Annotated in this window: 76 protein-coding genes and 1 pseudogene (2 of these 77 running past the window's edge); 66 read left to right on the forward strand and 11 right to left on the reverse strand. The window is 36.8% G+C overall.

Annotation, left to right across the window (positions count from 1 at the left end; genetic code table 11):
- From ACUXEY_RS16080 to ACUXEY_RS16090, 3 genes are all read left to right on the forward strand, one after another.
- Positions 1–431 carry the 3' portion of a serine/threonine protein kinase gene (locus tag ACUXEY_RS16080; protein WP_461301088.1) on the forward strand. 391 nt of this gene lie to the left of the window's left edge, so 431 of the gene's 822 nt are visible here — the last part of the coding sequence; its start codon lies beyond the left edge, outside the window; the stop codon is at positions 429–431.
- A complete protein-coding gene (locus ACUXEY_RS16085; protein ID WP_461301089.1) occupies positions 413–1,168 on the forward strand; it encodes a sporulation protein in 756 nt (251 codons plus the stop codon). The genes ACUXEY_RS16080 and ACUXEY_RS16085 overlap by 19 nt, the downstream gene beginning before the upstream one ends.
- 77 nt (positions 1,169–1,245) lie before the next feature.
- A complete protein-coding gene (locus tag ACUXEY_RS16090) occupies positions 1,246–1,881 on the forward strand; it encodes a phosphatase PAP2 family protein (protein WP_000833365.1) in 636 nt (211 codons plus the stop codon).
- On the opposite strand, the gene ACUXEY_RS16095 is transcribed toward ACUXEY_RS16090, so the two are convergent.
- The 3 genes from ACUXEY_RS16095 to ACUXEY_RS16105 form a co-directional block, all read right to left on the reverse strand.
- A complete protein-coding gene (locus ACUXEY_RS16095) occupies positions 1,871–2,752 on the reverse strand; it encodes a cation diffusion facilitator family transporter (protein WP_144611268.1) in 882 nt (293 codons plus the stop codon). The genes ACUXEY_RS16090 and ACUXEY_RS16095 overlap by 11 nt on opposite strands.
- A gap of 294 nt (positions 2,753–3,046) precedes the next feature.
- Positions 3,047–3,361: a thioredoxin family protein gene (locus ACUXEY_RS16100; RefSeq protein WP_001206934.1), complete on the reverse strand. Its 315-nt coding sequence runs from the start codon at positions 3,359–3,361 to the stop codon at positions 3,047–3,049.
- Positions 3,362–3,440: 79 nt separating this feature from the next.
- Positions 3,441–4,559 carry a site-specific integrase gene (locus ACUXEY_RS16105; protein ID WP_461301090.1) on the reverse strand — a complete coding sequence of 373 codons (1,119 nt, stop codon included), beginning with the start codon at positions 4,557–4,559 and terminating at the stop codon, positions 3,441–3,443.
- Positions 4,560–4,761: 202 nt separating this feature from the next.
- Here ACUXEY_RS16105 and ACUXEY_RS16110 point away from each other — a divergent pair, with 202 nt between their 5' ends.
- The gene (locus ACUXEY_RS16110) at positions 4,762–4,887 is read left to right on the forward strand and encodes a hypothetical protein (protein ID WP_461301091.1); all 126 of its coding nucleotides are present in this window, start codon (positions 4,762–4,764) and stop codon (positions 4,885–4,887) included.
- Positions 4,888–4,904: 17 nt separating this feature from the next.
- A complete protein-coding gene (locus tag ACUXEY_RS16115; RefSeq protein ID WP_461301092.1) occupies positions 4,905–5,096 on the forward strand; it encodes a hypothetical protein in 192 nt (63 codons plus the stop codon).
- 87 nt (positions 5,097–5,183) lie between these two features.
- On the opposite strand, the gene ACUXEY_RS16120 is transcribed toward ACUXEY_RS16115, so the two are convergent.
- Both ACUXEY_RS16120 and ACUXEY_RS16125 read right to left on the reverse strand, forming a co-directional pair.
- Positions 5,184–6,008, reverse strand: a complete 825-nt coding sequence (locus ACUXEY_RS16120) for a DUF5677 domain-containing protein (RefSeq protein WP_461301093.1) — start codon at positions 6,006–6,008, stop codon at positions 5,184–5,186.
- 162 nt (positions 6,009–6,170) lie between these two features.
- Positions 6,171–6,515 carry a helix-turn-helix domain-containing protein gene (locus ACUXEY_RS16125; RefSeq protein WP_098151060.1) on the reverse strand — a complete coding sequence of 115 codons (345 nt, stop codon included), beginning with the start codon at positions 6,513–6,515 and terminating at the stop codon, positions 6,171–6,173.
- Between the two features lie 454 nt (positions 6,516–6,969).
- On the opposite strand from ACUXEY_RS16125, the gene ACUXEY_RS16130 reads away from it, so the two are divergent.
- From ACUXEY_RS16130 to ACUXEY_RS16140, 3 genes are all read left to right on the forward strand, one after another.
- Positions 6,970–8,106: an AimR family lysis-lysogeny pheromone receptor gene (locus tag ACUXEY_RS16130; protein WP_461301094.1), complete on the forward strand. Its 1,137-nt coding sequence runs from the start codon at positions 6,970–6,972 to the stop codon at positions 8,104–8,106.
- Positions 8,107–8,292, forward strand: coding sequence for a hypothetical protein (locus ACUXEY_RS16135; RefSeq protein ID WP_098903832.1), 186 nt, complete (start codon positions 8,107–8,109; stop codon positions 8,290–8,292).
- A 131-nt stretch (positions 8,293–8,423) separates the two neighbouring features.
- Complete coding sequence (locus ACUXEY_RS16140) at positions 8,424–8,552, forward strand: hypothetical protein (RefSeq protein ID WP_257127602.1); 129 nt, start codon at positions 8,424–8,426, stop codon at positions 8,550–8,552.
- Positions 8,553–8,567: 15 nt separating this feature from the next.
- On the opposite strand, the gene ACUXEY_RS16145 is transcribed toward ACUXEY_RS16140, so the two are convergent.
- Entirely contained in the window at positions 8,568–8,936 is a 369-nt protein-coding gene (locus ACUXEY_RS16145) for a helix-turn-helix domain-containing protein (protein ID WP_098903831.1), read from the reverse strand.
- Between the two features lie 243 nt (positions 8,937–9,179).
- On the opposite strand from ACUXEY_RS16145, the gene ACUXEY_RS16150 reads away from it, so the two are divergent.
- The 54 genes and pseudogenes from ACUXEY_RS16150 to ACUXEY_RS16415 all read left to right on the forward strand — a co-directional run bounded on the left by ACUXEY_RS16150 (position 9,180) and on the right by ACUXEY_RS16415 (position 48,837).
- Positions 9,180–9,380, forward strand: coding sequence for a helix-turn-helix transcriptional regulator (locus tag ACUXEY_RS16150; protein ID WP_098903830.1), 201 nt, complete (start codon positions 9,180–9,182; stop codon positions 9,378–9,380).
- A 76-nt stretch (positions 9,381–9,456) separates the two neighbouring features.
- Positions 9,457–9,726 carry a helix-turn-helix domain-containing protein gene (locus tag ACUXEY_RS16155; protein ID WP_098903829.1) on the forward strand — a complete coding sequence of 90 codons (270 nt, stop codon included), beginning with the start codon at positions 9,457–9,459 and terminating at the stop codon, positions 9,724–9,726.
- Between the two features lie 10 nt (positions 9,727–9,736).
- Positions 9,737–9,904 (forward strand): hypothetical protein, encoded by a 168-nt coding sequence (locus ACUXEY_RS16160; protein WP_461301177.1) that lies wholly within the window; start codon positions 9,737–9,739, stop codon positions 9,902–9,904.
- The gene (locus ACUXEY_RS16165) at positions 9,901–10,221 is read left to right on the forward strand and encodes a hypothetical protein (RefSeq protein WP_461301095.1); all 321 of its coding nucleotides are present in this window, start codon (positions 9,901–9,903) and stop codon (positions 10,219–10,221) included. Before ACUXEY_RS16160 ends, ACUXEY_RS16165 begins: the two co-directional genes overlap by 4 nt.
- On the forward strand, positions 10,222–10,440 hold the full coding sequence (locus ACUXEY_RS16170; RefSeq protein WP_098151053.1) for a YqaI family protein: 219 nt from the start codon (positions 10,222–10,224) through the stop codon (positions 10,438–10,440).
- A complete protein-coding gene (locus ACUXEY_RS16175) occupies positions 10,440–10,757 on the forward strand; it encodes a hypothetical protein (RefSeq protein ID WP_098151052.1) in 318 nt (105 codons plus the stop codon). The genes ACUXEY_RS16170 and ACUXEY_RS16175 overlap by 1 nt, the downstream gene beginning before the upstream one ends.
- Before the next feature lie 73 nt (positions 10,758–10,830).
- The gene (locus tag ACUXEY_RS16180; protein WP_461301096.1) at positions 10,831–11,766 is read left to right on the forward strand and encodes a YqaJ viral recombinase family nuclease; all 936 of its coding nucleotides are present in this window, start codon (positions 10,831–10,833) and stop codon (positions 11,764–11,766) included.
- Between the two features lie 15 nt (positions 11,767–11,781).
- Positions 11,782–12,588 carry a recombination protein RecT gene (gene recT, locus ACUXEY_RS16185; protein WP_098151050.1) on the forward strand — a complete coding sequence of 269 codons (807 nt, stop codon included), beginning with the start codon at positions 11,782–11,784 and terminating at the stop codon, positions 12,586–12,588.
- A 171-nt stretch (positions 12,589–12,759) separates the two neighbouring features.
- Positions 12,760–13,725 carry a DnaD domain-containing protein gene (locus ACUXEY_RS16190; protein WP_461301097.1) on the forward strand — a complete coding sequence of 322 codons (966 nt, stop codon included), beginning with the start codon at positions 12,760–12,762 and terminating at the stop codon, positions 13,723–13,725.
- On the forward strand, positions 13,679–14,488 hold the full coding sequence (locus ACUXEY_RS16195; RefSeq protein ID WP_461301098.1) for an ATP-binding protein: 810 nt from the start codon (positions 13,679–13,681) through the stop codon (positions 14,486–14,488). The genes ACUXEY_RS16190 and ACUXEY_RS16195 overlap by 47 nt, the downstream gene beginning before the upstream one ends.
- Positions 14,489–14,493: 5 nt before the next feature.
- Positions 14,494–14,682 carry a hypothetical protein gene (locus ACUXEY_RS16200; protein WP_461301099.1) on the forward strand — a complete coding sequence of 63 codons (189 nt, stop codon included), beginning with the start codon at positions 14,494–14,496 and terminating at the stop codon, positions 14,680–14,682.
- Complete coding sequence (locus tag ACUXEY_RS16205) at positions 14,663–15,145, forward strand: YpiB family protein (protein ID WP_461301100.1); 483 nt, start codon at positions 14,663–14,665, stop codon at positions 15,143–15,145. Before ACUXEY_RS16200 ends, ACUXEY_RS16205 begins: the two co-directional genes overlap by 20 nt.
- 15 nt (positions 15,146–15,160) lie before the next feature.
- A complete protein-coding gene (locus ACUXEY_RS16210; protein ID WP_461301101.1) occupies positions 15,161–15,607 on the forward strand; it encodes an MFS transporter in 447 nt (148 codons plus the stop codon).
- A 561-nt stretch (positions 15,608–16,168) separates the two neighbouring features.
- Entirely contained in the window at positions 16,169–16,684 is a 516-nt protein-coding gene (locus ACUXEY_RS16215; protein WP_461301102.1) for a dUTP diphosphatase, read from the forward strand.
- A complete protein-coding gene (locus ACUXEY_RS16220; RefSeq protein ID WP_461301103.1) occupies positions 16,681–17,121 on the forward strand; it encodes a DUF1064 domain-containing protein in 441 nt (146 codons plus the stop codon). The genes ACUXEY_RS16215 and ACUXEY_RS16220 overlap by 4 nt, the downstream gene beginning before the upstream one ends.
- Positions 17,122–17,139: 18 nt before the next feature.
- Positions 17,140–17,871 carry a 2-methylcitrate dehydratase gene (locus ACUXEY_RS16225; protein ID WP_461301104.1) on the forward strand — a complete coding sequence of 244 codons (732 nt, stop codon included), beginning with the start codon at positions 17,140–17,142 and terminating at the stop codon, positions 17,869–17,871.
- Positions 17,872–17,889: 18 nt separating this feature from the next.
- A pseudogene (locus ACUXEY_RS16230) lies at positions 17,890–18,105 on the forward strand (hypothetical protein); the annotation flags it as partial.
- Positions 18,106–18,138: 33 nt separating this feature from the next.
- Positions 18,139–18,837: a hypothetical protein gene (locus ACUXEY_RS16235; RefSeq protein WP_461301171.1), complete on the forward strand. Its 699-nt coding sequence runs from the start codon at positions 18,139–18,141 to the stop codon at positions 18,835–18,837.
- Between the two features lie 9 nt (positions 18,838–18,846).
- Complete coding sequence (locus tag ACUXEY_RS16240) at positions 18,847–19,248, forward strand: hypothetical protein (protein ID WP_461301105.1); 402 nt, start codon at positions 18,847–18,849, stop codon at positions 19,246–19,248.
- Entirely contained in the window at positions 19,241–19,969 is a 729-nt protein-coding gene (locus ACUXEY_RS16245; protein ID WP_461301106.1) for a sigma-70 family RNA polymerase sigma factor, read from the forward strand. Before ACUXEY_RS16240 ends, ACUXEY_RS16245 begins: the two co-directional genes overlap by 8 nt.
- 40 nt (positions 19,970–20,009) lie before the next feature.
- Positions 20,010–20,198 carry a hypothetical protein gene (locus tag ACUXEY_RS16250; RefSeq protein WP_461301178.1) on the forward strand — a complete coding sequence of 63 codons (189 nt, stop codon included), beginning with the start codon at positions 20,010–20,012 and terminating at the stop codon, positions 20,196–20,198.
- 316 nt (positions 20,199–20,514) lie between these two features.
- Positions 20,515–22,020 (forward strand): DNA (cytosine-5-)-methyltransferase, encoded by a 1,506-nt coding sequence (gene dcm, locus ACUXEY_RS16255; RefSeq protein ID WP_461301107.1) that lies wholly within the window; start codon positions 20,515–20,517, stop codon positions 22,018–22,020.
- 106 nt (positions 22,021–22,126) lie between these two features.
- Positions 22,127–22,360: a hypothetical protein gene (locus ACUXEY_RS16260; RefSeq protein ID WP_461301108.1), complete on the forward strand. Its 234-nt coding sequence runs from the start codon at positions 22,127–22,129 to the stop codon at positions 22,358–22,360.
- Between the two features lie 44 nt (positions 22,361–22,404).
- Positions 22,405–22,773, forward strand: a complete 369-nt coding sequence (locus ACUXEY_RS16265) for an ArpU family phage packaging/lysis transcriptional regulator (protein ID WP_461301109.1) — start codon at positions 22,405–22,407, stop codon at positions 22,771–22,773.
- A gap of 404 nt (positions 22,774–23,177) precedes the next feature.
- Positions 23,178–23,945 (forward strand): hypothetical protein, encoded by a 768-nt coding sequence (locus ACUXEY_RS16270; protein ID WP_461301110.1) that lies wholly within the window; start codon positions 23,178–23,180, stop codon positions 23,943–23,945.
- 163 nt (positions 23,946–24,108) lie between these two features.
- On the forward strand, positions 24,109–24,765 hold the full coding sequence (locus tag ACUXEY_RS16275) for a hypothetical protein (protein WP_461301111.1): 657 nt from the start codon (positions 24,109–24,111) through the stop codon (positions 24,763–24,765).
- A gap of 78 nt (positions 24,766–24,843) precedes the next feature.
- A complete protein-coding gene (locus tag ACUXEY_RS16280; protein ID WP_461301112.1) occupies positions 24,844–25,731 on the forward strand; it encodes a terminase small subunit in 888 nt (295 codons plus the stop codon).
- Positions 25,731–27,020, forward strand: coding sequence for a PBSX family phage terminase large subunit (locus ACUXEY_RS16285; protein ID WP_461301172.1), 1,290 nt, complete (start codon positions 25,731–25,733; stop codon positions 27,018–27,020). The genes ACUXEY_RS16280 and ACUXEY_RS16285 overlap by 1 nt, the downstream gene beginning before the upstream one ends.
- A gap of 10 nt (positions 27,021–27,030) precedes the next feature.
- Positions 27,031–28,608 carry a phage portal protein gene (locus tag ACUXEY_RS16290; RefSeq protein WP_461301113.1) on the forward strand — a complete coding sequence of 526 codons (1,578 nt, stop codon included), beginning with the start codon at positions 27,031–27,033 and terminating at the stop codon, positions 28,606–28,608.
- Entirely contained in the window at positions 28,605–29,600 is a 996-nt protein-coding gene (locus ACUXEY_RS16295; protein ID WP_461301114.1) for a phage minor head protein, read from the forward strand. Before ACUXEY_RS16290 ends, ACUXEY_RS16295 begins: the two co-directional genes overlap by 4 nt.
- Positions 29,600–30,238 (forward strand): phage scaffolding protein, encoded by a 639-nt coding sequence (locus tag ACUXEY_RS16300; RefSeq protein WP_461301173.1) that lies wholly within the window; start codon positions 29,600–29,602, stop codon positions 30,236–30,238. The genes ACUXEY_RS16295 and ACUXEY_RS16300 overlap by 1 nt, the downstream gene beginning before the upstream one ends.
- 13 nt (positions 30,239–30,251) lie before the next feature.
- Positions 30,252–30,602, forward strand: a complete 351-nt coding sequence (locus ACUXEY_RS16305) for a hypothetical protein (protein WP_461301115.1) — start codon at positions 30,252–30,254, stop codon at positions 30,600–30,602.
- Positions 30,603–30,617: 15 nt separating this feature from the next.
- Positions 30,618–31,610, forward strand: a complete 993-nt coding sequence (locus ACUXEY_RS16310) for a major capsid protein (RefSeq protein WP_461301116.1) — start codon at positions 30,618–30,620, stop codon at positions 31,608–31,610.
- Positions 31,610–31,936, forward strand: a complete 327-nt coding sequence (locus ACUXEY_RS16315) for a hypothetical protein (protein WP_461301117.1) — start codon at positions 31,610–31,612, stop codon at positions 31,934–31,936. Before ACUXEY_RS16310 ends, ACUXEY_RS16315 begins: the two co-directional genes overlap by 1 nt.
- Positions 31,933–32,289, forward strand: a complete 357-nt coding sequence (locus tag ACUXEY_RS16320; protein ID WP_098115272.1) for a hypothetical protein — start codon at positions 31,933–31,935, stop codon at positions 32,287–32,289. Before ACUXEY_RS16315 ends, ACUXEY_RS16320 begins: the two co-directional genes overlap by 4 nt.
- On the forward strand, positions 32,286–32,762 hold the full coding sequence (locus ACUXEY_RS16325) for an HK97 gp10 family phage protein (RefSeq protein WP_461301118.1): 477 nt from the start codon (positions 32,286–32,288) through the stop codon (positions 32,760–32,762). The genes ACUXEY_RS16320 and ACUXEY_RS16325 overlap by 4 nt, the downstream gene beginning before the upstream one ends.
- Positions 32,743–33,204, forward strand: a complete 462-nt coding sequence (locus tag ACUXEY_RS16330; RefSeq protein ID WP_461301119.1) for a hypothetical protein — start codon at positions 32,743–32,745, stop codon at positions 33,202–33,204. The genes ACUXEY_RS16325 and ACUXEY_RS16330 overlap by 20 nt, the downstream gene beginning before the upstream one ends.
- Before the next feature lie 10 nt (positions 33,205–33,214).
- A complete protein-coding gene (locus tag ACUXEY_RS16335) occupies positions 33,215–33,406 on the forward strand; it encodes a hypothetical protein (RefSeq protein ID WP_461301120.1) in 192 nt (63 codons plus the stop codon).
- A 1-nt stretch (position 33,407) separates the two neighbouring features.
- Positions 33,408–34,799, forward strand: a complete 1,392-nt coding sequence (locus ACUXEY_RS16340; RefSeq protein WP_461301121.1) for a phage tail sheath N-terminal beta-sandwich domain-containing protein — start codon at positions 33,408–33,410, stop codon at positions 34,797–34,799.
- A 13-nt stretch (positions 34,800–34,812) separates the two neighbouring features.
- Positions 34,813–35,262, forward strand: a complete 450-nt coding sequence (locus ACUXEY_RS16345) for a phage tail tube protein (protein WP_098155882.1) — start codon at positions 34,813–34,815, stop codon at positions 35,260–35,262.
- A gap of 72 nt (positions 35,263–35,334) precedes the next feature.
- Entirely contained in the window at positions 35,335–35,805 is a 471-nt protein-coding gene (locus ACUXEY_RS16350; protein WP_044792330.1) for a phage tail assembly chaperone, read from the forward strand.
- A gap of 177 nt (positions 35,806–35,982) precedes the next feature.
- Positions 35,983–39,405, forward strand: a complete 3,423-nt coding sequence (locus ACUXEY_RS16355) for a phage tail tape measure protein (protein ID WP_461301122.1) — start codon at positions 35,983–35,985, stop codon at positions 39,403–39,405.
- A complete protein-coding gene (locus ACUXEY_RS16360; protein ID WP_044792326.1) occupies positions 39,402–40,046 on the forward strand; it encodes an SH3 domain-containing protein in 645 nt (214 codons plus the stop codon). The genes ACUXEY_RS16355 and ACUXEY_RS16360 overlap by 4 nt, the downstream gene beginning before the upstream one ends.
- A 20-nt stretch (positions 40,047–40,066) precedes the next feature.
- Positions 40,067–41,053, forward strand: coding sequence for an XkdQ/YqbQ family protein (locus ACUXEY_RS16365; RefSeq protein ID WP_461301174.1), 987 nt, complete (start codon positions 40,067–40,069; stop codon positions 41,051–41,053).
- Positions 41,054–41,061: 8 nt separating this feature from the next.
- Entirely contained in the window at positions 41,062–41,505 is a 444-nt protein-coding gene (locus tag ACUXEY_RS16370; RefSeq protein ID WP_461301123.1) for a hypothetical protein, read from the forward strand.
- Positions 41,498–41,956: a DUF2634 domain-containing protein gene (locus ACUXEY_RS16375; RefSeq protein ID WP_461301124.1), complete on the forward strand. Its 459-nt coding sequence runs from the start codon at positions 41,498–41,500 to the stop codon at positions 41,954–41,956. The genes ACUXEY_RS16370 and ACUXEY_RS16375 overlap by 8 nt, the downstream gene beginning before the upstream one ends.
- Positions 41,953–43,098, forward strand: a complete 1,146-nt coding sequence (locus ACUXEY_RS16380) for a baseplate J/gp47 family protein (protein ID WP_461301125.1) — start codon at positions 41,953–41,955, stop codon at positions 43,096–43,098. Before ACUXEY_RS16375 ends, ACUXEY_RS16380 begins: the two co-directional genes overlap by 4 nt.
- Positions 43,085–43,666 (forward strand): putative phage tail protein, encoded by a 582-nt coding sequence (locus ACUXEY_RS16385; RefSeq protein WP_461301126.1) that lies wholly within the window; start codon positions 43,085–43,087, stop codon positions 43,664–43,666. Before ACUXEY_RS16380 ends, ACUXEY_RS16385 begins: the two co-directional genes overlap by 14 nt.
- Positions 43,667–43,670: 4 nt before the next feature.
- Entirely contained in the window at positions 43,671–44,285 is a 615-nt protein-coding gene (locus ACUXEY_RS16390; protein ID WP_461301127.1) for a hypothetical protein, read from the forward strand.
- A complete protein-coding gene (locus ACUXEY_RS16395) occupies positions 44,285–45,358 on the forward strand; it encodes a hypothetical protein (RefSeq protein WP_461301128.1) in 1,074 nt (357 codons plus the stop codon). The genes ACUXEY_RS16390 and ACUXEY_RS16395 overlap by 1 nt, the downstream gene beginning before the upstream one ends.
- Before the next feature lie 59 nt (positions 45,359–45,417).
- A complete protein-coding gene (locus ACUXEY_RS16400; protein WP_461301129.1) occupies positions 45,418–47,502 on the forward strand; it encodes a hypothetical protein in 2,085 nt (694 codons plus the stop codon).
- 33 nt (positions 47,503–47,535) lie between these two features.
- Positions 47,536–47,817, forward strand: coding sequence for a hypothetical protein (locus tag ACUXEY_RS16405; RefSeq protein WP_098155903.1), 282 nt, complete (start codon positions 47,536–47,538; stop codon positions 47,815–47,817).
- Between the two features lies 1 nt (position 47,818).
- Positions 47,819–48,031 carry a hypothetical protein gene (locus ACUXEY_RS16410; protein WP_461301130.1) on the forward strand — a complete coding sequence of 71 codons (213 nt, stop codon included), beginning with the start codon at positions 47,819–47,821 and terminating at the stop codon, positions 48,029–48,031.
- A complete protein-coding gene (locus tag ACUXEY_RS16415; protein ID WP_461301131.1) occupies positions 48,031–48,837 on the forward strand; it encodes a GH25 family lysozyme in 807 nt (268 codons plus the stop codon). Before ACUXEY_RS16410 ends, ACUXEY_RS16415 begins: the two co-directional genes overlap by 1 nt.
- Positions 48,838–48,878: 41 nt before the next feature.
- On the opposite strand, the gene ACUXEY_RS16420 is transcribed toward ACUXEY_RS16415, so the two are convergent.
- Complete coding sequence (locus ACUXEY_RS16420; protein WP_461301132.1) at positions 48,879–49,127, reverse strand: hypothetical protein; 249 nt, start codon at positions 49,125–49,127, stop codon at positions 48,879–48,881.
- Positions 49,128–49,695: 568 nt separating this feature from the next.
- Complete coding sequence (locus ACUXEY_RS16425; RefSeq protein WP_461301133.1) at positions 49,696–49,917, reverse strand: hypothetical protein; 222 nt, start codon at positions 49,915–49,917, stop codon at positions 49,696–49,698.
- 465 nt (positions 49,918–50,382) lie between these two features.
- Between ACUXEY_RS16425 and ACUXEY_RS16430 the strand changes: the two genes are divergently transcribed.
- Positions 50,383–50,976, forward strand: coding sequence for a hypothetical protein (locus ACUXEY_RS16430; protein WP_461301134.1), 594 nt, complete (start codon positions 50,383–50,385; stop codon positions 50,974–50,976).
- A gap of 146 nt (positions 50,977–51,122) precedes the next feature.
- On the opposite strand, the gene ACUXEY_RS16435 is transcribed toward ACUXEY_RS16430, so the two are convergent.
- The 3 genes from ACUXEY_RS16435 to ACUXEY_RS16445 form a co-directional block, all read right to left on the reverse strand.
- Entirely contained in the window at positions 51,123–52,778 is a 1,656-nt protein-coding gene (locus ACUXEY_RS16435; protein ID WP_461301135.1) for an ApeA N-terminal domain 1-containing protein, read from the reverse strand.
- A gap of 135 nt (positions 52,779–52,913) precedes the next feature.
- Positions 52,914–53,378 (reverse strand): restriction endonuclease, encoded by a 465-nt coding sequence (locus ACUXEY_RS16440; protein WP_461301136.1) that lies wholly within the window; start codon positions 53,376–53,378, stop codon positions 52,914–52,916.
- A gap of 36 nt (positions 53,379–53,414) precedes the next feature.
- Entirely contained in the window at positions 53,415–53,612 is a 198-nt protein-coding gene (locus ACUXEY_RS16445) for a helix-turn-helix transcriptional regulator (RefSeq protein ID WP_461301137.1), read from the reverse strand.
- Positions 53,613–53,751: 139 nt separating this feature from the next.
- On the opposite strand from ACUXEY_RS16445, the gene ACUXEY_RS16450 reads away from it, so the two are divergent.
- From ACUXEY_RS16450 to ACUXEY_RS16460, 3 genes are all read left to right on the forward strand, one after another.
- Positions 53,752–54,054 carry a hypothetical protein gene (locus ACUXEY_RS16450; protein WP_461301138.1) on the forward strand — a complete coding sequence of 101 codons (303 nt, stop codon included), beginning with the start codon at positions 53,752–53,754 and terminating at the stop codon, positions 54,052–54,054.
- Positions 54,051–54,233: a hypothetical protein gene (locus ACUXEY_RS16455; RefSeq protein ID WP_144565714.1), complete on the forward strand. Its 183-nt coding sequence runs from the start codon at positions 54,051–54,053 to the stop codon at positions 54,231–54,233. Before ACUXEY_RS16450 ends, ACUXEY_RS16455 begins: the two co-directional genes overlap by 4 nt.
- Positions 54,234–54,351: 118 nt before the next feature.
- Positions 54,352–55,479 carry the 5' portion of an FtsK/SpoIIIE domain-containing protein gene (locus ACUXEY_RS16460; RefSeq protein WP_461301139.1) on the forward strand. 63 nt of this gene lie beyond the right edge of the window, so the window shows 1,128 of its 1,191 coding nt (coding positions 1–1,128); its start codon is at positions 54,352–54,354; its stop codon lies off the right edge, out of view.

Consider the following 55,479-nt stretch of genomic DNA (forward strand, 5'->3'; position numbering starts at 1 on the left):
AAATATTAGAAATTGTATCGGTGTTTCATAGTGAAGGTATTATTCACCGAGATTTACGCATTCCAAATATATTAATGAAAGAAAACAAAATTAGTATTATTGATTTTGGATTGGCTAAATTGAATGGTGAGGGTGATGAACGAGCTACAACTTATGAAGGTGAACAAGCTTTGATGCGAGAAGTTCACTTTCGTAGCGATTTTTATGCGCTCGGTCATTTTTCATTATTTTTATTATATGCAGGCTATGAATCTAATGAAAAACATGAAAAGCCATGGTATGACGAATTAACTTTGGAAAATTGTAACCGTGAAATGCTTATGCGCATGTTACAAATAAAAACGCCGTACTATGAGAATGTACAAGATTTAAAAAAAGATGTAGCTTTCGCTTTAGAAAGGATGGAGGATCCATGTTTCAAAAGTTTTTAGCAAGCGTTGGTATTGGTAATGCAAAAGTAGATACTGTTCTTGAAAAAGATGAGTATATTGTTGGAGAAGAGATACACGGGAAGGTTCATATAACTGGTGGTTCAGTTAGCCAACAAATTGAAAGCATTTACTTAACGTTATCAACATCGTATGTACGTGAAGTGGATGATAAAAAAGTAACAGCAACATATGATTTAGAGCGAGTTCGTTTAACAGAACCTTTTTCTGTTGAGCCGAATGAAAAAAGAGAAATTCCATTTTCATTTAAAATGCCAGTTGAAACGCCGCTTACTCTTGGAATGAAAACAGTTTGGGTGCATACGGGCCTTGATATTAAACGCAGTATAGATCCGAGTGATCGTGATTACATTCAAGTGTTGCCAAATGCACTATTAAATAGTGTATTAGAGAGTGTAAATCAATTAGGTTTTAAAGCGCGTCATATAGAATGTGAAGAGTTACCGTATCGATTACGTAAGCAGGTTCCATTCGCACAAGAATTTGAGTTTGTTCCGGTTTCCGGAGAGTATTATGGGAAATTAGATGAACTAGAATTATTAATCTTACCAAGCGCTTATGATCGTCTAGAGATTATTATGGAAGTAGATAGAAAATCTCGCGGATTAGCAGGTTTATTTGCAGAAGCACTTGATCTTGACGAGAAAGTGATTCGCTTTACAGTAACGAATGAAGATATTCCAGCGATGAAAGAAAAAATTAACAATTATATTTTTTAATAAACTATGCATAAAAAAGAAATGGAGAGGAAAACTAAAACAACCGCTCCATTTTTTTGCATAGTGAGGTTATGTATGTGAAACGATATCGACATTTATACTTGTTAAGTTTTACGCTACTCATTTGTTTTGTCGTATTATCACTTTCGTATCATACCGCTTGTATTGAGAAATTTGACAATATAGTCGCACATTTTATTCAAAGTTTTCGAAACGATTACTTGACAGCCTATTTTACTTGGGTGTCTTTTATCGGTTCCAAAAGAATATATTTTCCGTTACTCATCATTCTTGTAATGTATTTTCTCGTTAGAAAAAAATTGCTTAGTGCATTACTTCTAACAATTAATTATTATGGATCTCGTTATTTAAATAGTATGCTTAAACTATGGTACGAACGAGCAAGACCGGATGTAACGCAGCTTGTTACGGCAACTGGATATAGTTTTCCGAGCGGTCATACGATGAATGCTACTGCTTTTTTAGGATTTATTGCATACGTTACAATTACAGAAGAACGTATTACATTGCATAAAAAATTGTTGATTATTTTTATAGCGAGCTTTGTTGTATTATCTATTTCAGTTAGCCGAATATATCTTGGCGTTCACTATCCATCTGACATATTAGCAGGATGGGCAGCTGGCGGTAGCTGGCTCGTTTTATGTGTTATATTTCATAAAACGTTCATTAAAAAAGAACCTATGTCATAATAGGTTCTTTTTCCATTGGTTCAACATGAATGTGTGCATGGTAAATGCCAAACTTTTTCCGAAGCATAGCCTCGATGTTGTCAGTAATACAATGACTTTCACCAACATCCATACGAGCATCTACCTCAATTGTAATATCGACGTACGTTTGATTCCCGTACATACGAGCGCGAATATCTACGATGTTTTCCACGCCACCAATATGTTCAATCGCATCAGCGTACTCTTCCATCTTATCTGGATCGATTCCATCCGTTAACATATGTGAAGCTTCTACGAAAATTTCCCATGCAGTTTTACAAATAATAAGACCGACAATTAAAGCGGCAATAGGGTCTAAAATAGGCATTTGGAACTGTGAACCGACAATACCTACTACTGTACCAATACTTACGAGAGCATCTGATAAATTATCCTTTGCAGCGGCTTCTAATGATTTACTTTTTGTTCGTGCTGCAATCTTTTTCGTATACAAATACACAAAGTACATAACGACAGCAGAAAATAAGGCTACCCATGCTGCAAGTACATTAGGCGCTGCTTGTTTCGGATTTAAAAAAGATTGAATGGCACTAATAACAACTTCTAATCCGACCGTTGCCATAATAAAAGAAGCAACAAGTGATGCAATTTGTTCTGCGCGCGAATGCCCATAAGGATGATCTGGGTCACGAGGTTTACGAGAAATTTTTAGACCAATTAATATTGCTAAAGAAGCACCGATATCCGTTAAGTTATTTAAACCGTCAGCACGTAATGCGCTAGAGAGGGTAATATAACTGATGATAATTTTCATAGAGGATAAAAATATGTAGGCCATAATGCTGACAATCGCACCTTTATCAGCTTCTTTATGAGAAAGAGTATCCAATTTAATCACTCACCTTTCCACAAGGAATTTCTTTCTATAAATAGAGTATCAAACGAAACTCGTGTGGGTCTATACAAACATTGTTGACGTTTTTTAGCTTTTTAAGAAGGGGATAACAAAGTTTCGTGAAGGAAAAATATGTTGTAAAGTGCAAAGTTCGGATGTGAACGCGATTTTGATCGAGGGATAGGTGAAAGGATACATGTATTATGATGAATTCGTATACTACACCGCTCAAAGGTGATTGGGAAAAATAAAAACCCTCTAGAAAATATTTTTCAGAGGGTTTTAATCTTAGTATGCTTCTAAAAACTCAGTAACTTGCTCTTCAGTTTTTGCGTTAGCACTATGTAAGTGACCTAGCTTTTCGCCATTTTGATATACAAGTAAACTTGGAATACCCATTACTTGATACTCTTCAGCGATACTTGGGAACTCATCTTTATTAATAGAATACCATTCAAACTTATTGAACTCTTCCATTACATCTCCAATAAAGTTGTCCATACGTACGCAATCTGGGCACCATGTAGTAAAGAACTTAACAACTACTGGCTCCTCACTTGCGATGATGTCTTTGAATTCCTTGTCAGACTTGATTTCTCTCATGTTTTTGGCTCCTCTCAATGTCACACGGATAAGCTAGTATTTTTATGCAAAATCCGCGATTGCAAACATTTTGCAAACATTAGTGTTTTTGAAATAGGTTGTTTGCAAAATCTTCGACTGCTTTTTCTTGTAGGCCTGGTACGACATGTGAGTAGGTGTCCAATGTGATACCTACTTTTTTATGTCCTAATCGTTCACTTACGATTTTCGGGTGAATACCCTGTTTCAACATTAATGTCGCATGGGTATGCCGTAGATCGTGGAAACGAATATCAGGAACCCCACATTTCTTTATAAGCTTTTTCCAGAGCTGTGTCAAACTTCTGAAATTGCAGGGGTTACCATTATAGGTTGGACAAACTAAATCATAATTATTATATCCATCTCCATACCGTGCTTTTTCTTCATTTATCTTCAGTCGGTGTTCTTGAAGAGCCTGCAAAGTAATTTCAGGCAGAACAATTAATCTTTTTCCTGAAGATGTCTTAGGTTCATGAAATTCTTTGGTGATATGAGAGAGGGAACGATTAACTGATAGAGTTCTTCTCTCAAAATCAATATCCTTCCATTGGAGCCCTAAGATTTCACCTTTACGCATTCCGCATGTAATTGCAAGAAGGTAAGCAATATAATAACGACTTTCTTTAGCATGTTCTAAAAAACGAAGAACTTCTTCCTCTGTCCATGTATTTACCGTTTTAGCATCGGCACCAGCAGTAGGAGGGCTAATTACGTCAGCCACATTTCTTTTTACAATTTCATGGCGTACGGCATACGCTAAAGCTGTACGAACAATTTGGTGAATGCTTCGAACTGTAACGGGCTTCATGCCTTCAGATAAATCAGCATAAAATTTTTCGAGATCCACACCTTTTAATTTTTGCATTGGAATGTTACCGAGTTTTGGTATAATATGATTGTTAATATGTTTTCGATAGTTGTAGTACGTGGTTTCTCGTAAATTTATCTTCCTGGCTTCAAGATATTGAAGGAAAAATTCACGTACTCTCATTTTTGTGGGCTCAATATATGAGCCTTCTTCTATTTCTACTATTCTTTTAGCCATGTCGGCTTGCGCTTCTTTTTTTGTTTTATACCCAGAAAACCATTTTTGTCTTCGTTTCCCTGTCTCTGGATCAGGCCCGATATCAATAATTATTGACCACTTTGTTCCTCTTTTTCGAATATGTCCCTTCACTGTATACACTCCTTCATCTCATATTGATTCATGTTGTGTAAGTCTAGTTGTAATTTTGCTGCTATGAAAATTACATAGTTGGACATATCAGCGATGGATACATTTTACCATATATGAACAAATTCAGTTATAGGATATGTTTGTCAGTCGATGTTAAATAATAGTAGAATATTAGTAGATTTGGATAAAGGGAGGGAAGAACATGGGAGATTTCACAAAGGATCCTGGTGGTCACAGAGTAACTGATCCAGGCGGTGGTGGCTGGAGACACAATGAAGAACCAGGTACAGGATGGAAAGTAAGTCTAGACCCAGGAACTGGTGTATAACAAAGGGGGGAAACGAAATGAATATCTACATAAAAGACCTTGGAGGATGGAGAGTAATTTCTGATCCAGGTGGTGCAGGTGGAAGTCCGTTATCTTATGATCCAGGCGGTGGCGGTGCTGGTTATGAAAAGGATCCTGGTGGTGGAATGGGCATGTATGATCCAAATCCAGGTGGAGGATACATGAAAGACCCAGGAACAGGGATATAAAAAGAGAAAAAGCACAGTAGTTATTCCACTGTGCTTTTGTTGTAAGATTTGTATTTTTTCACCATGATAATTTAATTATTTTGGTTTTTAAAAGTCTATCTCTGTATCTACTCCAATTTCTTCCATGAATTTCAAGTAATCATCAATATGTTTTGGACTTAAATAGACAATAATTTCAGCTAATCCTCCTGTGCAAAGCCCTCTTATTGGTGACGTATCAGTTGGATGAATGTCGTATGTAATTGGTTTAAGTGAAAGTGGCTGATCAATTAATCGAAGGTAATTTGTGTCTTTTAACGAATTATATCCATGCGCTTCTTTAGATAAAGAGCTGTAATATGTAGATATTAATGGGTCTTTTGTCATTAATTGCAATGCTAGTTGGTTTATGCTTGGTGGACCATTGAATAATGAATGCCATTTAGGATTAATTTCTTGCCCTTTTTTTCGTTTTTTATTAATTTTTTCTCGTTTATTATCCCATTCATTTAGAGCTTCCTTTAAGATTGTATTATCTAAAATAAATGAAATATGTCTCATATCTCTTTCAATATCTTCTTTAAGTGAAGCATCTACTGAAGGGTATTTCGCCCAATCGTATGTTTCTGTTTGTATATTTTTCAAGAAACCAACGTAATAACTATAGGCTCTTTCCTGTATTGATTTTTCTTCTTGCAAGATGTATTTTAGGGCTAAGTATGTTTCAAAAGCAGATCTCTCCATTATTTTTAAAGGTCCACCTAATTTATTAACTGCTAAAGTATATCCACCACAAGTTTGTTCTAACAATTGTCTATAAAGTGAAATCACTATTTTGTGCTCTAGTTTTAAGTCGCTATACTGTGTTAAATCACTAAGTATGTTTTCTGCAAAAGCTATACTCTTTTTTAAATTTTGTAAGTTTTCTTCCATAGTTATCTCCTTAAACCCTTGTTATATAAGAAGGGTATTAATATATTTGATAATATAATTTATGTAGAATTAAAAAAGAGAGCATAACGCTCTCTTTTTTAGTTGGTAAAAACATGTAAATTTTCACCGTTGCGATTGGGAAAAATTTCTACTACAATCGATTCATAATAGCTCGTTATGATTTTTAAGAAACTTTGCATATAAAACGAGTTGTTTACAGAATTGCTCTCGTTGAGATTCATCCAGGCCTGCGAAAACCGTTTGAATTTCATCGAGGGCATTTGCTATGTTCTTTTCATGTGGTGAAGTGTTTCTACCCATTAACACATCGACAGAAACACCTAAATATGTTGCGATGCGATCGAGTGTGTCGAGATCAGGCTGGTTATAGTTAATTTCTAAATTACCAACTTGGCTACGACTTAATTGCACCTTTTCACCGAATTCTGATTGAGTAAGAGAACGACTTGCTCTAAACTTTTTTAAATTTTCTCCAAATGTATTCATAATTTCAGTATAAATTCATGTGAATTTTTAGACTATACATGTCATGAAATTTGTCTATATAATAATAATTGACACGTAATATGATAAAAATTTCGAAAATACTAGAACAAATGTTCTTGTGATGGTAAAATATTCTTAGTGAAAAAATGGACTTTTCGAAAAAAACTTTCTCAACACGAATTGACTATAAATGGAATGAAGATTCTAAATCTTGTGATAAACTGATTTTAAAGAATAATAAGAACAAAAAAAGACTCACAGCGTATGTAAGTAGTGGTGGAAGCACTCTTACATCGTTCACCCAACTCACAAAGGGAACATCTGCCATAAGTCTTTATTTGGTTACGCATGTAACACCTCGATTATATCACAAAGATGTTCAAGGGAAATGAATATAAATTTAATCCATGTTGAGAAAGGTGAATTGTCTTTTGGTTCTACTAGGAGGAACAGAATGAAGAAGTTAATGAATGAAGTATTGGAAACAATCAATTCTAACAATTTGAGCATTCGAAAATTAGCTGCGGAAATCGATATTAGCCGAACTACACTTTGGAATGGCCTTCACAAGAACCATGAAATGAAATTAGAAGCTTTTATTAAGTTAATGAAGAAAATGTATACAAATCCTAAAGAAATTAGAATGAAAATAAAAACCTTTATTATGAAATGCACAAGTGATCTTAATATAAGAAAAGCACTTTGTTACTGCCAAGCATCAGGTGAATATGACGTTCTTCATTTTCTAGTAAGAAAACACAAAGAAAATGAAGATTTGAAAAAATACATTGTAATTTATGAATTGTTTAATAAAAGAAATCAGAATGAAGCGCGTGGTCGGGAATTAGAAAATATGGTCTATGATTTTAATGTTTCAAGGGATGCAGAATGCAAAACTCTAATCGAAATGTTGTTAACGATTTGTATGTATGATTCTGCGAACTATAGTGCTATGATTCCACATGCCAATAAAACAAAAGGGCTATTGCCTAAAATAAAAAACTCGTTAATACATGATTATTTACAGATGCATTATTTTGAGCGCTTAGCATATGTAGAATTACTAAATAGTAATGTTGAACAGAGCCGAACTGTTTGTAATGAGATATTACAATCAGACTTAGATTTACAATTCATTAAAGCGACTGCTTTATGTTGTTTGGGTGAATCGTATATATTCACAGACGTTCTAAAAGCAGAACAGTACATTTTAAAGGCAATCAATAATCTAGAGGGTATACCTTCTTTCCAACAAACACGAAAATACAAGGCTTTTAAAACTACATTAGCATTTATTTATATAGAATTTGGTTTCAATTTAGATAAAATTGATTTTTCGTGTATTGAGGAAGCGGATGTAGCTTTTTATGAAGCGAAATATGGTGATAGAGAAGTAGCGAAAAGAATACTTAAAAAGATAGAAAATGACAATGACAAACTATCTCCATTTCAACTGTATTATCTCTCTTATGCATATCCGGAAAAAAATAAAGAATATTTGAATAAATCGTTGGAAGAGTTCGCTAAAAATGGTAATATATTTTATATAAAGGTTGTCCAAGCAGCCATAATGAAAGAGATGGTGAGTTAATTGAAAAAGTTTATTGCAACAGTTTTATGTACGCTCGCACTAGGATTTGCACTTCAAACTTCAGTTGATTTAACTAAGGTTCACCAAACAAAAGACCAAAAAGTATCAGAACATTATGCAATGGACCCAGGAGGGCTTAGAGCTCCTACTGTACAATATCAGCAAGTAGACCCAGGTGGTCTATAAGTTATAAAAAAGACGCTACTTAATTGTAGCGTCTTTCGTACTTTATAGGGTGTCACATTTTTTGAAAAATGTCTAAAAATATGACGTTTGTGTTTTAATTCACAAACTTAAGGAGATATGGGGGAAGAATTATGGGGAATGTATTAGCGAATACATTATGGGAAATGTTGAAGGTTGGTGTATTAACAAAAGATGCTGAACAAAAAGAACAAGTAGAAAATATTACGGATATAATTAAAAAAGAAAAAAATGATTGTTAGCCTAAATGCTGACAATCATTTTTTATTTGGGCCCACAGCAGCCTTCATCATATCCAATAACATATCTTGTTTCTCTTTTGGCATTTTTTCTAACACATCAATTAGTTCATTGAATTCTTTTCTTAATTCAGTATACTGAACTGCATTTAACTCTGGATCGTCAGATCTTCCTAATAAGAAGTCAGCTGATACATTCAAGACATCTGCGATTATAACTAGAAGTTCATTAGAAGGAGAACTATAACTAGTCTCATAATTAGAAATTGTGGTTTTATTCATTTTAATTTCTGCATTCATTTTCTCTTTAATTTTTAACGCTAAGCCATCTTGAGTTAAGCCACGTTTTTTTCTGGTTTCTTTTATCCTCTGTCCCAAAGTAGTCATAAAATCACCCCGCTAATATATATTCTCCAAATTAGAAAAAAATAATTGGCTAAATAAAAGTACAATTAAATTGTACTTTGTTTGCAATACTTTTGCATTAGTTTTTTCAATGGTTTTGTTTTAGTTTTTGTATTTATGAATAAAAGTACAAGAAACTCAAATAATATTGTTGACAATCCAAATTTATTGGATATATAATGAACACAAGAAGTCCAAATAAGTTGGATTTTAGGAGGTGTCATCGTGGGAAAGAAACGACATAATTTAATCAATGCTCGCAAACGTAAAAAATTAACACAAGAAGCATTAGGAAAGCAGATAAATAAAAAGAAAACAGTAATAAGTAATTGGGAAACAGGCTATGCGACTCCAACACTAGGTGATGCATTACAACTGGCTCAAGTATTAGAGGAAGATGTTTTCATTCTTTTTTTAGGAACGTAAGTCCAATTTTCTCAAACTTATAGAATGAGAAGTACAAAATCACTTGTTACTTATATTTTGAGAGGAGCAAAAGAAAATGACTATCGAAGAACAAATCCAACAAGCGGTAACAAAAGCAATTCAGCCATTAATGGAACTTCTTCAAAATCAACAGTCGCAATCGAATCATCAAAAGCCGGTACTTACATTGGAAGAAGCGATGGAGATTCTGGGAGTAGGTAAGAACAGAATGTATGAAATTGTTAAAACTGATGGTTTCCCGGCATTTAGAGAAGGGAAACGTTGGATGATTATCACTCATAAATTTTATGACTGGATGGAAAAGCAAGCTGAAAAAATCGTATAGGAGGGATTTAGTGGAAGCGATGTTGGTTGAAAGTACATTCAGCCTTTTTATAACAGCGGTGGTTATCGTGTCATTCGTGGGTGGCGTAGCGCTATTAGATATATTTGCAAAGCTTATCAACGAGAAAGAACAGCTGAAGCAAGAAAATCAGCAATTAAGGAAGGTGAAAAGAATATGAACATTACAGTACCAGTTCTACAAAAGGATGTACAAAAGAAACAAACGTTAGATTCATTTTTGAAACATTGTGAGCAGAAGCAAATTGAAGCACTAAGAACACATGATGAAAAGTTATTGCGTGAGTGGGTAAAGGAAGCGCGCCTGGCAAGAAGAGAACTCGCAGCACTGTATCGAGCGAAAGAAAAGCACGATGTAGAACGTGAAAGGGATCGTAAAAACATTCTAAAGGTGATTAAGCGGTTAAAGAGTCAGGGAATAAATGCGGATTTGGTAGAAAGAGCGCATTACATAACTCTTTGCGAGGAGGTGAGTTAGATGATAGATAACCCGATGGCGATGCACAACGGATACGGAAAAGCGGATCCACAAGAACAAATGATAGACCATCCAATTGAGGATGCATTAGGTAATGAAATTCTGCCAGGTGATGAGTTCTTAATCGCACCAGATGGTGAAGTAATTTTGAGAGAAAACATCATGGATTACATGATTACGGAGCTTGGATTTGAGAAGAAAAGGGCAGGTGAAGAGTGATGGGAACTTACAATTTTAAAGTCAAAGGTGAAAATGATTTGATGGTTGGGCTTCATGTAGTAGAAGGAGATGAATTTGAAAGTATTGAGCAGATAATTCGGAAATCAATCATAGCATCACACGATATTGAAGTAAGTGTTCAAGCGACTTTTCTTGATGAAGAAGGTCTAAAAATTAATTTAGATATCTTTGTGAATGAACAGTTACTTGGAACATTGGTTGTACTTGATAGTTGGAAGAAGTTCATCGCACATGAAGGCATTAGTTTCAATTGGTACAGCTTCCCTTACGGAAAGATACTTCCGGCACAAAAATAAAAAAGCCCACGGCAATGGGCCTTTAAAAAGATAAGTTATAGCTAGTATATCACGGAAAGAGAGTGAATAGAACATGCAAGCAAAAGTATTGGTAAATACACTCAATATGGACCACGATCAGTGGTTGCAAGCACGTACACAAGGGATTGGTGGCTCAGATGTTTCTGCAATTGCAGGTTTAAATAAATGGAAATCAGCGGTTCAAGTGTTCCTTGAAAAAACACAAGCGATTGAAAAAGAAGATATACAAAGTGAATCGGCATACTTCGGCAACGTTTTAGAAGAAGTAGTTGCAAAAGAATTTACCAAACGTACAGATTTAAAAGTTCAACGTAGAAATGCTATTCTTCAGCATCCTGAATATCCGTGGATGTTAGCAAATGTGGATCGATTAATTGTTGGCGAGAAAATCGGACTTGAATGCAAAACGGCGTCGGAATATTTAAAAAAAGAATGGGAAGATGAAGAAGTTCCAGCAGCTTATCTCTTACAGTGTCAACATTATATGGCCGTAACTGGATATGAAGCATGGTGGATTGCGGTACTCATCGGTGGCAACAAATTTGTTCATAAAAAAATTGAACGCGATGAGGAATTGATCCAGTACCTTATCGATATTGAAAAAGACTTCTGGCTCAACAATGTTGAGAAGAATGAGCCGCCAATGTTTGATGGTTCGGATGCATCAACAGATTTATTAAAACACTTATATCCAGAATCCATTACAGATAGCTTTGTAAGTTTAGGCAAGCAAGAAGAACTTCTCATTGAAGCTCGTGATCAAGTGGATAGAGAGATTAAAGTGTTGCAAAAGCAAAAGGCAGAGTACGAAAACAAAATCAAAGCAAAGCTTGGTACAAGTGAAGCTGGTGGAACTGAAAACTACAAAGTTTTTTGGAAGTCATACATTACAAATCGTTTTGATAGCAAGCGATTTAAAGCAGATCATCCTGATTTATATGAGCAGTATGTTAAAGAATCTAAATCAAGAAAATTTACAGTTAAATAAGGGAGGAAATAAACAATGGCAACTAATGAAAAAGTTAAAAATCAATTAGCAGGTCGTAAAGCAAGTGCGCCAGTAACGCCTGAACAAACAGTAGAAGCGTACATGAAAAAGATGGCTCCACGTTTTGCGGAAGTATTACCAAAGCATATGAGCATGGATCGTATGAGCCGAATTGCATTAACAACGATTCGTACAAATCCAAAGTTACTTGAATGCAAAGTACCATCGCTTATGGGGGCTGTTATGCAAGCCGTACAGTTAGGGCTTGAACCTGGGTTGCTAGGACATTGCTATATCTTGCCATACAAGAGTGAAGCGACTTTCATTATCGGATATAAAGGCATGATTGATTTAGCCAGACGTTCTGGCCACATTCAAAGCATCTATGCACATGCGGTGTATGAAAATGATGAGTTTGAATACGAGTTAGGCTTACACCCTCAACTGAAGCATAAACCGTCATTTGGTGATCGTGGTGAGTTTATTGGAGCGTATGCAGTCGCACATTTCAAAGATGGTGGGCATCAAATGGAATTTATGCCAAAGAGTGAAATTGAAAAACGAAGAGGGCGTTCAGCTTCGGCAAATTCCAACTATAGCCCGTGGAAAACAGATTATGAGGAAATGGCAAAGAAAACAGTGGTTCGTTACATGTTTAAATACTTACCAATTAGCATTGAAGTGCAGTCACAAGCCCAGCATGACGAAGTGGTTCGCAAAGATATCACGGAAGAACCAGAATTCATTGAAGCTGATCCAATTGAAGTAGATCAATCAGCTGAAGGTAATGGACAAGCAGAATTCGTGATTGAAGGTGAATAACAAATCAAAGGTGCTACTCTCTCGCAAATTGTGGGAGAGGGCACAATCAAAAGATGATTTAAAACAGTCTATTGCACGTTATATACAAACTGGATATCCAGGTTATCGAATAGAGAAAGTCATTAAGGAAAATGAGTCTTACATCGCGATTTGCACAAGGGGGTAGACGGCATGAGCAATGCTGTATCTGAAATTGGAGGTTTAAACCTAAAAGGAAATGTGGTAGATCATGAATGGTTTACTCGCATCACTTTCAGTAATGGGAAACCACATATTGTAGCCATTATGGTTTTAAGTGAAATAGTTTACTGGTATAGGCCTACAGTTATACGTGATGAAATAAACGGAAAAGTCACGTATAAGAAAAAATTTAAGGCTGATAAATTACAAAAAAATTATCAACAGTTGGCTGATACTTTTGGATTTACAAAACTACAAGTAAAAAGAGCGTGTGATTTACTAACGGATATGTTTCTTATAAAAATTGAATTTCGTACTATCCATGTAGATGGAAAAGTTTTAAATAATGTGATGTTTGTTGAGCCAGTAGCTTCAGAAATTAAAAAGATATCTGCCATGTATCAACAAGTGAATGAGGACCCTGATGACTTAGAAGTAAATACCCTCATTACTTCAAAGTCACCACCCTCCTTACTTCAAAGTAATGACCCTCCTAACTTAGAAGTAAGGACAAATACAGAGATTACTACAGAGATTACTACAGATATAGATGATGATGATAACCATCATCCGTTAATTGATCCACAGTTTAAGAATAGCTTAGAACACCTAATGAAAAATAGCATTCCATTAAGTGTAATTGCAGAGCAGGAGTTAGGAGAGTTTTGTGATTCGTTTGGTAGTGACTTAGTAAATAGAGCGGTTGATAAAGCGATAGATGAAAATGCTCCAAGATGGGCATACATTCGAAAGATTTTAATGAACTGGCAAAAAAGCAACGTGAAAACATTGGCAGATGTAATCAAGCTTGATGAGGATTATAAAAACCAAAGAGGTGGTGTAGGAAATGCAACACGTAGGACACGCACTGGCAGAGGTTATGGTACGGGCAGAAGCTATGAGGAAGAAAATGCAAGCCGAGAACGCAACATGCCAAGCTTCATTAAACGAGTATAGATGTTTAAAATGTCAGGATTCAGAAGTAGTTTTTTACGAAGAAGTAAATCAGTTTGGTATGCGAGTGTCTATGCAAAAAGATTGTGAGTGCAAAGCGCAACGAGTAATGGAGCGCAGATTGAAAAACGCGATGATTCCAGAAGAATTTACAGATGCTCGTTTCGATTCGTACAAAAGAGAAACAGAGCAACAAAAGCTTCTCTACAAAACGATGGTGGAGTATCTGCATTATTTTAAACAGATCAAAGAGACAAAACAAAATAGCTTAGGTTTTGTAGCGACATTTGGAGAGTTACGAATTAAGCAATTAGAGCCAGCAAAGCGAGCACAAGCGAAGAGGGAACATAATAGTTTTGGACTTGGTAAAACACATCTTCAAGTTGCCGCAGCAAAGTATCTCATGAAGCGAGGGTATAGCGTACTGCTCATATCAGACGGAACTTTTATGGATGATCTCATTGCGGCCAAGATGATGAACGATGATAAGAAAGAATTTAACCGATTGTTAAACCACGCAAAACAAGTAGAGGTCCTCATCTGGGATGACTTAGGGAAGTCAAAATGGTCAGAAGCGAAAGAGAACCTCTACTATCAAATTATTGATTATCGGTATCGTCATAATTTACCGATTTTATACAGCTCGAATGAAGATGATGAAACATTGCCTGAAAAGATTGGTTATGCAGCAAAGAGTCGTTTGTTTGGAATGAGTAAACATTATTTAATCGCTGTAGAAGGCGAAGATTATCGTGAGAAGGAGTGAAGAAAATGTGCATGAAATGCAGTAACACTGGCGTAGTTCATAAAGAAATTTATCCTGGGATGATAACGATTGAGGGTTGTAATTGTGAGGTAGCAGAGCAGCAAGCAGCAACGCAAAAAGAAAATTGGGATGCTTGGATAGAAAAATTTGAAGGAGCGAAAAGGGGGTTACTGCATGAGCAACGTGTCGGTTGAGAAAAAGCTTGAGTTTATGGAATTTCTTCTAAGACACATTTTTAAAAAAGGAGAAGAAGGTTTTAAGCTGATCTACACATTTAAAAAGTATCTAAGGTTTTCAGACAGAATTCAATTTGTTGAAAACGCAAAGAAATACCCGTATGGCATTGAGATTTCAGCAGCATTTTCAGAAGGCAACACGTTTGCATTTTATAAACCGAATCTAACTGGTACGGAAGGAATAGCTGCATATAACCATTTCAATGCAAACGATGCTCCGATTTATATTCAAATCAATTTCAAAGGTAAGTACAAAGAGCCGTTATACATGGAAGTGCTTGAAGATGATGAATGCTCCATTGAAACGCATATTGACGGGGAAGATCATGATGAAATTAATCAGTTGATTAAATATAACCTCATCGACCATGCACTGGACACAAGAAACGAAGAACTTTTCCGTAAGTTGATTGCAAATTAAGGGGGAGATGAAGGGATGGCGGTTCTTTACAAATACAAACTCACAACCATTTTCGAACACTGGCCAAATGAAGAATTTGTAGTAGCAGAAACGGAAGGAAAAGCAAGATTCCTATATTGGCAAAAGTTCAGAACAAAGTTTCTAACGATGCCAATGGTTGAATTCATGAAGTTTGTAAAGTGCGAGAACGAAGGCGTTTTTGACATCAAGCGTATGTACAGTGCGGAAAAAGCTTTCAAGAAAATGCAGAATTACCGCAACCTACACTTTGCTTACATGGGTATGCGAGTAAACGTAGCTGGCATGTGGGGTACGATCGTTGGAAACTGGAAAACTAATTTGTTCGTTTTGTTCGATGGGGAACTTGAGAAGCATAACTGCCACCCTCATTGGGAAATTGCTTATTACGATGATGAGGGGAATGTGGTTCGAAGCTACCAGAAGGGAGAGTATGCGGTATAAGTAAAAAAGGACGAGCAGTGGTACCTGCCGTCCTTTATAGGAGAAAAATTATTCTGGATTAGAACTACGAATAACCAGAAAACGCGCTTTAAAACAGTGTTGTCAAAGATGTAATAATCTATGCAACAAAAAAGCTTAGTCGGAATTCAAAACACCAAATGGCTTGCATTGGTAACAGGCTCAAAAGTAGTATATGTAAAATGAAAAATTCCATACAAAAAGCAGACAACAAATTTGGTTGTCTGCCAGTGAGTCGAATGGATTAGCTAATTGTGATAAATTGCATTCCCATTACGAGAAGAGTGAAGCTGCTAGTTCAAACAGCTTGTTGGTATTATTTTCGATATTAAAAAAAATATACAGGAAAAGCAGATAAGTTAAGAACCTACCTGCTTCTGCTGTAACAAAAGAAAGAAGTATTAGCCGTGGATACGGCGGCTTGAAAATAGTATGTATTTTTATTGAAAAAATATTCAAGGGGTGAAGAAACATGGAATGTTTGATAAATGGTGTTTATGAAATCACTTTACTGATCAGTGAAGCGAAAGGGGAAAGAAAATAATGAATATCGCAAAATTAAGTGGATTACAAAAGATACTTGATAATCGGATTATTAAGCAACATGGCTTAGAAGATCAAAACTTAGTTAGTAATTTAATTTTGGCGCTTCAAGTAGAAATCGCTGAATTAGCAAATGAAACACGCTGTTTTAAACATTGGAGTAATAAAGGACCAAGTGATAGAGAAACCATTCTGACAGAGTTTGTGGATGGATTACATTTTATTTTAAGTATTAGTAATCAGTTGGATGTCACAATAGAATTTCGTTGCGAAGATGAAACGGAAAAAACAATGGTTGGAACATTTAACAAGCTATTTTATTACGTAGGAGAAATGTGGGATACAGCACACAATTATTCAGGCAGTAAATTGCAAATAGCAGATGATGTTGAAATAGTTTTTAATTTGTTTATGGAATTAGGAACAAAACACCTCGGCTTTACTCATGAAGAAATTGAGCAAGCATATCTGGAAAAAAACAAAGTAAATCATCAACGTCAGGATGATGGATATTGAGTAAGTACAACAATAAGAAAGTTGAGTTAGATGGTCGTGAGTTTGATTCAGAAGCTGAGTCTAAATATTATGAGTTGTTAAAAGAACGGCAAGCTGCAGGGGAAATTCAGTCAATTGAATTCCAACCAGCGTTTGTATTACAACCAGGCTTTAAAAAGAATGGCAAACGATTTGATGCAATTACATATAAGGCAGACTTCATGATCTATTTGCCAAATGGTGATGTAGAAGTCATTGATGTAAAAGGTGTAGAAACGGACACTTTTAATATTAAAAAGAAAATGTTTGAGTATAAATTTCCGCACTTGTCACTTGTTCTAATTGGATATAAAACAAGGCAAAAGAACAAAAAGCCAATTTATCATTTTATGTATCTTGATGAGCTGAAGAAAATGCGTAGGGAAGCAAAAAAGCTAAAAAGCAAAAAAATAAGCTAAATAAAGGGAGCGGATTATATGTCATACATCGAATTCAAACCAACTTTAAAGAAAGTAAATCTTAAAGCGGATGGTAAGAAAGAAATTGTGTTGGAAGTATCAGATTTATCGTTAAAAGGTAAATTGGATGCTTTATCTGATCTGATTGATACAAAAGTGTTAATTGCATTGGAGTCCATGCAAGTTAGTTTTAATGTAACAATTAACACGAAAACAAACGAGCCTGTAACGCAGTATGAAGTTGATGATAAAGGTATCGTGCAAGAGGTGAAACCATCATTTGAGCAGTTAGAAGCTGACTTTGATATCCCTGAAGAAAAGATTCAAACTCGCGAAGAGAAAGAACAAGCGGATCGTGAAATCGTTGATGAGTTCATTACAAGTGGCTTAGCACCAAGCTTTGATGGAATGCCAAATAAAATGCCTGAAATCGTGAAACGCCGTCTGGAAGGTGAGTCTTACTTGAAGCTTGCGAATGAACTTAATATGTCATCAGGACAAATTATTGAGGTGATTGATGAGTACCGCAAGCGTGTCGCTCCATTAGCGATTAAATGGCACGAATGGAAAGAGAAGCAGCCTGATGTAGCAGAGCAGCCAAAGGCAGAAGAGAAACCGAAGGAAGAAACAGAGACAGAAGAAACGGTTGTAATGGAAGAAGAACAGGTGCAAGAAAAAGAATCGCAATCTTCTGAAGAAAGTGAACCTGCAGATGAGGATAAGCCTTTCGATGAAAAATTAGAAGACTAATAAAAGTAGGTTGGTAGTATGAAAAGTTCGTTGTACTACCTGCCTTTCAATCTCATATGGGGTGATGGATTGAACAAAACTGAAAAACGTAAGGTCCGACTTAGGATTTTAAATATACAGGATGACCAGTGCAAAGGCTGTACGAAGGTTCCGAAATACAGTAATACGAGCACGAACCATAAAACTTCTTGGTGCGCTGAGAATTGTGAAATCGGTAAAAAACTAAAAACATTAGGCGAAAGCCTACTTGAGGGGAGAACGGAACATATGGCTGAACAAAGAAATTGGGATCAAATATGTGCGACTGCTGAAAAATTACGTGCTTCTGATGAAAAGAAATGGACTTGGGGGAAAATCGGAGCAGAGTTTGGAGTAACAGAAGGTAATTTGTATTATCACGTTTCTAAAAGACGTGAAGCAAACAGAACGCCTAATAAGCGTGTAGGCGTATCGAAGAAACCTCATAATACAAAACCATCACCACAACCTCAAAACGTTGAGGAAACGAAAATTGAACCGCCAGAATTAAAACCAGTAGTTATTGAGCATATCGAGAAAGTAGAAACGCTAGATGTTTCTTGGAAAGAGCGATTAAATGGCATTCTTGATGAAAAAGATGTACTGCAAAAAGAGTTACGTGAAGTATCAAAAATGTATGAGGAATTAAAAGGTATAAAAGAAAAATTAGCGCAAGATTTATTCGCAGAAACAAAATTACGATTTGAAACGGAAGATGCATTAAGGTTATCACAAAATCAGCTCCAATCTCGTGATGAGGATTACAACACATTACTTAACGAATTTAATGCGATTACGGAAAAGAACCATGAACTAGAGCATGACCTACGAAAAATGCATATCCAAGTTGGTGCTGCAAATGAAACAGCAGAGATGGAAAGAAAGCATCGTATTGAGCTGCAAGGAAAAACACAAGCGCTTGGTATGGCGCTCAAAGTAGTTTTGTAGGTGAACGGTATGAAACTGACAAAAGAAGAACGAAAAGAGATCACATACCAAATTGGTGACATTATCGACCAGAAATGCAGACGTTGTTATTATAATCGCTCATCCAACGAAAGTTTTAGTGTTAATGAATGTAAAGCATGCCCGACTGGTGATAAATTACGCCAGTTGGGTAGGTATTTTGATACACAACCAAAAAAGAACGGTGGGCCAAGAAAGAGAATTCCAGTTGGATTAACACCTGAAATCGTAAGAGGTTTAAATAAACAGGGAATTCCAGATAAGGAAATCAGCATTATGTATGATCGCAGCTTTACCTATGTTGGAAAGCTTAAAAAGAAGTGGGAAAGTGAAGGGAAATGGAAAGGGCCTACCAATATGAGAGAAATCAAAAGGGGTGGAGCGAATGCCTGAAATAGTTGATGTGAAAGCCATGTCGGATGATGAGTTTGTGAAGAAATATAAAAAGCTAGTTTATAATTTCGTTTGGCGAAAATACGGTTCAAATTTAGAATCGATTAAAAGTAATACGGGATTAGAAATAGAGGATTTAATTCAATGTGGCATGATTGGGTTACTTAAAGCAAGAGAAGACTTTAATCCAGCATATGGATGCAAATTCTCCACTTTAGCGATTCCGAAAATGCATGGAGAAACTACCAGGGCAATTATAGCTAATCAAAAAGTGAAGATTGCAAGAGAAATATTTTACTTGAAAGGTAGAATTATTAGAGGGAAATTAACAGAAGAAAAACCAGAGATCATCAGTCAAAAATTAGGCGTATCTGTTGAGGATGTAGAAGAAGCTTTGCAATATCAACAAATTCCAAGTTCTTTAAATGAATTAGCATTTTCAACAGGAAGTGGAGATACCGATTTAACACTTGAACAGATGCTAATTGATGAACGTTCAGAGAATGAAACTGAGAAAGTTGAACATGCAATAATAGTTGGTTCTTTTGTTCAGACATTACCAGATCGAGAAATGATTGTATGGGATATGTATTCAAATCATATGTCTCAAGAAAGTATTGGGAAGAAAGTTGGAGTTACTCAAACTCAAATTAGTCGGATTTTAAAACAGATCAATCAAAGAGCTGCAGCTTTTGGGAAAGCTCAGGGAGTTGCAAAGTAGTACCAATTTTGAATCTTATACAGAAAGGTGGAGTTATATTATGTTTTGGTTAGGATGCTTTCTAGGATTCATTGTAGGTTCAATGGTTACATGTACGCTAATGTACTTTGGTTTTAGAGCTGAAGAAAACAAAAAAGCAGCTATGCAAAGAAGAATGTTAGATGAATCAGTAAAGAAGGAAATGGAGCAACTGAAAGAAATGAAAAATGATGAAATGAAAGCTCAATAAAATCTCTATCTGATTGGAGGAATCAACATGATTTATGAAGTGATTGAGTATTGCAGTCAGTGTGATAGAAATATAGAGAATTGTGATTGCTGTTGCAATAAGTGCGATGAGTGGCTACACGAATGCGAGTGTAAACAAAATAAAAAGTCCTAGTTTAAAATGCTAGGACTCAAGTCAGTAAAGTTGTTGCAATTGTCGATTCCATATTACTGACTGTTAGGAACTTTCATAGTATAACTAATTATTAATTATAAGTATATATAAATTTTTAAAAATTCTACGAAATCGTTATTTGAGTAGAAAACGAGGTGAGAGGATGAGTCTTACTTTTATAGACTTATTTGCAGGAATTGGCGGTTTTAGAATGGGCATGGAACAGGCAGGACATAAGTGCCTTGGATATGTAGAATGGGACAAGTTTGCTAGGAAATCATACGAAGCAATTCATAATACAAAAGGAGAGTGGACGGCACATGACATTACAACCGTTACAGACAACGATCTTCGATTATTTAGAGGAACAGTCGATGTTATCTGTGGAGGATTCCCTTGCCAAGCCTTTAGTATCGCTGGAAAACGATTGGGATTCGCAGAAACTAGAGGAACTTTGTTCTTTGAAATTGCTAGATTCGCCAAAGAAATCCAACCACAATATTTACTCCTTGAGAACGTCAAAGGCCTACTCAATCACGACGGGGGGAACACATTTAGAACAATCCTCACCACGCTTGATGAATTGGGGTATGATGCGGAATGGCAAGTACTTAACAGCAAAGATATTGGACCAAATCCAGTCCCGCAAAACCGCGAGAGGGTGTTTATTGTTGGACATTCTCGAAGACACAGTAGACGAGAAGTATTTCCTATCGGAAACAGCTACAGAGAGGTTAGTGATGTACAAGGACAACAAGCATACGCCAATACACTCACAACAAGAACAGGACAAGCAAACGGGACAGGATCGTATATTCTTGAACGTGAACAGCATGACGAAAAAGTGAATGTTGTAGGTATGCTTGATATTAAGGGGAAAGATCAAATAAGAAGAGTTTATGGAACAGAAGGGCTTTCTCCTTGTCTTACTACAATGCAAGGTGGTGGGCAAGAACCGAAGATCATTCAATATAACATCGAAATGCCTGTGACAGTTAGGAAGTATGAAGTTGATATAGATGGTCTAAAACGATTATTAAAAAAATCTAAGGTTAGTAGTGGGAAAAGCATTAAACAAATTGCTGATGAATTAGAAGTAAAAAAGACAACTGTAGAACATTGGTTTAGAGGTGATCAGTGTTTTTCTATTCCTGATGCAGATATATGGTTCAAATTAAAAAAAGTATTAAATATAGAAAATAATACATTCGATGCAAGTATTACTGAGTTTATTGAGAAACCAAATGAATATGAAAAGGCTGGGCGGGTTTATCATGTGGATGGACTAGCACCAACATTAACGAGTACATCAGCAGATGAGAAAATTATTCAACCTGTAAACAAAGTGAATGAATGTAAATTGGCTGGAATGTTGGATTTAAAGGGATATAATGATTTTTCCCGTAGAGTTTACGATCCTAATGGAATTGCAAGAACACTAATGGCAGGTGGAGGTAATTTAAACGATAAAGCAGGTCAGTATTTAGTAGATTGCAATCCATATAGAATTCGTAGATTAACACCAAGAGAATGTTGGAGATTACAAGGATTCCCTGATTGGGCGTTTAATAAGGCTGCTGAAGTAAATTCTAATAGTCAGCTTTATAAACAGGCAGGAAACTCAGTGACTGTGCCAGTCATTTATGAAATAGCAAAGAGATTGGTATAAAAGAGCAGATAGCAAAAGCTAACTGCTCCAATCATGGAATATGGATCGAAATGGGTTGTCTACAGTATTGACGTAATATTAAGTTTTATTCAAGGGAGAGAAGGAAATGAGCGCTGAACACGAAAAGTCACGATCCATATACAGATATCCTGATGGTGGAGTAATAAGGCTGGAATACAAGAAAAGGGGTAAAAGTCTAGGCTATGCAAAGCATCCGAGATACAGGTTGTATTATAAAGGGAAAAGAAAAATGATTGGAAGCTCCAGCTTACTTACTATTCAAGATGCAATCCGTATTGGTAAAACAAAGAAATATGAAATTGAGAATTCGATAGAATAATTTTTTGATAAATAAGTAGATCGAGCGGAGGGGAACCGTATCGTATGAATCAACCTTCTAGATATGTAAATGAAAAGGAAATACGGCCTTTCGTGATAGAAGAGTTACGAGATTACCGTGTGCTGAAAGTGAAATTTAAAAATATTCAAGAACGGACGGAATTTGGAGCAGAATTGATGTTTCCAGAGCTTAGAAAGAGTACGCAGGATGAAATAAGATACAAACAATTGAAAAGGGCATTTGAAGAAGCGCTGGATGAAGATGAGCAAAGGGTGCTGGAAGCAAAATATATGAGCGGTAAAGAGTTGAATAATGATTACCTGGCTATTACTTTAGGTATGAAAGAAGGTAAGTTTTATCGGAAAAGGAAGTCAGGAATTATCAATTTTGCAAGAGCGTTAAACATGATATAAAAATGAAAGTTTTGGGGTACCATTCAGGGCAGTATTTTGGGCAGTGAATTGGGTACCTTTTTACATTGGAATCAGAGGTACGATATTCCTACAGTTAATTGTTCTTCGAAAAGAGCATAATGTGGGGATAACGTATCTATGCGCTCATAATCAATGATCATAGCCCCTTTATCAAAACGTTACCGGAGAACGGGCATGGGCGGTAAGAATCCGCAAAAAGGACGAAAAGACCAATTACATTTATACTTTCAGCCACGGTACATAAATGCCGTGGCTTTTATGTTTCTTATTGAGCCTGGTATATTTGCTAGGTTGATTGGTGACATAATACATCTCTTTATATATTTTAATCCATAAATTTAGTATAATGTATAGAATCGAGATTATAGAAAGAGGGGGATTAAATGAATCCACAGACGACATTGGAAGCTGCAAAAATCGCTGCAGAAACAGCTGCAAAAAATGCTCAAATGACTTCGCTAATGGCACTTATTACCGCTATAGTTTCACTGGCGGGTGTAGCGTTTGCTAGTTATATGTCATATAAAACAGCAAGAAGTACCAATGATATTACAGAGAGTCTAGGAACACAAAATCTTGAAGCTTTGAAACAAAAACGATACATCGATGCAATTAGTACTGAGAGGGTAAAATGGATAAATACTATGAGGGATAATTTTAGTGCGTTCGTCAAGAATGTAAACCTTCAAGTAAGTGATATTAGAAATTTAACAAGTGAAGAACATAAAATGGAGAATGTATACCGTCAAATGAGTGGTGTTAGCGAATTAAAAAGTGAACAACGTAAAGTTGTTGAAGAAAAAATGATTGAAAGACTTAACGAGATGATGTACATAGGTAATCATATCTATTTCTTATTAAACCCTACTGAGCCTATTTGTATAGAGATTAGAAAACTGCAGGTTCAAATTGTTAAATCCTTGGAGAGATTTAATGGTACTGAATTTAATTATGCGTGGATGACAGATGCAATAGATGACTTAGGTTTTTTCTATCAAGTAGTACTTAAATCCGAATGGAAAAGAGTCAAAGAAGAAAATAAAACAGGCGAAGAAATTGATGATGTTACTATGAATAATATTTATATAGGTGTAGCAGAAAAGCTAGATAAAGATGTTTATAACAAGTATTTTAATCAATCGGAAAGTTAAGGCGTTCATTTAGAGTGCTTTTTCTTTTGCGCTTCTTACCGAATTAAGTATGGATCCGCTAGTTTCAAAAGAAGTATAAATTTTTATATATAATTATAATGGAAATGAGATTTATAATGGGATAAAATGGTTTGGTAATTACTTTGTGGAAGGAGAGCTTCATTTGACCAGTATAACCCCAGGAGAATCAGCAATCGTAGTTGCCTTTATAACAAGCATTAGCACCTTAATTGTTATGTATTTTAATAATAAAAAACAAGATAATCGTTGGTATGCGGAATTTTTCTTGAAAATGAAGGTAGAAGCTTTAAATGATTTTCGTCAAAAATCAGCAGTAGCAATGAAAAGTATGGAATATTTTTGCTCTGAAAAAGGCAATTTTGAATTGCTGAAAACCTTAAATTTGAAAGAAAAGGACCCACATCATCAACCGCCAAAGCGAGATTACACTACAGTGTATATAACTGAAGAATCAAAAAATAGATTTATCAATTTAACTAATGAAAAAGCGAGATTATTAGAAGAAGATTTTTTGGAATTAGATAAATCCTATAAAGTAATAGCAATATATTTAATTAAAGAAGAGAAAGAAATATTAGAGAAGTTTATTGAAGAAATGCGGAGATATGAACATTTTATATCAGGGAATATAAAAAACTTTGGAAATGGTGAAGATATTCGTTTGTTGGAGAATTTTATTCATTATTCAGCTACTGTTTATAAAGAAGGCTATCAGAAATTAAAGGTATATGAAAATGAAGCAGATAATGTTCTATTTAAACATTTACTACCTGGAAAAGTAAAGGGATTAGTAAATTGATTATTAAAAAGCAACCAGATGGTTGCTTTTTAATTTGTACAAAACAAATCCGAACGTGAGGTGGCAGGTGAAATGTAAATGGCGAGACAGCGTAGTCCAGACCGTGATAAAGCATTCGAAATATACAAAGCAAGTAATGGTGAGAAGCCACTTGTTGAGATTGCAAAGGAATTAAACTTAAAGCCATCTCAAATTAGAAAGTGGAAATCACAAGATAAATGGGACGAACAATTAAAAGGTAACGTTACTATTGCGAAAAGGAGCGTTACTAATGTTAAAAATCCCAAGACAAAAGCCAAGTTAAAAAAGATGCTAGATGATAAAGAGCTGACTGAACAAGAACGGCTCTTTTGTTTGTATTACGTAAAGTATTTTAACGGTACGCAAGCTGCATTGAAAGCTGGTTATGCCAAAAGTAGCGCGCATGTAACGAGTAGCCGGTTACTGAGAAGAGAACGTGTAGCATCGTACATTCGTGAGATTAAAGGTGAAATGGTAGAGAATATATTTGTGGAAGCGATGGATGTATTGAATGAGTACATTAAGATTGCTTTTGCGGATATTACGAATTACGTAACCTTTGGACAAAGAGAAGTAGAAGTTATGGGGCCGTTTGGACCTGTAAAAGATGAAGACGGAAAACCAGTTATGAGAACCATTAGTTATGTTGATTTTAATGAATCTGATATGGTTGATGGCTCTATCATTGCGGAAGTAAAAAAGGGCAAAGAAGGCGTGTCTATCAAGCTTGCTGACAAGATGAGAGCACTTGATAAACTGGCGTTGTACTTCGATTTAGTGCCTGATAACTTCAAACGGAAAATTGAAGAAGAGCGTCACAAGATGGAAAAAGAGATGCATGATGCGCAGATAAAGAAAGCTAACGCTGAGACAGAAAAGCTATCCGGAAAAGGAAAGAATGAACCAATCGAGATTAAAATCACCAGAAAGAGTGAGCGATCATGATTGTTGAAAAAGAAGTGAATCCTCGTTTTGAAGACTTTCTGTTCGATTGGAATCATAAAAATTACTTTCTTGTTGGCGGTTATGGATCATCTAAAAGTTATCATGTCGCGTTAAAAATCGTTTTAAAGCTATTGGAAGAGAAGCGCAAATGTCTTGTGATACGTGAAGTATACGAGACCATTAAAGAGAGCTGCTTCGCTCTTTTTGTAGATATCATTGAAGATTTAGGCTTATCGGATTCCATTCGACCAACTGAATCACCAATGAAAATCAAATTCCTAAACGGAAGTGTAATCATTTTCCGCGGTATGGATAAGCCAGAAAAAATAAAATCTGTTCATAATGTATCAATGGTGTGGCTAGAAGAAGCATCAGAAATCAAATATGAGGGCTTTAAAGAAGTGAAGAAACGTATGCGTCATCCATCGTTAAAACTACACATGATTCTCTCAACAAACCCTGTTAGTGTCGATAACTGGGTCTTTTTGCATTTCTTTAAGGATGAAGCGAATGAGCGAATTGTGTTAGATGATGAGGATCTTTACGAGAAACAAACGGTTGTTGTAAAGGATACGTATTACCATCACAGTACAGCGGATGATAATTTATTCTTACCTCAATCCTACATCGATGAATTGGATGAAACGAAAGAATATGATCCAGACCTGCACCGCGTTGCGAGATACGGTAAATTTGGTGTGAATGGTGTGAAAGTATTACCGCAGTTCGAAATGATGGACGCTGAAAAGATGGATGAAATCATAAAGAACCAGCGCAAATTGATGCTCCGCGTTGGAATGGACTTCGGTTTTGAAACATCATATAACGCTGTGGTACGTATGGCGATTGACCATGAGAAAAAGTACCTTTACTTGTATTGGGAGTACTACAAAAATAAGCAGACTGATCCACAAACTGCAAAAGATTTAATCGAATTTAAAGAATCAGGTGAACAGATTAAAGCGGATAGTGCAGAGCCGAAAACAATCGCGTACTTCAGGCAAAAAGGATTTGAAATGAGCGGTGCTAAGAAATTCCAAGGCTCACGATTAGCAAATACCAAGAAGGTAAAGCGATTTAAGAAAATATTCTGCTCCACTGCTTGCCCGAATATGAAACGAGAACTCAAGAATTTAACATATAAAAAAGATAAAAACGGAAACATCATCTTGGATGAATTTAATATAGATCCACATACTTTTTCTGCTATCTGGTATGGCTTAGATGGTTATGAAGTATCTGACTTGAAAGAGCTGAGTCATGCTAGTGCATTTGAACGTGTATTCTAGGAGGTGCGTTATGTTTGAACGCTTAAAAGAGTGGTTCCGCACCCTTTTTAAACGAAAAGGAGGTGTGAGTGTGAAGGAGAATTATACAGAAAAGCTAAAGCAAAAAGATTGGGAATTGCTGAATGAAATATTAAAAGAGCACGATAAACTTTTGTTGGATGTTGAAAAAAGGCAGAAGGTATTTGATGGTGACTTTGATATTTTAGAGCGTAAACCGAAACGAGCAGATGATCCAAACCATCGAATTGTAGTAAATTACTCCAAGCTTATTTGTGGTATGCCTACTTCATACATGCTAGGGAAACCAGTAAGTTATGATGTACCAGATACGGTCATTGAAAAGGGAGTAAGTAAAGAAGTAGTTGAACAATTTAGGGATGAATTAAAGTATGTGCTAGAAGAAAATGATGACCATGCAATTGATTATTTGAATACGAAACGCGGATTGATTGCAGGTGCTGCGACAGTTCTTTTTTATTTTGATGCGATGGGTGAGATTAAATACAAATCCTATCTAATTAATGAGTGCTTCCCCGTATTTGACCACAAAGGGGACATACTTGCTGCTATTCATCGTTACAAAACCAAAGTTGGCGATGAAGAAATTGAGCATGTGGAAGTATACGATGATGTGACAGTTACGTATTTAATCAATGAGAACGGTACGTTTAAACTGAATAGTGATTATGATGTGAATCCAATGCCACATTCAATCCCGGTTGTACCTGCTGCATATTTTCAAAACGGTGAGTTCGCTAAACCAAGGGGTGGAATGGTTCAGTATGGTCCGAGTAATTTATCGGATGATATTATTTCACAACTTGAAGAATTAGCACGCTTGATATCGGATAACTCAAATCGATTAGACGTATTCTGTGATCCGTATTTATTGTTCAATGGGGTTAAAGTTGCTCCGGAAGAAGGAATGAAAATGCGTCAGGCTCGTGCAATTAGTATAAAAGGAGAACCAGGAGAACCAGTCGATGCGAAATATCTAATTGCTGATATGAAGAATGAGCCGATTGAATGGCAAGCGAAAACAATGATTGATTCAATCTTTGAAACCTCTCAACTACCTAAAATATATAAGCAGGAAGCGCTTGGAGATTTATCCGGCGTTGCAATAGAGCAATTATACGCCCCACTTGATTTACAGGTGAATGAAAAAGAAATATACCTGCTACGATACATTAGACGTAAGTTCATGATTATTACTTTAATGCTCAATGCACAGAAATTAATTGAGAGTGGTAATAAAAATCCAGCAGAAGCGTTAAAAGAAACATTGAACCCGCGAAATGAGAATAACAATTTATACAATCATAAGTGGATCTGGTGGGAAATTCATCGTAATAAACCACAAAACGTGAAAGAAATTATAGAAATGCTTAATAAGTTGGAAGGTCGATTATCTAACTTTACATTACTTCAGCAGAATCCGCTTGTTGAGGATGTTCAAGAAGAACAGAGTCGATTGGAACAAGAAGCAGCAGAGAGGAAATCCGTTGACTTGAAGAACATCGATAACCACATCAAAAACCGTGATAAACGCATGCAGAAGAGCGACAAAACGGATGATGAATTATGAATCATGAAGAATTAAAAAAGCTTCAGGAAATGGCAATAGAACAGCAGAGAAAGCTCATTCGTTTTAAGGATGAGCGTATTCGTGTGCTGCTTGAAGTATATGCAGAGTTCTTACAAGACATCGAAAAAGAACTATCGTACCTATATACAAAAACAAGTTTAGGTTCTCCTGAAGATGCATGGGATTGGGACGAAATCAGGAGAGGAAAAGATTTAGAAGCAATCCTAAAGCAGATGGAAATGAGTATCGATCGTATGAATGGAGAAGTAACGGGCGTAATTACTAACTCTATAAAAACGGTCGGTGTTGTTGATTATGCATTTGCTTCTTACATCGCTGCTGCTCATATACAAGGTTATATTATTGTTCCTCCTGTAATACCAGAACGCGCTATCAAGACACTGTTAGAAAAGGATTGGGGTCACGGTCACTTCTCGGACAATTTATGGGGGCAAACAGAGAACTTTAAGGAACATTTACGCACAACATTGGTCAATTCCATGCAACGTGGTGAAAGCTTCCGTACTACTGCAATTAAATTGCAAGAGCAAATCGGTCAAGAAGCATATAAGAGCGAACGTCTTGTACGTTCTGAAATTATTACTGCCAGTAATGAAGCGAAGAAAGAATACATGGTTGATTTTGATAAGCGTAGTAATGAATTAGATATGGAATTACTCAAAGCAATGAAGGTACTGGAAACATTGGATAATAGAACGTGTAAAAAATGCCAAGCGATGGATGCGAAAGAGTTCTCTGTAGAAGAAGCGAAGAGCGTTCCAGCTACGGAACATCCAAATTGCAGGAGAACGTTTGTAGCAGTTATACGAGGTTTTGATAATTCAAATCGTAAACGTGCCGCGAGAGATTTGAAAACCGGAAAAACATATCGTACGAATGCGAAGAATTATGAAGAATATGCAAAAGAACAAGGTATAGATACTGCTGCTGATTATAGTAAGCAGCACAAGAAACAGGAGAGTGAAGAGTGATGAAATCATTATATAAATTACGTTTAAACTTACAATACTTTTCGGACCCGAATCCGCCAGTTGATCCACCACAAGACCCACCACCAACAGATCCGCCTAATGACCCACCTGTGACATATACGCAGGAGCAACTGGATACACAGATTACTGATGCGAAAAAGGCAACAGAAACGCAAGTGAAAGCTGATTTTTATAAGAAATTAGGTGTTGAGTCGTTTAAAGATTTACAAGATAAATTAGGAGCTTCAAGAACGAAAGAAGAAGCTGATGCAGTATTACGTACTACTAACGAAACGTTGTCATCAGAAAACGGCAGCTTAAAAACAGAACTAGCATTTGTAAAAGCTGCCACTTCATATAAACCACATGATGCTGATATCCTATTCGCTACGGTGAAACCATTATTACAAACGGATCCTGATAGTGGAGAGATTACGAACATGAAAGAAGTACTTGAGCAAGTGAAGACAGATAAACCATTTTTATTTATGAGTGAAGAGTCAACAGGTGGCGGTCAAGGAGGTGGTGGTCAACAAAGACCAGGAAGTACTGCACCAGGCGGTGGAACTCCACCTGCATCTAAAACAGACTACGATTTAGGGGCAGAATTAGCGAAGAAACGTAGTCAAAAAAATTAAGGAGTGAAGCGAATTGAATCTATATCCACGTAAAGATACAGTTGTTTCTGGTAAAGAAATTCTGCGTGATGTAGTTGGTTTAAAAACAATTACAGTAACGTTAGATTTCACTGCATTTACGGCTGGTATTATTCCTGCCGGCACATCATTAATCTTTGATGCAACAACAAAGAAAACACGTCCATTTGATAAAACAAAGGATGCTGCATCTAATGAGCAAGTTTCGTTATTGCTCCGTGATATTCGCATCGATACAAACGATGTACAAGCAGTAGGGCTTGTTGGCGGCTATGTAAAAGAATCAAAATGTCCTGCGATTTTACCAGAGTTCAAAGCAAAAGCAAAAATGCTTGATATCAGATAAGGAGAGTGAAGCTGAATGAGTATCTTACAATTAGATGAATTTAAACGCGAAACCTTAATTGGTTATGTAGAGAATTTAACAATACCATTTGAATCGAAAACATTACCATTCTTACCTCGTGATAAGGATGTATACGGACTTACATTTGCATACGACATTTTTAAAAAGAACAGTAATGTCGCAGCGAACTTAGTGGAATTTGGTACACCTGCACCGTTACGTGACAAACAAGGCTTAGAGCGTGCAGTTGGTGAAGTTGCGAAGCTTTCACATCGTTACCGTTTTGATCAAAAAGACCAATTAACAATCATGAACACAAAATTTGATAAAGAGCGTCAACAAGTTATTGATCGTGCTTTTAATCATATCGATAACTTAAAGCTTGGTGTGGAAGAGACAGAAGAATACTTACGTTCGTCTGTATTATACAAAGGTAACATTAAATATGATTTAGATGGATTCTCGTTAGATCTAAAGTTTGATGTACCGAAAGCATTCGCTGCAACGAAAAAATGGAGTGATCCAGAGACATCCAATCCAATTAAAGACCTTGTGGATTGGATTGAGAAATTCAAGAAAGCAAACGCAGGTCGCCGTCCATTAGCAATTCATATGTCTAACTCGGCTTACCTTGATATTCTGCAAGCAAAATCAACTATTGGGAATATCAAAGGGGTAGCAGGTGGTATGGTAACACCGGATGAACTAGCAACGTATTTATCACGTTGGAACATCCCGCCTATTACAACAAATGATTTAGAAATCACGTTTGAAGATGGGAAGACAGAACGTTATTTACCAGAGCGCCGCGTTGTATTCCTTGGTATTGAGGGTAAGACTACATTAGGTTCAACTGTTCAAGGTCCTACAGTTGAAAAACAAGGACAACCAGGAGTATATGTTAAGCCTTGGAGAGAACAGAATACAGAAAATGAATTCATCGAAATCGGAAAAGCTGCATTCCCTGAGCTTTCATATCCATCAGGCGTAATGCAAATCGATGTGTGATGAAGAGCTTACTTACAGCAGATGAAGCGAAAAGCCTATTTGCTGAACTAAATAACGTGAGTGATCTGGAAGCCGCTTTGTTACGAGCTTCTATTTTTGTGCGCTCAAAAGTGAAGAAAATAAATGAGCAAGTCCCTGATGATATCAAACTTGCCATCTGTTATCTTGTGAAAGACGAGAAAGAACCGCAACAGGTGAAGAGTATTGAGCGTTCTGATTACAAAGAAACATTTGCTGATAAAGGTACATCTTATCGTGGCCTTGCAATGGATCTACTTGAGCCATATATGCAAACAGGGAACGAATCAGGGGTGTTTTTCTTTTGAGTAGATATGAATCGATACTTTTTCACCGAATGACGGTTTCTCGTATTGTTTCTGATGGGAGTGAGTACGACAGTAAGCAGGAGTTGAAAGCAATTGCTACTGATCAGCCGTGCGCTCTTGTTAAGAAAAACCAAAGCAAAGTGAATGAAGTAATGGGTAGAGTCGAAATTGACAATGTAGTCTTCATTCACACGCTTTATCCTGGTATAAAAGCAGGAGATACAATCGATGTATACGATCCGAAGACGAAATATGTTTTAGGACGTTATATCGCTTCACATCCATATCCAGTATTTGACCGAGAAGGCATTCATCATTTTGAGATTGACCTAAAAGGTGAGGTGACGGTATGAGTGGCGGTATGGAAGGTGGATTTGTTCTCGAAGGATTCGATGAATGGATGCATCAAATGAAAAGCGTTATTCAAGGCAGATTGCCGAGAATGCTTGAGTTATGGGCCGAAGCATTAGCGCTACAATTAATGTCAATGGTGGCAGAGAAAACGCCAGTTGATAAAGGAGCATTACGAAACTCTTTCTTGTCTGCTGGTGCAGGTGCAAATGGTGACGGTTCTGTTTTCTTGAAAGTGGGTATGGGAGAAGGAATTGAAATCATTGTTGGTTCAAATATGGAGTACGCTGAGTACGTGGAAGCAGGTCATCGTACAAGACGTAGTGGGATGAGCCGAGAAGCTGCCAAAGAAGTGGGGAAATGGGTGGAAGGTGCTCATATGCTCGAGGACTCTTGGCATGAATTTGAGCCGGAAGCATTACGCTGGCTTGAAGACAGAGTGGGAGAGATTATGAATGAACTTGGTTTCGTGTGATTTAACTAGTGTACTAAAATTCATTCAAACTACCACTGGCATAAAAGGATATACGACAAGAAGGAGGCAGGAAACAGAGCCTCCTTTTTTCTATTTACAAACGCCAGTCGGTAAACCGTATCAGGATTCAGTAGGGTTTCATCGTTATCGACCACTGATCCACGGTACATTGTTCCTGGATAAAGAAACACCAGAAACACAAGCACTGCAATTTCAAGTGAAGTTGCAAGCTGCATTAATGGGATGCAAATATGACATTTCATTAGTAGATGAGAATTTCAAACAAACAAAAGGCCGTTTGGAGGATGTTGAGTTTGAAGCAAAGCAAGCTGATGTTGATGTGTGGACCTTCACTGTAAAAGGAGAACGCTTCGTGGAGCTTGTTGAACAACATGAAATCCTGCGTAAAGTTCATAACAATATCAGATTAAACGAGAAGTGAGGTGGCTGTAATGGCAAGTAAAGAAGAAAAACAAGCTGTTCCTGTTGTTCTTTATCCGGTAAAAGAGGTAGTGGAGAAAGCAGAAGAGTTATTTCATGTTCCAAATTATGTTGCTGGTGCTGCGCTTTCTGATTTAGAAGAAGTAGATGTGAATACAGCGCAAAAGAAAATTACTGCATTTTTAAATAGAGAGGTGAAGTAGCATGGCTAAACCGTTTAAAGATGGGAAGCACGAACTAGAAACAGGCTTTTATTCTTATGCAGAGCTTACTGTAAAAGGCGCAGTTGATAATACGGCTCGTGGTACATTAATCATGCCAATTAAAGCGGATTGGGGTCCTGAGAATGTAATGGTCGAATTAAATTCATTCGATGATAATCCATTCTTTGGACAAACAGCACATTTAGTGGATTTAGCACGTAAAACAAAGCTAAAAACATTAAAAGTCATGCGTTTAGCAACTGCTAGTGCGAAAAAGGCAACAGTTGCACTGGATACAGTGAATGTTACTGCGAAGTATGCAGGTACTCGCGGAAATGGTTTTAAAGTAACTGTTCGTCCACAGTTAGGTGAAGCAGGAGTAAAACAATTGATTCTAACTGAAGGTACGATTGAGTTAGATCGAGTTAGCTTTGCTACGATCGATGAGCTAATTACGAAAACAAAGTTCAGTTCCTATATCACCATTTCAAAAATTGATGGGAAAACAGAAACAACAGTTGGAGATGCGAATAATATCCCTCTTGTTGGTGGTAATAGTGGTGAGGTAGTAAAAACAGAAAACTACAGTGACTTTTTAAATCTAGCAAAAGCAGAAGTGTTTGACGGGATTGTATTTGATGGCATAACAGATGCAGCATTAAATACAATGTTAGTACAATTCGTTCAAACTTCTCGTGTATCTGGTCGTTTAATCACAGGTTATACAGCTGGTGAAGGTTCGACAGATATTGATTATTACGGTATCGCGAACTGCGTACAAAAAGCAAAAATTGATGAGCGTTTATATACGCCACAAGAAGTTGCAGTATACATGGCTGCAGCTCTTTTATCATGCCCACTTAATGAGAGTGTGGCACAGAAAGCAACGCCGTTTACTTGGGTTGAGAAGCTTTCTGTTGAGGAAACAAAAGGGCGTATTGCAACCGGAAATCTAGTGTTCTTCCAAGAGGGGCAGAAAGTGCGTTTCAATACACCAGTTAATACCATGACGACACTGAAAAACCTTGATGCAGTAATTGGTATGTCGGAAGAGTCTGATCCGGCTGCTACCATTCGCACACTGCAAAAGGTGAAGGTCGTACTTGGGATTGATTATATTACGAATGCTGAAGAAGTTATTTTTAATCGATACATTTCAAAAGCAAATACACAAGCGAAACGTGTAGCTGCTGCACAGGCGATTAAGGATGAATTATTAGAACCATTGGCACAAAAAGAAGTAATTGAATTAGGCTCATTTAATTGCTATGAAGATCCACGCCACACGCAAGACCTTGGAAAACCAGTGTACAAAGATGAATCGTTCTTTATCACCGAGTACACAATCGTTGATGCGATTGAAAAAGTGTACAACAAAAACAAGGTATCCTAAGGAGGTCTGCTAGATGTCTTTGTATGATAACAATTTACCAGTAGTTGATCCTAGAAATATTACTCGTGGGAAATACGGAGCTGTATACGATGATAAAGGAGAGCAATGGGTAGGGGTTTCGGAATTCGAAGGGAAAATTAAATTTGATAAAAAGAAAGTGGAACGTGCGAATGCTTTCTTAGATGGAAATAGAATTATGGGTGGTAATGGTTCAGGGAAAATGAAAATGTATCACACTGAAGATGCGAAAGCCTTAGCAATACGAATTTTAAAAAATCCAGATCAAACCTTCACAATAATTGGAGATTATCATGATCCTGATGAAATGGCGCAAGGAGCAAATATGAAAGTTGCCTTTAAAGGTGTGAGCTTTGATGAGGTAACTTTACTAGGCTTTAAAGTAAAAGACTTAGTCGATGATGATTTTCCGTTTACGTTTGATGATTTTGAAATTATTGAGTAAAGAGAGGGATAACCTCTCTTTTTTCTTTGCACATAAAATAACGCGTGAAAAACGCTAGGAGGAATACTTATTATGACTGAAATTAATGGTGGTTTAGCAAAAGTTCAATACGCAAGTTTAGATGATTTATTTGCAGTTAATACAGATGATCGTGTTCGTGGTGACATAACAGTACAAACAATTGATGGTAAATATCTTAAATTACCTATGAAGTCTGTAGATGCTGAAGTAGAACAAAAAATTCGTAAAACATCTACAACAAAAATCCCTCAAAAGAAAGGTATGCCACCTCTAGAGCAAATGAATGAAGCGAAATACAATGCTTTAATGATTGCTGCAGCTACAGATGAAACAAAAACGAATATTAATTGGAGTTCACCAGAGTTACAGAAAAAAGTGGGGGCAGCTGTACCAAACCCTGAATTCATCGTACCGAAAATTTTATCTTTAGGCGGTATTGTAAAAGCGACACAATTTATTGTTGAATTATCCGGCTTAGGTCAAGATTCAATGGAAGAAGAAATTGATGCAGTAAAAAACTAATTAAAACCGACCCTATGGCTTCATGGGCCCACAGGCTTTTTCAACAAAAGGATATCGATCCAGAAGACTTTTTTCTTATGAACCGTAAGAAGAAAGTCTTTTTAATTGCGTCCTGTTTGTATCAAGACGAAATAGATGAAAAAGCTGCCGAGGCCCAATAATGAAGGGCGGTGACTTATGGGTGAAAAACAGGTAACCGGTAAAATAAGTTTAGTGGATGCGATGTCTGCCCCGTTACGTCAAATGACGCAACACATGGAGCAAACAGCAAGAGCTGCAAGAGAATTAGATACTGCATTACGATTTCAGGGAACAAATGTTGTACCGCTTCACCAAGCAACGCAAAGTACATCGCAGTTAGATCATAATGTTGTACAGTTAACAAACCATTTACACCAATCGGCACAAGGAACAACGCAATTTGGTAATAATCTGCAGCATTTAAATACAGATTTAAGCCAATCTACGCAAAGGGTCAATCAACTTGAGCATGAGATGCAACAACTACGTCAAGAGTTCCAACAATCGGCGCAACAGGTAAACCAATTAGAACAACATTTGCAGACGATGGAAAGGGATTTACAACAATCTGCTCAACGAATAAATACGTTAGAAACGCAAGTAGAGCAATTGACCAGGGAAATGCAACAAGCAACCCAACAGATTAACCAAATGAACTCTGCGTTAAATCAAAACGCCACTAGTGCGCAACATGCTGGAAACAGTATGGCTGCACTGCGTGATAGGTTTGGTGGAGTAAGTGAAAGACAAGCAACAATGCTACAAGGGCTAGATCAAGCCAGCGGAGCTTTATTTGCGACAGGTGCAGCCGCCACGATTGCAGGTGGAGCCATTGCAGCAGGACTTGGTTCAAGTGTAAAAGTAGCAGCTGATTTTGAGTCGCAAATGGCTAAAGTAGGGGCGATTTCTGGTGCAACCGGTGGGCAGTTGAGTAGTTTAACAGAAACCGCGAAAGAATTAGGAGCATCCACTACAAAATCAGCTAGTGAAGTTGCAGTAGGTATGCAGAACTTAGCCGCTTCAGGCTTCGAGGTAAATGATATTATCGGTGCAATGCCTGGTATTATCGCTGCTTCAGAAGCCGCACAAGAAGATATGGCAATGACCTCTGAAACGGTAGCCGCTGCTTTAAATGCTTTTGGTATGGAAGCGAAAGAGTCCTCTCATATAGCTGATGTACTTTCTCAATCAGCCAATCAGTCTGCTGCAGGTATCTTGGACATGCAGTACAGCTTTAAATATGCTGCACCAGTTGCGAAAATGCTTGGTATATCCCTGGAGGAATTATCAGCAGCTACTGGTATCATGGCAGACTCAGGTATTAAGGGCGAACAGGCAGGTACATCATTACGTGCCGCGTTATTACGTTTATCTGATCCACCTAAATCCGCTAGAACTGCACTTGCTGATTTGGGTATTACAATTCAAGATTCGTCAGGGAAAATGCTTCCGTTTCACGATATTATCGGTCAAGTTGGAAAAGCGACTGAAGGAATGGGGAATGCTCAAAAAGCTGCAGCATTATCTAATATTTTCGGTACAGAAGCTGTTTCTGGTATGTTGGCTGTAATTGAAGCCGGTCCAGATAAACTGCAAAAGCTTACGCAAGGATTAAAAGAATCGGGCGGAGCAGCTGAAGATACCGCAAAGAAAATGCAAGATAACTTAAACGGATCATTAAATCAGTTGTCTGGTAGCTTTGAAACATTACAAATTTCAGTAGGTAATGCACTTATACCTATGATTAGAATTATTGCTGATGGGCTAGGTATGCTAACAGATGCGTTTAATGCATTACCAGGACCTGTACAAACGGTACTAACTGTAATAGTTGCTCTTGTAGGGGTATTTCTGTTATTAGCAGGGCCAGCTCTTTTAATACTTGGTTTCTTACCAGGAATAATTGAAGGGTTTGCATTACTAGCTGGTGCAATGGGAATGACTTCAGGGGCATTACTAGGTGTAGTAGGGACCGCCTTGACCGTAATCGGTGTTATAGCCGCAATAGCAATAGGAATCGCACTTCTTTGGTCACATAGTGAAACCTTTAGAAGTATTGTTTATGCTGCGATAGATGGTGTGAAGGCTGCATTTGATTCCTTGATGGTGAAAGTGAATCAGGTAAAAGCATTCCTTACAACAGCCTGGTCTGGTGTACAGGCGATTTTTGGAGGGAATGAAGGTAAAGGCGTTTCGATTCTTAGTCGATTAGGATTCACGCCAGAAGCAACTAAAACTATCGTTTCTGTAACAAACGGGATTAAAAACGCTATTTCTCAGATCAAACAACAGATGACAAACTTAGGTCAGTTCACAAAAGGAATCGGAGCTTTACTCGGTGGAAATACCGGAAAAGGTGTATCCATTTTAAGTTCTTTTGGACTCTCACCACAAACAATACGAAGTGCTATTACAATCATAAATGGCGTCAGAACGGCTGTAACTAACGGAATGAATGGAGTCATGTCAACGGTTCGTGCAATTGGTACTGGTATAACTCGCTTTTGGTCACAACACGGTCAGCAAATCGTTCAATATGCAGTAGCAGCATACAGTGGATTACGATCAATGGTAAGTACGGTACTAACTGGAGTAGGTTCCGTTGTACGTAGTTTGCTAACTGGAATCGCAAATTTCTGGTCGCAACACGGCACACAAATTATGAATTTTGCATCGATGGCGTGGCGCGGAATTTGGACGACGATTAGTACAATAGCAAGCGTTTTATGGCAAATCGTGAGTACTTGCTTATCCGTAATGGCTTCATTTTGGTCGCAACACGGTTCGCAGATTATGTCGATTGTGAGTACAGCATTTTCTACGATAAGTTCGATTGTAGGTAATGTTCTAGCGTTTATGTCTGGACTTTTCCAAGCGGTGATGCCAATTGTGTCTGGCGTAACTGAAATTGCGTTCGCACTAATAAAAACGGCAGTTCAAGTTGGCGGTCAGATAATCCAAGGCGTAGTCCAAGTTGTATCAAATTTATTCCACGGAGAATGGCGAGCGGCTTTTGATGCAGCATGTCAAACAGCAGTTGATATTTGGAACATCATTGTTGACACGTTTAAGGGAATCGACCTATTCCAAATCGGTAAAGACATTATCAATGGGTTAATAAACGGGATTTCTTCTATGGCTTCAGCGGCGTGGGATGCGGTAGGTAATATCGCGAGTGGAATTGCTGATACTGTAACTGGCTTTTTCGATATGCATAGTCCATCAAGGTTAATGTTTGAAAATGGGGAATTCGTAACAGAAGGATTAGCATTGGGTATTGTCCACAAAACGGATATGGCTGTAAGAGCTGCAGAACATGTATCGGAGAAAGCAAGCATTCCGTTTGCAACTGATGGAAAAGGCAAGTCGTATACATCAAATAGCGTAAATAATTCAAATAAGAGCAGCGTAAAAAATGAGTTCAACGTAACTATATCAGCAGATACAGCAAGAGCGATGAATCAAGATGATGCTACATTTAAAGAATTAGCAGATAAATTCCTCAACTATGTAGCAGATAAAATGGATGATGTAAGCAATGCAAGAACAGATGTAAATTTAGGGGTGATGGAACAGTGATTTTTATTATAACGAAGGATGCAAAACTGACCTTCCCCGTAACTCCTTCAGGTATTGGCCCAAAAGGGGGGGACACCCAAATTACAGAAGTACAAACATTACATCGGGGTGTAATTCCTTTTACCGATGGAACTGGACTAGAGGAGGTCTCATGGACTTCCTTTTTTTCTTTTAATAAGGTGTATGGCGAAGAAGTTCGGTATGATCCGTACAAAGCAGTAGCTGCACTTGAAAAAATAAAGAAAGCGGAAGAACCGGTGATACTTTATATTACAGAGTTGAATTACCAAAAAGAAATGTTATTGAAAACTTTTGATTACTGGATGGATAAGCCTGGGTATATTGAGTTTTCAATTGCATTTAAAGAATACCGAGATATTAAGCTGGGTGTTCTAAACGGAAACGGTGAAGTTATTCGGCCACCATCAAATAATATGGAAAACTACGTCCTAAAAACGGCAAAAGTAACAGGTGACGCGTATATGATAGCGGTACGTGATGTTCCCTCTCATAATGGAAAGGTTATCGGAACTGTAAAGAAAGGCGACACGGTTACACTTGTACGGAATCAGCAGGGAGAATGGTTATTCATTCAAATGAGTAATACTCACGGCTATGTATTAGCTAGTAATTTGAGTTAGGAGGGATTCTATTGCTGCAGGTGTTAATTGGCGAAATGGACGTAACAGATGCCGTTATCCCTCCAATTCAATTCGATGATGATTATGAGTCGGGTCCAGTAAAAGTAGACATCAAATTGATATATCAAAAAGAATTTGAAGATATTGAAGGAAAACCGATTCGGATCAAGGCTGGGAATGTGATTTGGTTTGAAGGATTTGTTCGCTCTTATAAAAATGCGAAGAATAGAGATTATTCTATTACGGCATATGATCCATTATTTAATTTAGTGAAATCTGACGAAGAGTTTGTATTTCAAAACCGAACTGCAACGCAAATGATGCAGTCTATTAGCGGGCAATACGGCCTTCCAATTAAAGAAATAACTAGCATCGATACTATATTTCCAATCATGTATTTCGATAAAAATAACGCTCAAAATATTTTTGAAATCTTTATCATTCTGCTGCACGAAAGTAAGAAGAGAACTGGAAAGAAGTATTGGATTCGGTATGAGCCAGGTGGGATAAGGATATTTGATTGGGTTCCACCTAATAAAGTTCTGGTACTTGGTGCAGGAATGACCGAAGTTGAAACAACTGTATCTATTGAAAATATAAAAAACAGTGTAAAGGTAGTCAATCGCGAGAAAAACATAGTGGCTGTACAAGTAGATAACGAATCAATTAAAAAATACGGTCTGTTTACAACAACTGAAGAACATGGAGCAGAAACAGAAGCAGCTGCGCAGAGTCATGCTAATACTACACTGAAATTATCAGCTTTACCTGATGTATCAAGGCAAATCAAACATGTTCATAGCATTGATGAACCGCGTTTGTGGTCAGGTGATTACGTGTATGTAGAAGATCCAACAAAAACAATTCTTGGTGGATATTATATTCGAAAAATATCCTATCAATTATATAAAAATCGTGTGGAAATGAGCGCCGATTTAGCTAAAACATCCACATTACCAAATAAAGCATATGTACCGCCAGAAGAAAAACAAAAAGAAGAAGGGTAGGTGAGGAAGTGAGAGCAGCTGAACGGATATTTACTCATATAGAGGGTGCAAATAACAACAAAAAAGAAGAAAGCATGTTTGCGCTTGGTCAAGTCATAACAGGTGAGCCGAATGTAACGATTCAAATACATGGTTCATCTAAGGCTTTACCTAGTGCGTTTTTTGTTATGCCGTATACAAAGTTTAAAAAAGGCGAAACGGTACTTGTGCAACGTATTGCCGGAACAAGACCAACTGATAGGCAGTATGTAGTGAAACCACTGCATGATATGGTATCTGTTTGTAAATATACGGGTTCTGATTATGTTTTATTGGCAGATAGTTCTATTAAATATCCTGCTTCACAAACATTTTGCCCCTGGCCGATACCAGCTGGAATGAATGTGTTATTACTTCCGAACCGATTCCCTACAAAAGACGCAATATGGGTGGTGGTGAACGCGTATGTCTAGAATGTTGCCTGAAATTAACTTGCAAACTGCCTTTGATCAGGATGAAAACAGTGAGGAAATTACCGGTTATTTAACACCATTATTCGATTTCCGAGCAGGTGAGTTTGTATCGGATAGCAATGGAGTAGTAAAAGTAGATGATGGTCAAATTGGAATGGCGAATTTGATTGAGAAAATTCACCTTGTACCTAGAAATGTTTATCGTGTCTATACAGACGCTTACGGTTCTGAAGCACGTAATGTACTCATCGATAAGGAACTGAATGAGGAAGCGAAAATACTACGCTTAAAAGAAGTGATTCGAGATAGTTTGATTTACGATCAAAGGGTTGTGGATGTAAGTGTCATTGATATTGAGCGGCAAAGTGATGAGAACGATGTATTTGTTGCTTCTTACATCGTTAGTACCATTTACGGAAATATCCCTGTGAGAAGGGAAGTGATGTATTGAGTATACCTACATGGTGGAGCGAATCAGAAGACGATATTATGAAACGAATGTTGAGTAAAATCGATAAGAAATGGGACAAGCGACAAGGTGGTTTTATTTATGATGTGTTAAAACCAATCGCAATTGAACGCAAAGCAGGAAGAGAAGAATTCATGAAGTGGCATCAATCAAATTTCGCTCAATATGCGACTGATTTTGAACTAGATATAGTTGTAGCAGATAAAACACCTCTGACTCGTTACCCTGCAAGAAAAGCAAGAGGGCCTGTAATTGTGGAAGGTAATGAAGGGACTAAGCTTATTAAAGGTGCTACGTATATATCAATCCGTTATGAATTGAATAATAAAATTGTAGAGTATAAGCAGCTTGAAGAAGCGATGATTGGTGCAGATGGAACAGCAAAAGTAGAAGTTGAATGCGTTACGCCAGGTATTATCGGAAATACCGCAATTGGTACGATTGATTTGGGTGAATCCATTTTCGGTGTTTCTAGTGTGAGAAATCCTGGAAAAATCACAGGCGGAGAAGAAGCGGAAAGTGATGAGGATTTACGTTCTCGTTATTTTGCGTATTTAAGAGAGTCGTCCAATAGTGGAAATATCGGTGATTACATTCGATGGTCACTTAGTGTAAAAAGCGTTGGTGGTGTATTGGTATTTCCAATCGCAAACGGAAAAGGAACAGTGAAAATCATGCTATGTGATTATAGCTTTCTTCCTGCTCCACCAGAACTGACCCAACAAGTGCAGCAAGTCTTAAACCCAACAATTGAAATGGGGGATGGAAAAGCGCCGGTTGGAGCAAGTGTATCTGTCGTTCCTGCAATACCTGTGAAGATAAATATTACTGTGAAAGTATCACCAGGAGGAAATACAGAAGAAAATAAGCAGAATCTCATTAAAGAAGCAAATGAGTATTTAAAACAATGTAATAAAGCGTATTGGCGCGATGATGCAAGCAGACAATCAATATTAAAAGAGTCTTATGTTGTCAATTATTTAAAGCTTGGAGCAGTTGCGGTGGATGTATTTAAGCAGTCAAGAGTTAATGAAATGGTGATCAATGGGCTACAGAAAGATGTTGTTCTTACTTCAGGCCAAATAGCAGTGATAGGTGAGGTAATCATTAATGAGTCGCCGTGATGAAATAGTAGAGCAACTGCTTGAGCATTCCATGAAAGAATACCGCAGCTCTCATGTATTCAATAGCTTAATGCAAATCGCTGCTGATGAGAAGATTTCAGAAGAACAAGAATTTGAGGATACAAAAGCGCAAATGCGTGTGGAAACTGCTACCTGGGGCATTGGTGATTGGGAACGAGAATACAGTATTCGTGTTGATGAAAATAAGCCGCTGAATCAAAGGATATCATTTGTATTAAGTAAACAACGTAGTGCAGGTGTAACGAGAATCCCTTTGATTAAAAAAGTTGCAGAGTCATTTGAATATGGAGAAGTTGATGTACAACAGGATATTCCAAATTACACGATAAATATTTCTTTTGTCGGTAAGCTTGGTATACCACCAAATATTAATGATATTCAGTTTGCGTTGCGTAGCATTGTGCCAGCTCATATCGATATTAACTATGTCTTTACGTATACAACTTGGAATGAGTTTGAAGGATACAAAATGACATGGGATAAAGTAGAAGAATTACAGTTAACTTGGGATGATATAGCGAAATGTAAACAGACAGGAAGGTTGTGAAGACATGCCTATAATTACGGATCGTTTAAAATTATCACTACCTCTTGGGAACGAGTTTGTTAGTAGGGAAGTGCTTGTGCAAGCATTTCAAGAAATTGATCGTTTAGTCATGGTAAGTGGAAATCTGGATGAATTAAAAAAAGCAGTCAACAAGTATACAGATGATGCTATTAAAATATTAAAGCAAAATACGGAAGATAAAATTGGCAAAGCCAATGGAATTGCAACACTTGACGCCCAAGGAAAAGTGCCCACCACACAATTACCAAAGAGAAATGCAACAGATGTTACCTTGTCTGATTCGAAAAATTACTACACGGAGGATACGGTTGAAGCTGCACTGCAACAAATAGGAGATATATTAAAAAATCTGCAGCTTAAAGTGAGCGTGTATCGTTCTAATAAAACGGTAAATGGGATTTTCGCAACGGTGGAATGGAAAACAAAAGCAGGTTTATTAGCTAGGAAAGCAGTCTTAAGTGATCCAGATACAAACGGCAATTACAGAAAGCAAACCATTACGTTCTATGCGGAAAACGGAACAACTGTAATCGGAACGGATGTATATGTTATTACTTATGATGCTGATGGTGATGTGACAAGTGAGGTGCTGCAGTAGTGCCTTATTTAGATTTACATTTTGCTCATAAACAAGTATCAGAGAATTTGTTTCCGCATGGGGTTGGTAATAAAGAGAGGATGTGGGATTTACAATTCATTTACCCTGATCGCAGAATATATGATAAGAAACTGCAGTTAGTACAGGGTGGAGTGAATGAAGGACAGACGTTGATACCACAATCTCTTAATGTATCTGTCGCTCCATTTGTTAATCTCGGTGTTTTTGAAGAATATGAGCCAAGCAGGAAGTTTCTGAAATTGCATCTTGTAGATATGAAAAATTTTACGAAAGTAACTATAATCCAAGAGTCGTTACTCATACCAAATACAAGTCCGGCCGAATATGGTAGATGTGATTACTCTACATTTCTAAATGGGGATATTGTAGTCATGAATTATCCAACAGATACTATGACTCTGTATGATAAAAAGGGGAAATATAAAAAATCAATTACTGGTGTTTTAAATGAGTTCAATCAATTCGGATATAGAATGACAGTTCATCAAAGAAAAGGTATTATTGCGATTCAGTATGAAACGGGATTTAAATTTTATAATAAAAATTTAGATTATTTATTTCAAATCAGTACGAATAATGTTAGAAATAGTTTCAATGGTGTAGGGTTTTATACAAATGGAGATTTATTGATAAATAAGCAGAATCAAACGTATACAAGGTTAGTCATCGATTATACTAACAAAACGTTAGTATCAACATATACGACACCGTTAACAAGTGACCAAAGGGATACAATTTACCTAGTCCGTATAGAAAAAGATAAAACATTCTTCCAAAGAGCATACAGAGGAATAGGGAAAAGCACTTTATTAGAATTAGACAAAAATATGCAATTAATTTCTGAAACAACACCGCCATATGATTTAACCAAATTGGTATCGTGGGATGGGAAATACTATCATACGAAGGAAGACAATGGTGCAGGTGGCTTGTATAGGTCTTATGAAATAGCAACGAATAAACTTGTACTACAATTTGATATGAGATATACCGCACCTAGTGTGTATGGATCATTACGAGGACAAAGCGAAACATATGGATCATATCAGTAGAAAAGAGTTAAGCGCACAATAGTGGGCTTTTTTATTTTGCTCAAAAATGAGGTGATATCTTGTATCAAATATATCCTACTGGTGCGAAAGCAAATGGTTCTAATGACAGTCCTGCTTTTGATGTAATGCTAGAAAAAGCAAGAACTTCCCAAGTGAAAACAATCTTTATTCCTGACGGTGTGTATGGGATTCTGAAGACAATTATTGTTCCGCCGAGAGTTAGGATGATTTTTGCACCGAATGCCGTGTTAAAACCATTGGCAGATATAAATGTCATTCAAATGAAACCTGAAGCATATGTGGAAGGTGCAACCATTGATTTGAGAAATATGAAGGTGCCATTTACGAAGGCAGCTATTTATTTTAATGCGACAGATATTTTTCAGTTCTACGAACAAACGCACATGCTGAAAGACATAAATATCCTTGGTAAACATGCAACGAGTGGATGGACAGGTACAGGGATCCTAATGGAAGCCACAACGCCAATGTCCTACATCGATAACGTAAAATGCAACAACGTTACGATCACAAACATGCAGAAGGGCATTCATTTACGTGTTGATCCAAAAATAACAAAAGAAGCTGATATGGCTTGGGTAAACGCGAATTTCTTCCATCAAATCACGCTTATGAACTTTGAGTACGGTTTATATTTAGAAGGAGATTCAAAAGTACCACGCGATGTAGGTGGGAACTTGTTTGACCAGGTGCAGTTCCAAGCAGAAGCAGGTACGAAACGCTTAATTTACTGCGAAGGTGGTACAAATCGTTTTGATATATTCGGCTGGGATATACACAAATTAAAGCCTACAGAAGCAGCGTATGAGTTTACGAAGTCTGCAAGGTTTAATCAGATTGTAAGCCCAATGGCCGCTGAAATTACAGAAGCGTGGATAGATAACGGGTATATGAACAGTTTTCCAAGCCCAAACAACTACGTATCGGATAAGCGAATCAATGCATTGCCGATTAGTTTACCGTATGTACCGAATTTCATTGGAAATCAGGATGACTACTTAGTAAATGGTCATAAGCGAGGGTACACCGTTACGCAAGTTTCAACGCATCCTATTGTAGATGGCGAACTGACGGATATATTCACGTTTGATACAGAAGCAGGGATTACTTTTGATGCAAAGAATGCAACATATGAAAATCCAATTATAATTGAAATTAACACGTTTTCTGATCCAATCTTGTATGCTGCCTTTCTAACTGTTATGAGTTCGTGGGGAAGTCAGCCGCAAGGGTATGAAATGGAAATATATGATGAACTAAGTAAACAATGGATTGGAGTACATTGGACAAAAAATAATAGATCACAAGCTATTGCCGTATCTGCTCCTTGGGCAATGGCTGATAAATGTACGAAAATCAGGATTAAATGTTGGGGGAGTAACCTAGCTAATAAACAAATTGGTATCAGCCGTGTGATGATGACGAGTACAAAATACGGTGGAAAAGCGTACCTGCCTTACACAGAATATCAACGGGAGCTTCCCGAAATTTCATTCCCACCAACATTACCAAATAAGAAAATCATGGTGGGAGATCAAGATGATGTTTTGCTCCTTGCTGATAAACGATACAAAGTGAATTTACCTGGTGCGCCTAAAGCATCCGGAAACATTTGGGCTATGTTTAGTATGAGAAGAGAGCAATTCTGCCGATGGACAAACCCTACAGCCGCAGCACCAGCTATTATCGAAATAGATTTTGGTGATAAACCACTTCAATATTTAGAATCTGTTGGCATTGAGTTTGGATGGACTGAAACACCAAAAAATATAAAGATAGAACGTGTTACCAGCTTAAACGGTGCATACGTTCAACTATCCAATATTAACGGGAACGCTTCAGATGTCATTCATGTCGCAGCACGATCCGCAAACACATATAAACTACGCTTTACCATTTCTCTTTCTAATCACGAAAACACTCTTGTCCGGGTAAATCGGATTTTCGCCACGACTGGCGATGATTACCCAAAAGTATTTGTAAATACAGAATCAGATAATACCGTTTATGGAGATTTGCGATTCGGTGATAAAACAAAAGGACCTGTTCTACAAGCTGAGGATGGTTCTTTTTGGAGAATAAGTATCGATAGCACAGGCGCACTAAAGCCAACAAAGCTATAATGTGGGCTTTTTATTTTGGAAAGGAGTTAATATATGACAATTGAAATTGGTTTACTTATTGCAGCTGTTTCACTAGTTATCGGATACCTTTCTTACGCTTTAAATCGCTCAAGAGAAATAAAATCTGATGGGCAACAAGGAGCAGAAATGAAAGCGAAATTAGAGTATATCAGCAAAGGTGTTGACGATATTCGTATAGATCAAAAAGCAAGTGAGAGGCAGATGGTTTCATTTGGTGAACGTATTACCAGAGTAGAAGAGAGTACAAAACAAGCACATAAAAGACTGGATAATGTAGAAAAGGAGAGTGATTGATATGAAAGAAAAGCTGAAAAATCGTGGATTATGGGTAGCATTATTCGCTCTATTAGGAATGGTATTGATGGATGCTGTTCCTAATTTTAATTTAGGGAGATATCAAGAGTATGTAGATATAATCCTGTTTATTTTGATTGCTGCAGGTGTAGTTTCAAATCCTACTGCAGGTAAATGGTTTACGGATCAAGGTAAAAAAGGAGAGGATCAATAATGGGGCAAATCGTAGATATTTCAAAATGGAACGGTAATATCAACTGGCCAGTAGCAAAACAGTACTTGGATTTTGTAATTGCCCGTGTGCAAGATGGCTCAAACTATGTAGATCCGTTATATAAAGGATATGTACAAGCGATGAAGCAGCACAACATTCCTTTTGGAAACTATGCATTTTGCCGATTTGTTTCTATTGCTGATGCAAAGAAAGAAGCACAGGACTTCTGGAGTCGCGGTGACAAGAGCGCAACTGTATGGGTCGCTGATGTAGAAGTAAAAACAATGAATGATATGAGAGTAGGTACACAGGCGTTTATCGATGAGTTATACCGATTAGGTGCTAAGAAAGTAGGGTTATATGTTGGGCATCATATGTATGCACCTTTTGGTATGGCGAACGTAAAAAGTGATTTTGTATGGATTCCGCGTTATGGCGGTAATAAGCCAGCATATCCTTGTGATATTTGGCAGTACACGGAAACAGGAAATGTACCTGGTATCGGTAAGTGTGACCTGAATTCACTTATTGGAAGCAAGTCTTTATCTTGGTTTACTGGAGCAGAACAGAAACAGGAGCAAGTACAAGCGGAAGAACCTAAACAAAATATCATCCAAACAGGAGCATTTTCACCGTATGAAGTACTTAATGCTATGCAAGCTCTTACATCTTTAAAGATGACTGGTAAGTTCATCCTTGAGCCGGATGGATTAGCGTATATCGTCACAGATCCTACTTCTGATGCACAATTGAAAGCTTGCGAAGAATGGTTACTACGTCTTGATTGGCATTATGAAGTTAAATAAATAAGAGCCGTCATTTGACGGCTTTTTTTATTTATTCTGTATTAAATGGGGTCTAGAGGTAGAAACGGATCAGTTGGAGTAAACTGCCCATTCAACACCGTATTCCCTTGCTGAATTACACCTGCAAAGTTTATGCCCCATGTGTTTATGGTAACTGGACGGTGAGGGTCTTGCGGTCTTATCGGGTCTTGCGGAAAAATCGGGTCAGTCGGCTTCGTCACCCGAACTACATACAAAGGGTCTTGCGGTCTTGTCGGGTCTTGCGGCCAAAATACTCGTACGCTAAACAACTGCCGAGGTGGAATCGTAAATGTAACTGGCCCAACAAACGGAGTTACTCCTTCAGGCTCGCAATAGATACATCCACCGTTGCCATTCCGCGTAGTATCATCTGAACCGCCGTTATCTTCGTTTATTAACTCCCCACAAAGATATCCATAAGAAGGGTAAACATCACCATCACACGTATCTTGGTAATTCTGAACCGCTATAGTAACAGTTTGCGGTTCGTCTGTTTGATTAAGTGCAGAAACTTGAATGAAATCAGTGTCAGCATTACGGAATAAAGGACCTGATGTTAACGTTTGATAGCGAGGTTTACAATGACAATCGCAGTCGCACTTTTTACGTTTCTTACGATAGCACTTATGTGAACGGTCGTAATAATAGTTTGACATATTAAGTACGTACCTCCTTTTTAGTACATGCTATGCGAAGAGTAGGAAGGGGGATTGGACAATAGAGTATAGTTGATTAAGAGGAAATTGAGACGTAAATAGAAAAAACCGTCCCATTTAGAGACGGTCTTTTTAATTACTATAATCTAGTATTTATCAGTCCCAAAGACATATTCTTTGCTTATAATCTGGCACTGAAAAACTTACCAATGTTTTCTTTTACATTGACAACAAAAAAAGAAACATTTACAACGACACTTATTTCGCTTAAACTTCCAATCGTCATCACAATTGTGCTTATCTTTAGATTTCCACCAATCGTCATCACAATTGTGCTTATCTTTAGATTTCCACCAATCGTCATCGCAATTGTGCTTATCTTTGGATTTCCACCAATCATCACAACATTGCTTTTTCTTAGAGCTCCAGCAATCATTATTCCAGGACATTCTTTTATACCTCCCTTCGATTAGGGTTCATATTATTCTATGTTTTAGTAAAAAGAATGCTTGTTTATTAACCTACTATTCTATTTTTATTTGATACAGAGAGCTTCTACTAGATACAGAATTAATACAAACTATACTAATTTTTAAGAGCTAGTGGAGAAAACTACTAGTTGTGACAATGATCAATAAATACTGGTCGAAGAAAAATATTCTAATTTTAAATAATATTTTCTCTTGGGGTACGCTTTGTAGGTGTATATTTTACAATAGCGAAGGAAAAACATACTATATAAATGCAAATGAAGCCTATGTGTATGTGGGGTGAAAAGAAGCCGTCCTGTTGGGCGGCTCTTTTTTATAAGTTAAACATTTGTGTTATTATCTATTTAAATATTAAAAGTTAAAATTAGGAGGTAACGATGAGTATAGAACTGGCATTAAAAGATTTAATTCCATTTGGAAGTGCACTTTTAGGTACATTGACAGGTGGATATATTACATATAGCATATCAAGGGCAAAAGAAAAGAAAGAAAAAAGGTTAAAAGGGCTAGAATCTATAAATGAGTTGAAGTTATTAATTTATGAGATTTCAAATGATGCTATTGATTTACAAGGAAAACTCGAAACGGAGTATAAAAGAAATAAATTATTTAGGGACGATGAAAATCTAAAATCGATAATAGTTGGGATACAGGAGTTTTTTAATAATTTATTAATAGGTAAATGGACCGATTTTTATATTAAAGCAGTATATATTAACAAGGAAATATTCATAGAAACACGGACTAGTTATAGAAAATTATTAGAGTTACAGAGAGAATTAATGCGTAAAGGGATCAATATAAAGGAAAAAGGTTTGAAATTATATGTAGAAGAGGTACTAGAAATAGTAAATTTTTCATTTGAGTTATTAAATGAACTAGGTAAGTTTCTTGAGAAAAAAGAGGAAAAGCTTATTGAAGAATATATGAATAAATATATAAACGAGAAAAGTATATATGTTCAGAAATAAAGCCGGATTGTAAGTGATATGATTCCCCTATAGTAGACAGAAAAAAAGAAAGCTTTATATCCTGTCTATTATAAGGGGGATTTTATATCCACAAATTCAGCTGAAGTCAGTTGAAAAACGGACCAGAAGAGTCACATTTTAATTAGTCACTTGCTGAATCGTTTGCTGAATCGTTTGCTGAATCGTTTGCTGAATCGTTTGCTGAATCGTTTGCTGAATCGTTTGCTGAATCGTTTGCTGAATCGTTTGTTGAATCGTTTGTTGAGTCCCTTGTTGAGTCTCTTGTTGGGTCTCTTGTTGGTGCGAACTTGTTTAGTCGTTTGTTGAACTGGTTGTTTAGTTGCTTGTTCGGTTGTTTGTTCAGTTTCCATTTTCAACCGACTTATTAAATTATAGTCATTGTTTATTTTTTGGTAAATTAAATCTTCTTTAATTTCAAGGTGTTTACAAAAATAATAGAAAAGTATGACTTGTAATTTTGAATTAACAAAATAAAGGTCAAAATCTTTAAAGTAATAGTTTGGTTTTTCACCATAATGAGTGTAATAGTCTCTTGTCACGGTAACATTACTAGCAAATTTCTTTAATTGATTTAAACCATTTGGGAAGATTATTTTTTTAATCCGTTCATCCATTTCCTTAAAGGTATCTCGAATCCTTCTTTCAAATCCAAAATGATGAGCATACTTTAGCGCGCTACTTAATTTGTTTTTTAGATTATTAAAATCACTATTCCCCATTTGACCTTGTTGTATGGATTCTAACATCCCTTTTTTTATAGGTTCATATGAATCATCGGATAAAAACTGGCCAACCTCACCTTCAGTATCACGATGTAAACTTTCTAAGGTTTTAGCGTAATCCAAATAGGCCGTTTCCCATGATTTTTCTGTGTCATATAAGTTTCGAAGATAAATCTTTCTGGCAGAGTATGAAGGGCCTATGAACCAAAGATTTAATATATTTTCCCAATCGTCTTTAATAAATTGGAAGTGAATTCCTAAATCCATTGGAGAGGTTTTCTTTTCCTTAGATTTTTTATAGTACAAAGAAAATATAGAGAAGGTCTCTCTTATTTGAGTTTTTTCATCAATAATATTTCCTTTTGCCTTAAGATGCCTTGGAAATACAGCCTTGTTAGTAAATAGTGTTAGTAGGTCTTGTAATTCATGCATCATATTGAAAAACCATTCAAGGTCCATTTGTTCATCTGGTAAAATGTCTAAAGTTGATTTATGATTATAACCTCGATTTTTATGTAACTCCCCAGATGTATTAAATGTAAATCCAGTTTTTATTTTTGTTTTCTTACTCTTTATGTATGCTTCAGAAACTGGTGGAAACTTATACGAAAGTGTGGCTTTTGTTAATTTATGATTTTCATCAAGTTCAGTTGTTTCTTCAAATGGATGAAAACCCAACCAATCTTCAAGTGCTGAATAACTAACTGATAAAGAATGGAATTTAATATTATCTAATGATTCGAAATGTTTTCCTGTTATAAGTTTATTAAATGTTAAGGTTTGTGTTCGAGAAATACCTGAAAAGCTCAATTTTATTTGGAATCCATCACATAATGTGATATATTCTCCTTGATCAGTGATACCTTGAATAATACTGAATTTTGGGGTTTCGAAAAAATCATCACTTTCTGTAAAGCAACCGAAAAGTTGTAAGGTAATATTATCTGAATCATAATTTAAAATCCCCGCTACTATATTCTTTGAATTATCAGGTATCCACCAATTACCACGTAGTTCAAATTTATCGTTCATATTAAAATCTTTAGTTTTTTTTCCCACGACCTCATCTCCTTTAATGAATTGCGAATTAATTTCATCAATTAAGTATAGCAAATCTTTATTTAATTTTTACAAAAAATAATTCTTAAAAAGATTTTTTGTAAGAAAAAAGCCAACCCTTCAAAAGAGCTAGCTTTATGAATTCATCATATGAATGAGCTTATCACCATCGATCAACTCAATGTTTTTATTCGCAGCATATTGCCTTGCGTTCTTATTGAAGTTACTTAATGTAACGAAATACCCTCCAACAGCATCAGCATCTACAATGGCGCTATGAAGTTTTTGGATAAACGGCCTGCCAATGGAGTTTTTCGTATAGCGCTTTACCTCAACAAATTTCATTTCGTTATCTTTATAAAGGATAATGTCTTTTCCACCATCATTTGAACCAGAAGTCACCTGAACTTTATAACCAAGTGTACGAAAAACATCAGCTACAAAGTATTCGAATTCTCTTGGATCCATAATTTCTAAATGACTACGAGTTGCAGCTTGTTGCACCCGATGTGTCCTAATTTCTTCAGGTGTTACGTGTGGACCTCTCATGACAAAACCAATGAGAAAAACAAGTAAAAGCAATGCTATTGCCCAAATCATGCAATTCACCTCAGTATGAGTATGTCCAATTGATGTTTATTCTACTTCATCCTCAATCCAAATGTCTTCTAATTTCATTTCCAGCGCACGAGCAATACGATAGGCGACAGGTAAGGTTGGAAGTCCACCTTTTATTAAATTCGTCATTGTGGATGTTGCAATCCCAGCTTTTTTAGCAATAAAACTGTATTTAATTCCACGTTCATCCAAAATTTCTTTCAAACGACTTTCCATATCATCACCCTTTTTTAGTTGTCCTACGAATTTTTTCTCGAAGGACAGGCAAAATCCTTCTTTCTAGGTCATATACCTATATCAAGACCACGAGGAATACCAAGTGGAATCAAGGACATCAAGAGGGGAGAGGGCGCGTATGCGTTGGCAATATTCACATTTGAATGAAACGCCTTACCTGTATCCATCGAAAGAATTAAGAAATATGTATAGGGATTCAAATGGTAAAAAAGAAACAAATGCAATTATGGACCACATGGAAAGACATGAGGTTTTTAATAATCGTGAGTACAAAGGATATTACCGTTTATCAAACGATATCATGGATGATTTATATGAAGATGAGGATGAAGTACTTGATTGGGGAGATGTCATCAATGAGTATCAGCCGGTTATGACTTCTAAGGGATTACAACTCATTCGAAAAGAGGGATTCAAATGACAATCGTAGGAGAAGCGATAGTGGTCTGGACGGCAACTGGCTTGTCAGTGATTACGATGAAGGTCGCAGAAAAAATGGGGCAGAGTGTTCCACGTTGGCTTCCACGTATGACCATGTACACAACGCTCACAGGCTCGTTCTTGTATCTTCTACGTTATGTGCTTTTCGCGTTTCTATAAGGGAATACCAATGTGGCATTGTAGGACATTTACGGGTCGTTAGCATATAGCACGTACGGGAGTCTTCCAAAAATAAGGGATATATACCCTTATAAAGGGTATATGGGGAGTGGAGAAAATGATTGAATTATTACTCGTTCCAGCTGCAGGTTTAACAGTGGCTTTATTCGGTGAAAAGTTCAAAAGTAAAAATGATGATAAGCGAAAAATACAGGTGTTTTTTGAGGTAGCTGGTATTGCGATTAAAAGAAATAATGAAGAAAAATTACAATATCCAAAGTTCCAAAAACAAATCGATGATGATCGTAGTACGACTTATGTATATACCTTACCGCTTGGCATGCCGAGTAAAATTATTCAAAAGGTAGAAGACGTTGTTTCTGAGGGGTTAAATAAACCAGTACGTATTCAGTACAATAATTATAAATTGAACATTCGTGTATTTCACAGAGATATACCGGTGGAGTGGAATTGGTCAATCGGATTAGTGGAGAAGGGGAAATGGCGTGTTCCAATGGGGCAAAGTCTAGAGAGGTTGATTTATCATGACTTCGATAAAACCCCTCACATGGTATTAGGTGGTCTTACACGAATGGGGAAAACAGTGTTTTTGAAAGTACTACTTGCCACCTTGATTGAAGCGAACCCTGAAAATGTTCACGTATATCTAATTGATTTAAAGGAAAAAGGACTAGAGTTTAGCGAGTTTCGTAATTTGAAACAAGTGGTTGAGGTAGCTGATTCAGTCGAAAAGGCACATCGTGTACTCGGAAAAATCATGGAGAAAATTGAAGAGCGCGGCAAACTCATGAAGGAAAATGGTTATAAGAATATAGTTGAGACAAAAGAAAAAGACCGTTTTTTCATCATTGTTGATGAAGGTGCTGTACTCGCTCCGGCAAAAGGGTTGCCGCGTCACGTTAATAAGATTCGAGAAGAGTGCCAATACATGCTTAGTTATATAGCGACTGTATCGGGTGGATTAGGATTTCGTTTGATTTTGGCTACACAGTACCCAACGGTAACGTCAATTCCATCAGTGGTAAAACAAATGTCTGATGCGAAAGTAGGATTTCGGTTACCGACAAGGGTGGCATCTGAAGTTGTTCTTGATGAATCTGGATTAGAAACATTACCATCCTTACCTGGTAGAGCGATTTATAAATCAGATCGACTCACCGAAATTCAAGTTCCTTATATTAGCGATGAAATGATGTGGAAACATCTAAAAGAATATGAGGTGGAA

The sequence above is a fragment of the Bacillus sp. F9_6S_D1_P_5 genome, from assembly GCF_054823925.1.

Bases quoted from the DNA above. Each gene is read 5' to 3' on its own strand.
- ACUXEY_RS16295 (WP_461301114.1), top strand. From the start codon at position 28,605: ATGAATCATGAAGAATTAAAAAAGCTTCAGGAAATGGCAATAGAACAG.
- ACUXEY_RS16210 (WP_461301101.1), top strand. From the start codon at position 15,161: ATGGCGGTTCTTTACAAATACAAACTCACAACCATTTTCGAACACTGG.
- ACUXEY_RS16120 (WP_461301093.1), bottom strand. From the start codon at position 6,008: ATGGAAGAAAACTTACAAAATTTAAAAAAGAGTATAGCTTTTGCAGAA.
- ACUXEY_RS16390 (WP_461301127.1), top strand. From the start codon at position 43,671: ATGCCTATAATTACGGATCGTTTAAAATTATCACTACCTCTTGGGAAC.
- ACUXEY_RS16165 (WP_461301095.1), top strand. From the start codon at position 9,901: ATGAACATTACAGTACCAGTTCTACAAAAGGATGTACAAAAGAAACAA.
- ACUXEY_RS16315 (WP_461301117.1), top strand. From the start codon at position 31,610: ATGAAGAGCTTACTTACAGCAGATGAAGCGAAAAGCCTATTTGCTGAA.
- ACUXEY_RS16215 (WP_461301102.1), top strand. From the start codon at position 16,169: ATGAATATCGCAAAATTAAGTGGATTACAAAAGATACTTGATAATCGG.
- ACUXEY_RS16180 (WP_461301096.1), top strand. From the start codon at position 10,831: ATGCAAGCAAAAGTATTGGTAAATACACTCAATATGGACCACGATCAG.
- ACUXEY_RS16335 (WP_461301120.1), top strand. From the start codon at position 33,215: ATGGCAAGTAAAGAAGAAAAACAAGCTGTTCCTGTTGTTCTTTATCCG.
- recT (WP_098151050.1), top strand. From the start codon at position 11,782: ATGGCAACTAATGAAAAAGTTAAAAATCAATTAGCAGGTCGTAAAGCA.
- ACUXEY_RS16200 (WP_461301099.1), top strand. From the start codon at position 14,494: ATGTGCATGAAATGCAGTAACACTGGCGTAGTTCATAAAGAAATTTAT.
- ACUXEY_RS16330 (WP_461301119.1), top strand. From the start codon at position 32,743: ATGAACTTGGTTTCGTGTGATTTAACTAGTGTACTAAAATTCATTCAA.
- ACUXEY_RS16405 (WP_098155903.1), top strand. From the start codon at position 47,536: ATGACAATTGAAATTGGTTTACTTATTGCAGCTGTTTCACTAGTTATC.
- ACUXEY_RS16345 (WP_098155882.1), top strand. From the start codon at position 34,813: ATGTCTTTGTATGATAACAATTTACCAGTAGTTGATCCTAGAAATATT.
- ACUXEY_RS16415 (WP_461301131.1), top strand. From the start codon at position 48,031: ATGGGGCAAATCGTAGATATTTCAAAATGGAACGGTAATATCAACTGG.
- ACUXEY_RS16225 (WP_461301104.1), top strand. From the start codon at position 17,140: ATGTCATACATCGAATTCAAACCAACTTTAAAGAAAGTAAATCTTAAA.
- ACUXEY_RS16410 (WP_461301130.1), top strand. From the start codon at position 47,819: ATGAAAGAAAAGCTGAAAAATCGTGGATTATGGGTAGCATTATTCGCT.
- ACUXEY_RS16340 (WP_461301121.1), top strand. From the start codon at position 33,408: ATGGCTAAACCGTTTAAAGATGGGAAGCACGAACTAGAAACAGGCTTT.
- ACUXEY_RS16085 (WP_461301089.1), top strand. From the start codon at position 413: ATGTTTCAAAAGTTTTTAGCAAGCGTTGGTATTGGTAATGCAAAAGTA.
- ACUXEY_RS16375 (WP_461301124.1), top strand. From the start codon at position 41,498: ATGTCTAGAATGTTGCCTGAAATTAACTTGCAAACTGCCTTTGATCAG.
- ACUXEY_RS16325 (WP_461301118.1), top strand. From the start codon at position 32,286: ATGAGTGGCGGTATGGAAGGTGGATTTGTTCTCGAAGGATTCGATGAA.
- ACUXEY_RS16125 (WP_098151060.1), bottom strand. From the start codon at position 6,515: ATGAATACATTTGGAGAAAATTTAAAAAAGTTTAGAGCAAGTCGTTCT.
- ACUXEY_RS16100 (WP_001206934.1), bottom strand. From the start codon at position 3,361: ATGAGAGAAATCAAGTCTGACAAGGAATTCAAAGACATCATCGCAAGT.
- ACUXEY_RS16175 (WP_098151052.1), top strand. From the start codon at position 10,440: ATGGGAACTTACAATTTTAAAGTCAAAGGTGAAAATGATTTGATGGTT.
- ACUXEY_RS16195 (WP_461301098.1), top strand. From the start codon at position 13,679: ATGCAAGCCGAGAACGCAACATGCCAAGCTTCATTAAACGAGTATAGA.
- ACUXEY_RS16140 (WP_257127602.1), top strand. From the start codon at position 8,424: ATGGGGAATGTATTAGCGAATACATTATGGGAAATGTTGAAGGTTGGT.
- ACUXEY_RS16170 (WP_098151053.1), top strand. From the start codon at position 10,222: ATGATAGATAACCCGATGGCGATGCACAACGGATACGGAAAAGCGGAT.
- ACUXEY_RS16145 (WP_098903831.1), bottom strand. From the start codon at position 8,936: ATGACTACTTTGGGACAGAGGATAAAAGAAACCAGAAAAAAACGTGGC.
- ACUXEY_RS16430 (WP_461301134.1), top strand. From the start codon at position 50,383: ATGAGTATAGAACTGGCATTAAAAGATTTAATTCCATTTGGAAGTGCA.
- ACUXEY_RS16265 (WP_461301109.1), top strand. From the start codon at position 22,405: ATGAATCAACCTTCTAGATATGTAAATGAAAAGGAAATACGGCCTTTC.
- ACUXEY_RS16440 (WP_461301136.1), bottom strand. From the start codon at position 53,378: ATGATTTGGGCAATAGCATTGCTTTTACTTGTTTTTCTCATTGGTTTT.
- ACUXEY_RS16155 (WP_098903829.1), top strand. From the start codon at position 9,457: ATGACTATCGAAGAACAAATCCAACAAGCGGTAACAAAAGCAATTCAG.
- ACUXEY_RS16115 (WP_461301092.1), top strand. From the start codon at position 4,905: ATGAATATCTACATAAAAGACCTTGGAGGATGGAGAGTAATTTCTGAT.
- ACUXEY_RS16270 (WP_461301110.1), top strand. From the start codon at position 23,178: ATGAATCCACAGACGACATTGGAAGCTGCAAAAATCGCTGCAGAAACA.
- ACUXEY_RS16300 (WP_461301173.1), top strand. From the start codon at position 29,600: ATGAAATCATTATATAAATTACGTTTAAACTTACAATACTTTTCGGAC.
- ACUXEY_RS16355 (WP_461301122.1), top strand. From the start codon at position 35,983: ATGGGTGAAAAACAGGTAACCGGTAAAATAAGTTTAGTGGATGCGATG.
- ACUXEY_RS16385 (WP_461301126.1), top strand. From the start codon at position 43,085: ATGAGTCGCCGTGATGAAATAGTAGAGCAACTGCTTGAGCATTCCATG.
- ACUXEY_RS16190 (WP_461301097.1), top strand. From the start codon at position 12,760: ATGAGCAATGCTGTATCTGAAATTGGAGGTTTAAACCTAAAAGGAAAT.
- ACUXEY_RS16350 (WP_044792330.1), top strand. From the start codon at position 35,335: ATGACTGAAATTAATGGTGGTTTAGCAAAAGTTCAATACGCAAGTTTA.
- ACUXEY_RS16280 (WP_461301112.1), top strand. From the start codon at position 24,844: ATGGCGAGACAGCGTAGTCCAGACCGTGATAAAGCATTCGAAATATAC.
- ACUXEY_RS16130 (WP_461301094.1), top strand. From the start codon at position 6,970: ATGAAGAAGTTAATGAATGAAGTATTGGAAACAATCAATTCTAACAAT.
- ACUXEY_RS16455 (WP_144565714.1), top strand. From the start codon at position 54,051: ATGACAATCGTAGGAGAAGCGATAGTGGTCTGGACGGCAACTGGCTTG.
- dcm (WP_461301107.1), top strand. From the start codon at position 20,515: ATGAGTCTTACTTTTATAGACTTATTTGCAGGAATTGGCGGTTTTAGA.
- ACUXEY_RS16310 (WP_461301116.1), top strand. From the start codon at position 30,618: ATGAGTATCTTACAATTAGATGAATTTAAACGCGAAACCTTAATTGGT.
- ACUXEY_RS16240 (WP_461301105.1), top strand. From the start codon at position 18,847: ATGAAACTGACAAAAGAAGAACGAAAAGAGATCACATACCAAATTGGT.
- ACUXEY_RS16205 (WP_461301100.1), top strand. From the start codon at position 14,663: ATGAGCAACGTGTCGGTTGAGAAAAAGCTTGAGTTTATGGAATTTCTT.
- ACUXEY_RS16110 (WP_461301091.1), top strand. From the start codon at position 4,762: ATGGGAGATTTCACAAAGGATCCTGGTGGTCACAGAGTAACTGATCCA.
- ACUXEY_RS16260 (WP_461301108.1), top strand. From the start codon at position 22,127: ATGAGCGCTGAACACGAAAAGTCACGATCCATATACAGATATCCTGAT.
- ACUXEY_RS16445 (WP_461301137.1), bottom strand. From the start codon at position 53,612: ATGGAAAGTCGTTTGAAAGAAATTTTGGATGAACGTGGAATTAAATAC.
- ACUXEY_RS16290 (WP_461301113.1), top strand. From the start codon at position 27,031: ATGTTTGAACGCTTAAAAGAGTGGTTCCGCACCCTTTTTAAACGAAAA.
- ACUXEY_RS16450 (WP_461301138.1), top strand. From the start codon at position 53,752: ATGCGTTGGCAATATTCACATTTGAATGAAACGCCTTACCTGTATCCA.
- ACUXEY_RS16245 (WP_461301106.1), top strand. From the start codon at position 19,241: ATGCCTGAAATAGTTGATGTGAAAGCCATGTCGGATGATGAGTTTGTG.
- ACUXEY_RS16235 (WP_461301171.1), top strand. From the start codon at position 18,139: ATGGCTGAACAAAGAAATTGGGATCAAATATGTGCGACTGCTGAAAAA.
- ACUXEY_RS16250 (WP_461301178.1), top strand. From the start codon at position 20,010: ATGTTTTGGTTAGGATGCTTTCTAGGATTCATTGTAGGTTCAATGGTT.